The following is a 57,671-nucleotide window of genomic DNA, read 5'->3' on the forward strand; positions in this document are numbered from 1 at the left end:
ACCCCGCCTCCCCCGGACCCACCCGCCAAAGTGCGTCAACAGCTCCAAGCCCGCACCGCAAACCGGCAAGCGTCCAACCTAACGTCAGCTCTGGTTCCCAGATGAAAGCATCATTGAAGGTAGCAAACGGCTGGTTGTCGATAACGAGAATCGAGCCGAGCACTGCGGCCGCAGCACCTACCACTGGCCAGAATTCCGGCCGCTGCTCACACAGGACATGCAACGGACCAGAGCCAAGATGCGGAAGGCCAACACAAATCCATTGGCTGCCAAGCACAGCATAAAACGAACTTTCGAAAACAGCAGCGACCCGCCCCTCGCTCTCGCTCCGAAGAGCCTTCCTGGCGAGAAGCCCCATTTCGAGAATCGCCGGCAAGGGCCGGGGTCCGACTCGTCGCGGCACTGATACCGAACCCTGAATTCGATCCGCTATTTCCACATCTGCCTCTCGACGATCCGCGCCCGAAAGCAGATAAGTAATAATATTCTTACTTAATGATGTCAAACGGCAGGGCCGCACCGCGCATGGATCCGGCTAGCATCAAGGGCACGATCGCCCGGAATTATGGACCACGCGTCCGCCGAGGCGCACCAAGACGGGGCTAAACGAGGTTGGTTGCTTTTCCCTGCACAGGAGAAAGCTTCGGCGAGGAAACCTTCTTTCCGTCCTTGCGCAGCGCGTCAGGAGCCGTCAGCCACGTTACAATCACATCGTGAGCATGCTTGCGGCGATCTTCAAGCCAGCTTGAATCGGCCAAATCCTTGTCGAACATCAACGACAGCGTGTGCCGGTTCGACACATGGAAATAACTGAATGCCGTAATTGTCACGTAGAGCTGGATAGGGTCCACCCCACTGCGGAAAACGCCGGCCGCAGCGCCCCGGCGAAGAATATTCTCGATGTTCGATACAAGCGGCATCGTCAACGCGGCAATCTTGCGGGATTTGCGAAGATACTTTCCGCGCTGCAGATTCTCCGTGTTGATCATCGCGATGTAGTCTTGATGATTCTGGAAGAACGTAAATGTAAAATCGACCAGCTCACGCAAAGCCACTGCGGGATCGAGACTATCGAGATTGAGCTGCTGTTCGGCGGCGCGGATATCCGTATAGACGTGCTCCAGAGCAGCTAGGTACAGTCCGTCCTTGTCGCCGAAGTAGTGATACAACAGACGCATATTGGCCTTTGCGCGGTGGGCAATCGCGTCGACACGTGCTCCACCAAGTCCGTTGCGACAGAACTCATAAGTCGCGGCTTGCAGGATCGATTCCTTGGTAAGGGCGGAATCCCGTTTGCGCTTGCCCCCAGTGGCTTTCTTTCTCGCGGGCTGCTTCTTTGCTGACGTCTCGTTCATTCGTGCACCTGGTCAACACCATGAAAGCATTTGATGACTCTAACATAGTTGCCGTTACCGGCGGGGTCATTCGACCTCTGAAATTGCATTCTGTGGGCAATATGGGTCCTAGCTACCACATCGCCGCAACAGCAATCAAATAACCGTCGTACCGCCGCGGACGATCAGACGGCCGGCTTTGTAAACATCACGGGGCTTCGGCCGCGCGATAACCGCCTCCTGAACATGCTGCGCATCGATCACGAGAAAATCCGCCGGCCCGCCTTCCACGAGACCGTATCCCTTAATGCCAAGGGCACGGGCCGCCTGTGATGTCACCATGTCGAATGCAAGCGCGAGTTCCGCGTCGGTATTGAAGCCGGAGCGGTATCCCACGATCATCGCCCGTTCCAGCAGATCGCCGTCGCCGTAAGGCCACCAGGAATCGCGAATGTTGTCGTTGCCCGCGAAGACATTCACGCCGGCCTCGTGAAGCAGCAGGACAGGCGGAAAGGCGTGAGCGCCGGGCGCATTCGTCAGAATCGAAACCCCCGCTTCCGCGAGCCGATTTGCCGCCCGCAGCGCGATATCTCGCGGAACCTGACCCAGCGCATAGGCGTGACTGATTGTCACCCTCCCTCCAAGTCCAAGCACCTTCGTGCGCCGCGCGATCTCCTCGATTTCGAACACACCGAGCAGATCGCCGTCGTGCAGATGGATATCGATGCCGACACCATGACGCTCCGCGACATCAAAGATTGCATCGAGGTGTCCCGCGATGTCACCGTCATAGCCGGCGGGGTCGAGACCGCCGACAAGATCAGCCCCATTGCGGACGGCCTCCTCAAGCAGTTCGCGCGTGCCGGGCGCGGTCACGATGCCGCTTTGCGGAAAGGCAACGATTTGGATCGAGACTTTATCGCGATGCGCGTCGCGCACCGCCGCCACCTGTTCAAGATTACGCAACGCGATCTGCGGGTCGATATCGACATGGCTGCGCATGTGGGTGGTTCCCTGCGAGACGCACAATTCGATCAAGCCCGCGGCGCGCACGGAAATCGGCTTTGCCTCGGCAAGCGCCTGCTTCTCGAACTCAACCCGTTCGCGGACATTGAAACCCGCGGTACATGGGCGATGCGGCTTCCATCCGTCACCGATGAATCCCTTGTCGAGATGAATATGACCATCGACCAAACCCGGCAGTACCAGGCGATGATTGAAATCGGAACTGTCACGCGCCGCGACGCGCAGACCGGCTGCGATAGCAGCAATACGCCCGTTCTTCACGGCAATATCGGCCGTTCTTCCATCGGGAAGTCGGGCGTTTTGAAACAGCGTGTCGATGTCGGTCAATTGAAGTCCCCAAATCTGTAAGCAAGCGAATTCATCGTCAGCCGGCCGCGCGACAACGCTACAGTTATGACTGGATGATTCCTTCCGGGAGCGTCCGGCAATAATCGGCGATACCTCCAGCCGTGGTGATCCAGATGTCGCTGCGCTTCGCGACGATGGTTTGCAGCGCGCGCCGCAGCGGCCGCAGGCGGTGGGGTTGCCCCACCAGGTAGGGATGGAGCGCTATCCCCATCACGAGAGACTGTTTCGCCGACTGCTCCAACATTTCTTCGAAGTTATCGACTATCATTTGCGCGAACTGCTCACCCGAATCCTTTCGTCCAACGATGGAAGGGATGTCGTTCAACTCCTGCGGATAGGGCACCGAAAGAATTCTTCCGCCATTGCGGGTTGAAAACCAGATCGGCTGATCGTCCATGCACCAGTCGAGCAGATAGCCGTAGCCAGCCTCGGCCAACAAATCCGGCGTGAGATGGGATTGCGAAATCCAAGGACCGAGCCAACCTGCCGGCTGACACCCCTCGGCATCGACAATGACCCCGGTACACTCGGCGATCAGTTGCTGCTCCTCCGCTTCGAGCAATGTGCCTTGCCGTTCGGAGTTCGTACGCCCGTGACCGACCACCTCTGCTCCCCGCTTCCGGAAAGCATCCATCACTTCTGGGCAGTAGTGGTAGATGCTGCTGTTTGCGAGCACGGATACAGGCAGCGAAAGTTCGTCGAAGAGATCGATCAGCCGCCAGACACCAACGCGGTTACCGTAATCGCGCCACGCATAGTTGAGAACATCCGGGTGCGGCCCACCGGGACACAACTCCGCGCCAAGTCCATCGCCAAATGTGAAATGCTCAAGATTTAAACCGATATAGACGGCAAGGCGCTTGCCATCGGGCCAATTGAAATCCGGCCGATTGACGATCGCGCTGTAGCCATATCGCCCGTGCGAAGCAATCTCGAGAACTTTCCCGGCACGCGCGCGCATCTGACTTTTCGGACTGCCCGACGTATCGGCAACTGCCGCAGATATGGGCACATTCCTCGCCTCTGGTGGCCTGAACGTTTTCTCGACCATCCGAAAACTCCTTCAAAGTAATTATGGCCGCTTGACATTCCGACTATAGTTGAAGAAAGTTTTTACTTCCGTCAAGTTCGCGAAACGACGAACGGCGGAAACGCCGGCGAGTTTGTTCTCGATACGGAGAGCGATCGCCTTATCGGGAGGAATAACAGAATGCGCTACAATTCGACATCATCGAACCGTGCCTTTCCTCGTCCTTCGATCCTGCAAGGCATGATGGGCGCGGCTTTCGCCGTAACGCTGGCCGCTTCACCTGTTCATGCCGCCGATCCCATCAAAATTGGTCTCGTCACCGCCCTCTCCGGTCAATCGGCACGGGCTGGCGAAGCTCTAACGCGTGGAGCGACCATCGCCATCGAAGAGATCAACGCCAAGGGCGGCGTTCTCGGCCGGCCACTCGAACTTGTTCGCCGCGACGACGAAAGCAATCCAGCGAAAGGACTCATTGCTGCACGCGAACTAATCCAGCGAGAGAAGGTCTCAGCCCTACTCGGCGGTCTCGATACACCAGTTGCTCTCGCCATCGTGCCGTTCGTCAACAACGCCAAGATGCCTTTCGTCGTGCCATGGGCCGCAGGCACCAATATCACGCAGAACGGCGCTGCCGATAACTACGTGTTCCGTGTGTCGGCGATGGATGACGAAGTCGACAAAGCCATCGTTCAGTTCGCGCGCAAGACTTACGATACCAAAAAGCCAGGTCTGATCCTGGTCAATAATCCATGGGGCGAGTCGAACGAACACGGCCTCAAAGCCGCGATGAAAGCATCCGGCACCGAACCTGCGGGCATCGAGAAATTCGAGGGCAACGATGTCGACGTCGTGCCGCAACTGTCACGATTGAAGCAGGCGGGGGCCGATACGTTGTTCCTGGTCGGCAACGTCGGTCCTGCCTCGCAGGTGGTAAAGTCGCTGGACCGGATGGGCTGGACCCCGCCGATCGTCTCTCATTGGGGTCCGGCCGGAGGCCGCTTCACCGAGCTTGCAGGCCCCAACGCCAAGAACGTGATTTTCGTTCAGACCTACAGCTTCTTCGGCGACCTTTCGCCCGTCGGGAAGAAAGTCATCGCGGCGCTCCAGGCGAAATATCCTGACATCAAGGGTCCCGCCGACATCACGCCTGCCGTCGGCGTTGCCAACGCTTACGACTCCGTCCTCGTCATCGCGCGCGCGATCGAGAAGGCCGGCAAAGCAGAGCCAGTCGCAATTCGCGATGGCCTCTATGCAATCGACCGCGTCGACGGTTTGATCAAGACCTATGAGAAGCCGTTCACCAAGACGAAGCACGATGCGCTCACGGAGAACGACTACATCTGGACGCGCTTCGAGGACAATCACATCCTGCCGTTCGTGAAGAAGTAACCGGCCCGTTAACCGATAAACAAGGCGGTCACCACATGTCACTTCTTCCTGCGATCATCACAGGACTGGCGCTCGGCAGCATGTACGGGCTGCTCGCGCTCGGCTTTCACGTTACTTACGCCGTATCCGGAACGGTGAACTTCTCCCAGGGCAGCTCGATGACTCTGGGAGCCGTTGCCGGATACTTTTTCCTTGTCCTGTGGGGATGGCCCGGCGCACTTGGCATTCCGGCCGTTCTTGCGATCTGTGCCATCTATGGCCTGATCATCGAGCGCTACGCCGTGCGCCCATTCGTACAGCGCGGATCGGACAACTGGCTGATGGCCACTGTCGCCGTGGGCATTATCGTCGACAACCTGATGCTGTTTGTGTTCGGAAAGGAGCCACGCGGCTTCCCCTCGATGCTCGCGGTGAAGCCTATTCAGATCGTCGAGGGAGCTGGCGTTTATCCGCTTCAGCTTCTGATACCAGTGGTTGGCCTCCTGCTGGCAACGGCGCTTCATCTTTTTACCCGCCGTACGCGCCACGGCGTCGCCATGCTTGCGGTCGTGCAAAACCCAAATGCCGCGCGCCTGATGGGCATCGATGTTGGCCGCGCCATCGCGGCAAGCTATGCGATATCGGCGGTTCTCGCCGGGATCGCCGCGCTCCTGATCGCGCCGCTGTTCAACGTCTCTTCGGAAATGGGCACGCTGTTCGGCATCAAGGCATTTGCCGCTGCGATCATCGGAGGCCTCGGCAGCGCATGGGGCGTCATGCTGGCGGGACTTTGTCTCGGACTCATCGAGGTGTTCGCCACCAGCTATCTCGGCTCCGTTTACACCCAGATCATCACATTCGCTTCCGTTATCGTGATTCTTGTCGTTCTGCCTCATGGGCTGCTCGGCCGCGCTGGAGTGAAAAAGGTATGACTTCCCGCACGTCTATTCTCATCGGCAGCGCCGTACTTGCGATCGGTCTTGGCTATACCGCTGTTGCCGACAGTTACGCGGTGTTTCTCATCGCCACCATTTCGCTGACCGCCATTGCCTGCATCGGCCTCAACGTCCTGCTCGGACTGGCCGGACAGATCTCGCTCGGGCACATCGGCTTCATGGCAATCGGCGCCTACACCACGGTGCTTCTGATGGAAAAGGCCGGCTGGCCTTATCTGTTAGCCACCGGAGCGGGCATCGTGCTTGTCAGCATCATCGGCGGCCTTCTTGCCATGCCGGCACTACGCGTCCGAGGACCATATCTGGCCATGGTCACGATCGCATTCGGCTTCATCGTCGAACACGGCACTATCGAATGGCGAGACCTTACCGGTGGCGGCAATGGCCTGGTCCTCACCGTTCCGCCGAGCGTTTTCGGAATGCCATTGTCTGAGCGGGGCCTCGCAATTGCGAGCGTCGTCCTGATGTTTGCGGGCGTCATCCTGTTCGATCGGCTAAAACGCAGCGGCTGGGGCTATGCCATGCGCGCCGCGCGCGACTCCGAAGTTGCAACGCGCTCGGTCGGCATCGATCTGGTTCGCGTGCGTACCATGGCTTTTGTCATTTCAGCAGCAGCCATGGCGCTGGCGGGATCATTGTTCGCCCCGCTTCAAGGCTACATCAGCCCCAGTTCATTCCCCTTCCTGCAGTCGATTCTACTGCTGTTCGGTGTCATGATCGGCGGAGCAGGTTCGGCTCTCGGTCCGGTCATCGGTGCAGTGCTTGTCGTGCTGCTGCCGGAGCTTCTGTCCGATCTGGCGGAATATCGCCTGCTTGCATTTGGCCTTTTGCTGTTCGCTGTTCTGCGCCTCGCTCCAAACGGAGTTGCAGGTCTCGTTGGACAACTCTTCGCAAAATTCAATCCAGCCACACGATCACAATCCGGCGCCGAGGCTGTGTCTACGATTGGCGACGTCGGCACCGGACTTCGCGTGGAAAAAAATTCCATTCCGCCGCTCAACGTCACTGACCTCTCGATCGCGTTCGGCGGTGTCCGCGCGGTGCAGAACGTATCGTTTTACGCGCAGCCCGGTCAGGTCACGAGTGTGATCGGTCCCAACGGCGCTGGCAAAACGAGCGCGCTCAACCTTCTCTGCGGGTTTTATCGGCCAAGCTCTGGCACGGTGAAACTCGGCGACAGGGACCTGACCGGCCTTCCGTCGCACGTCCTCGCCCGCGCCGGCGTGGCGCGGACATTCCAGACCACGCAACTGTTCGGTTCTCTCACCATTATCGAGAACACACTCCTGGCGGAAACCGCGGGCAAGCTCGGTGGCATCGTTTCGCCCCTTCGCAATCCGGACGCAGAGCGGTTCGCACAGTCGCTGTTGCGATTCGCAGGAGTTGACGGCGATCTCGACCGACTCGCGGAATCCCTGCCGCACGGCGAGAAGCGCCTGGTTGAAATCGCACGGGCACTTGCGCTGCGACCAAAGGTCCTCCTTCTGGACGAGCCGGCCGCCGGTTTATCAAAGGGCGACAAGCAGCGGCTGACAACACTGCTGCGACGCATCGCAGACCTCGGTGTCGCTGTGATTATTGTCGAGCACGACATGCCGATGATTATGTCACTCAGCGATCACATCGTGGTGCTCGACGGCGGCAAATGCATCGCCGTCGGCGAGCCTGCGGCCATTCGAAACGATCCTCTGGTCCGGAAAGCCTATCTCGGCGATGCGACGGCAAGCGAAAAGCAGCGCCGCCCCGCACGTCAGGCCGGACAAGAGGCTGTACTCGATATCAAGAAACTCGAGGCATTCTATGGTCTGTCGCAGGCGCTCGAAGACATTAACGTCGTTGTCGGAGACGGCGAAGCCATAGCCGTTCTTGGTGCAAACGGCGCTGGCAAAACCACACTGATGCGCTCGATTGCGGGATTGGAGCCGCCGCGTGCAACCGGGGAGATTTCGCTTTCCGGCAAACGTATCGACAGCCTGCCAGCGCATGCGCGTGCTCGTATTGGTATTGTGCTGGTGCCGGAAGGACGACAGGTATTCCCGGAACTCACTGTCCGGCAGAACCTGCAGCTCGGGGCTTATGCCCGTACGGGTATTGATCTCGATGCCGAAGTCGAAACCATGCTGGCCCGCTTTCCGCGCCTGAACCAGCGTATTGATCACCGCGCCGGTCTCCTCTCCGGCGGTGAACAACAAATGCTGGCCGTTGCTCGCGGCCTGCTGACGTCGCCGAAGGTGCTGATGCTGGACGAGCCCTCGCTCGGCCTCGCACCGCTTGTGGTCGACGAGCTTTTTGCGTCCTTCGAACGCCTTCGCGTTGAAGGCATGACGCTGATCGTTGTCGATCAAATGGCCGGACAGGCTCTTGCCCTGGCCGACAGGGCTTATCTCCTGGAGACGGGCGCGATTGTGAAAGCCGGACTGGCGGAAACCATCGCGGAAGACCCCTCGCTCGAAGCCGCCTATCTCGGCGGAGATGCTCAAGCCAGCGGCACGGCTCAAAGGATTGTTGTCGGCGCCTGATAAATCGACGAAGCTGACGCACTCGAAGTGCATCAGCTTCGATCTCTTCAAGTAAGGTCCGTCAGCGCGATTCGATCGTTTTCTTGTCCGAGGCCTTCTTGTTTCGGCGAAATTCGAGAACATTCACAATATGGACGCATTGCCGCGGATGCCGCGCGGAAGCAACGCAATAATTATGCTGCGCGCAGAGCGTCCGATGATGGTTTGATGCATGTCGACGTTGCGCAACGAAAGCGGCGCAATGATCACGCCGATGGCGTGTGATTGCACCACGCCGCAAGGTCAAGGAGGCTTCTCACTGCGGCGGGACACCGGCCTTTGTCAGAGCCCGCACCTCAACGCGCAAGGCAGGCGCTGAGATCACGATACTCAGCGCCTGTGCATCCCGGTCCCGCTATTCAGCAGCATGCTGCTTTTTGACATCGTCTCCAAATGGATCCAGCGACGAGCTTTCGCCGTATCCGTATTGCTTGTCTCGCTGAATCAGCAACGATGACCTGTCCGACGACGGTCCGTATCCGCCGCCGCCCGGCGTCTGCACGCGGATGACGTCGCCTGCATGCATCTCAATGTCCTGATCCTTGGACAGGTGAAGCGGCACAACCTTTCTTCCCGATTGAAAGATTTCAATGCGGTTCGGCTGCCCCGGATCACCTCCGAGAATTCCCGGCGGCCCCACCCTGCCGTGATCCATCACGAACGATGCGCGCGCATCGCCGCGGCGAAGCGCCACCGCGTAACGCACACCAAACCCACCGCGCTGGCGGCCTGAACCAGCGGATCCCTCGGCAATGGAAAATTCCTTGAAGAGAACGGGAAAGCGTTGCTCCAGAATTTCAATCGGAGGCGTCTTGGCAATGCCAATGGTCGAACAGCCATTGGATATGCCATCGAGTTCGGCAGAACCGCCGTATCCGCCGCCGGTCACAATGTACATGACGAAACCATTACCGGTTTCCGGATCGACGCCGCCGATCGCCAGATTCCCGCTCGTGCCTGCCGGCGCGGCGAACAGACGTTCTGGCAGCGCTTCGGCAAGTGCGAGGAAAACCGCTTCGGCAATACGCTGGCTCACTTCGGCTGCGCATCCCGACACCGGCCGCGGATATTTCGCATCCAGAAACGTATTTACAGGAACGGGGATATTGAGAGGTTCAAAAGTCCCGGCGTTGATCGGCACCTCCGGGAAGATGTGCTTGACCGCCAGATAGATCGCAGATTTCGTTGTTGCGATGACGCTGTTCATCGGGCCGCGGCACGGCGGGCTCGATTCTGAGAGATCAAATTCAAGGCTCTCGCCACGTTTCCGGATGATCAGATTGATCTCGAGCGGCGCATCAATGACCCCGTCTGAGTCTACAATCGTGGTGCTGCGATACTCACCGTCAGGAATCGTCGCGATTTTCGCGCGCATCTGCTGAGCAGCACCCTGCCTGAGAAGATCAATCGCCTGTTCGACGGTATCGGCGCCATAGCGATCGAGGAGCGCCGTCAAGCGCCGCTCGCCGATCTCAAGCGCCGCAGCCTGCGCCCGGATGTCACCGATGCGCTGATCGGCGATGCGAATGTTCGACAGGATAATCGAGAGGATCTCTTCATCGATGACGCCCTTCTTGAACAGCTTGACCGGCGGAAGCCGCAACCCCTCCTGCTCAACCTCGGTCGCTTTCGCCGAAAACCCACCGGGCACCATGCCGCCTGTATCCGGCCAATGCCCGGTGTTCGAAAGCCACGCGAACAACTGTCCTTTGTAGAAAAACGGCTTGACGAACTTGACGTCCATCAGGTGCGTGCCGCCGAGATATGGATCGTTGAGAATGAAGATGTCACCGTCGTCGACCGTCTTGGCGCGATCGATGACCGCACGGGTCGAGAACTGCATCGTTCCGACGAATATCGGCAAGCCTAATTCGCCCTGGGCGATCAGTTCCCCGGTAGAGCGATGATAAATTCCGTCCGAGCGATCGAGGCCTTCAGCAATCACCGGGCTGAAAGCCGCGCGAACGAAGGCCATGTCCATTTCGTTGCAGACCTGCTGCAAGCCGTTTTGAATAACCGCAAGAGTGACTGGGTCGATGATTTTCATCGTTACTTTCCTTCAGCAACTTGCAGAATGACGTTTCCGAGATGATCGACATTAACGCGATCGCCAGGATGGACGACCGTCGTCGCATCTAATTGTTCGAGAATTGCGGGGCCATCGAATTCACTGTTAAGCGGAAGCTGGTCGCGGTCGTAAACTGGGGTTTCGAACCAGCCGCCGTCGAACCAGACACGCCTCGTGTTTAATTGTGCATCAGCAACTGTTTTTCCCGTCTTCCTGGATGTCAGCGCATCCACCGGAAACGGTTTTCGCTTGCCGATGACCGCCGTGTGCAGATTCACCAGAACGGGCTTGATCTCCGGCAACGCGACCCTGAAGCGATTCCAGTAGGCCTTGGCAAACGCATCGTGGAGTTCGCTGATCTTTACATCCTTGCCCGAAACAGCGACATTCAGGATGTGCGTTTGACCCTGGAATTGCATGTCCGCGGTATGGAAGACGTGAACACTCTCGATTTCCACATTTTCCTGCCGGACGATGCGTTGCCCCTCTTCGATGTGAGCGTCGAGTATTCCAAGCACATCCGCCTCGCTTAGCAACGGAAGCGGCTTGTTGACGGTACGCACGAAATCGTGACGGAGGTCGGCAACCAGGCATCCAAGAGCGTTTGTCAGACCCGGACGCGCCGGGATCAGAACTTTTGGAATTCCGAGTTCGCGTGCGAGTGCCGCAGCGTGCAACGGCCCTGCTCCACCAAATGCAAGCAGAACGAAATCGCGCGGATCGTGACCACGCGAAAGCGAGACCAGACGAATTGCGCCTGCCATCTTGTCATTGGCAACCCGCACAACAGCAGCGGCAGCTTCCTCACCGCTCAGATTGAGGGGGCCGCCGACTTGCGTTGTCAGCGCATCTGTCACCGCTTCCAATGTGGTTGATCTCTCAACACCGAGGAGACGCTCTGGGTTTAGGCGGCCCAGCGCGAGATTGGCGTCAGTTATTGTTGGTTCGACCCCGCCGCGCCCAAAGCAGATCGGTCCGGGAATAGCGCCAGCACTTTTAGGTCCGATCTGGAGCAAGCCGGCCTCATTGACATGAGCGATCGACCCTCCTCCCGCCCCGACAGTGTGAACATCAACCATCGGAACGTGGATCGGCATCGCGTATTCAATTTCAAGCTCGGATGAGACGAGCGGCACACCATCCTGAATTAGGGCTACATCGGTGGATGTCCCGCCCATGTCGTAGGTAACGACATTAGGATAGCCGGCTGCCGTCGCCGTACTTGCGGCCGCAATCACACCGGACGCAGGGCCTGACATGACCGTATGAACCGCCGCATGCGTTACAATGGAGGAAGAGGCAGTCCCGCCATTGCCCTGCATTACCAGCAACTGACGTTTCAGCCCGCGAGATTTCAGTTCCGCCTGGAGCTTGTCGAGATAACGATCGAGAATCGGCTGAACGGAACCGTTCACCGCGGCCGTTACACCGCGTTCGTATTCGCGGCACTCAGCAATAATCTGATGTCCGGCCGTGACATATTCATTGGGCCAGATCGATCTGATGATCTCGACGGCCTTCAACTCATGCTCCGGGTTGGCATAGGAGTGCAAAAAATGCACGACGACAGACTCGGCGCCTTGCTCAAGAAGCTTCTTCGCAACGGCCCTTAGCTCGTCTTCGGCGAGCGCTGCGACGACATTGCCCGACGCATCCATGCGCTCGGTGACTTCATGGCGAAGATCGCGAGGAATGACAGGAACGAATGTTCCGATCAGGCCATAAGGATTTGGCCGGGTGCGACGACCAAGCTCAAGGACATCGCGAAATCCTCTTGTGGTGATCAGCCCGCATTTCGCCAGTTTGCGTTCAAGCAAGGCATTAGTCGTCGCGGTTGTACCGTGAATGAAGAGGTCTATGCCGTCCGCGCTTCGGCCCGTCTTCTCGAAAGCAGCAAGCACGCCGTGGGCCTGGTTGGCAGTTGTGGTCGGCACCTTCGCCAACTGCAATCCGCCATTGGCAGGATCATGCAGAATAAGGTCCGTGAATGTTCCACCAACGTCGCAACCGACAATGACCGATCCCATGAGAATACCATCATCCCTGTTTCGTTCGTACTCGAACGTTATGCATTTTCTGTGCCGAGCACCGGATTGCGAGAGCGATGGGCTCGCTCACGCCAACGCTTTACCCGCAGTTCCGGCGGTTTGATTGCGAGGCGTCCGACCACGAATGAATCGGAGCCGGACAGCCACATCAGTTTAATGTTCGAGATCGGCGGGCTCGTAGGCCTTCACCTCGTCAGCCTTCAGATTCATGCGGCCCGCATAGACTGGTCTGCCGCCGGTCGTCGGCCCCGGGTACTGCAAGAAGATGATCTTGCCTCCGGTTTCCGTTTTCATTTCATATTCGAAATGCGGATCCGGCATGAAAGCAAACGTGCCCGGCTTGTACAATTTGTCACCGAACTGGAATTCGCCCTCCAGAATGTACCAGACCTGAGCAAAGTCGTGCTTGTGCAACGGGAAACTCGCGCCCGGCTCATAGTTGAGAATACCGGCGTTCGGCTCGGTGGGGCGTTCCGGAGTCGGGTGAAACAGAAACTTGGTCTTGTTTTTGAACCGACCCATTTCCCATTCCATTTCGCTGACATGCTTGAATTCTGGCGCATAGTGCGTCGTGGTCTCGTTGGTCATCCTTATGCTCCCGGCAGGGTTTTACATCCAAGATAATTATTATTGTATCCAAAAATTGGAAAGTCAAGAAGCTTTGGTTTCCGCAATGCTTGTAAAGCTTGGGATAATCCCACTGGGTGTTGGAGGTTATTTCGAGCGAGGAGCCATGGATCGCTTGCCTATCCGCCATACAGCGACTACGCAAAACTGGCCGATTCACAGAACGCGGTTGAAGCCTTGAAAGTCGCAGCATCTCCGAAGTTGATCGAAGAACTCGCCAACAAGATTCAGGCGAAGATTGTTGCCGGCGATTACCCGCCCGGCACCCGCCTGAAGCAGGAATTGCTTGCGCAGGAATTCGATGTGAGCCGCACGCCGATCAGAGAGGCGCTTTCGCGGCTCGAGGCAAAGGGCATCGTCAGTCAGGCACAACGCCGCAGCGCTGTCGTACGCGCGCCTTCGAGCCGCGAAATCAGCGAGATGTACCAGGTGCGAGCTGAGCTCGAAGGTCTCGCCGCTCAACTATCTGCGCGATGGATCACTGACCAACAACTCGCAGAACTGCGAATTGCCCACGATGAATTTGTAAGCGCCGTGAAAGAGTTGCGCAGTGACCGTGGCGGCGATACACGCGCATCGCGGGTCAGTCCTGACTGGTTTCAGGAGGCATCGCAACGCTGGATCGACATGAACGCCAAGTTTCACAAGACCATCTGTGAATCTTCCAATAACCGGTATCTCGCTCGCACAATCCAGGAGGTCACCTCGGGCTATGCACGCAGCGTGATGCTATCGTCAGCGCTGAGCATGAACAGCTTCCGAATCGAATCGAACATCACGCAGCACGAAAAAATCCTTAAGGCACTCGAAGATCGCGAACCCGCGCGTGCCCGACGTGCAATGGTCGATCACATTCTGGAAGCTGGCGAATTCGTTATTGCGTCATTTGCAAATCAACCGGCTGAGGATTGAGATCGGCACTCTCGCCTGCTTCGATCACAGCCTCAATCCTTTCGAGGCGCACGCGGGTCTCACCATATGCGGCCATTTCCCCAAAATTCGACATAATATCTTCCGTCAGCACGTTAGCGCCGCCGCCGCGCTTCATCCATGTGCCCACCGGCATGATGACCATTCCTGCACCCACGCGCGGATCCACCAGGACTTCGACTTGCAACTCGCCGACGCTCGATCGCAGTAGCGCGATCTGCCCATTTTCGATCCCCGCCTCCTTCGCAACTTCCAGTCCGATACGAACCGAGGCTGTTTTCGGATGCTCGGTTTCCAGCATTTGGGACAGCAGCCACTTCTTGCTGAAATTGGTAACAAACGTCAGCGGATAGTTAGGATCAACGCGCGGCGTCGTTTCAACGGCATCGATAAATTCGAACCGCCCCGAGCGTGTCGGAAATTTTTTGTCCGCGAACGGCACCATCGGTGCCACCGGGCAGCGTATCGGCCCTTCGAGCAACGCATCGACCGACACACCCCGCTCCTGCATCGGCGAGAGAATCCGCTTCAGCCATTCACGCGGCGATCCGGCCATCTCAGCGCCAACACCAAGGCGGTTTGCAAGTTGCTGAAATATCCACAGATCGGATCTGGATTCACCGACCGGCTCAATCGCGGGATTGACACCGCCAAGAATGTTGTGGCCCCAGGAGACGAGCGCATCCTCTTCCTCCAGAAATGTCGTTGTCGGAAGAAACACGTGCGCATAGTCCGCCGTGTCGGTGAGGAAGCTGTCGACCACAACAACAAACTCCAGCCGCTTGAGGGCTTCGGCGACGAGGTTTGAATTCGGCGATTGGTTGACCGGATTTCCTCCATTCACAAACATCATTCGGACGGGCGGGTCGCTCGCGTCCATGAGTCCGCGGCCAAGCAAAGGCTCTGGGATTGCGCGACGAAATTCGGCACGGTCGGCTGCTTCGATGCGTTTGTCGAACAGCCGTTGGGTATCGAAACCGTGCGTAACGCCGCCACCCGCAATACCGATCTGGCCACAGATCGCCGCCAAGGCATCAACGCATCGGAATATTTCCGCGCTGCTCTTATATTTGTTGAGCCCCCATCCGAGCAGAATGGACGACGGTCTTGTTGTCGCATACTCGCGAGCGATCACCTGCATGTCGGATACGGCTACACCGCACCGAGCACTCAACTCCTCCAGAGAATGCCGCTCTAGAAGAGAGCGAAATTCAGAGATCCCGTGCGTATGCTTTTCAATGAAGTCCCGGTCTTCGAGGCCTTCCGACAAAATGATCTTGGCAAGCCCCAGCGCAAAGGCGGCGTCTGTGGCAACCCGAGGCTGGATGTGCTGATCGCAGATTGTCGCGGACTCGCTTTTCACGGGATCGACGAGAACCACCCTACCACCTCTCTCTCGCACGCTCTTTAGCAACGGCACTTGATGGAGGTTCGTCGCCAGCGGATTCCGCCCCCAGAGCAAAACAAGCTTGCTATTGACCGTGTCAGACGGATCATGACCTAGCCTCACGCCGAAATCGAGTTTCTGTCCAGCGCGCGCTGCTCCACTGCAAAGCGAACCGCTCGCGGTCGTAACGCCGCCCAGAAGATTCCAGAAACGATGTCCGAGTTTTTTGGTGACGCCCCAAGATCCGGTCCGCTGATAATGCATCATGGAAAGTGGACCCGAGGTCTCTTTCAATGTTCTTATTTTTTGCGCGACCAGATCCAGCGCCTCGTCCCAGCCGATGCGCACCCAAGGCGAGTTTATCGAGTTGTCAGCCCTTCGAAGCGGATGAAGCTGGCGCTCCGCGCTATAGACACGACGCGGAAACCTGTAAGTCTTGGCGCAGAGATAGCCGTTCGTAAATTCATGATCGGGGTGACCTTCGAGCTTGATCACTCGCCCGTTCTCGACGTGCGCGATGACACCGCAGCCATCCGGGCAGTCGAGAGTGCATGATGTGTAAATCTTCTCAACCATTGAGCCTGTTATCCAATCCCGATTCATCCTTGCAGGCACCGCAAGGCAAGCAGATGCCCGTCGGCGCGGCCGCTTCGTCTCCGGCTTTTGAAGCCTGGAAACGCACCCGACCGCAGGCGCTGGCGAACTTGGTTTAAAATATTGTATCCAAGATTATTTGTCTTGCATTCAAAATTATCATTCTGGTAATCTTTTATGCAGGCAAGTAATACAAACAGGCAACCCATAAGAAGCCATCAACGGTCGCCATCTGTAAACTTGCACTTGAAATAATTGAATAAAATTCCCGTCAGACCTGCTGGGGAGGGTCGCGCGGGGACTGGCACAGGTCTTGCGAACCTGAAAGTTGTCATTCCCTCAAGGAGAACGAAATGAGTGCAACATCATCAGCGAGCGTCAAACGCCAGCCCGTGCGGGCGGCAACCGCCGCGTTCGCCGGCACCACCATCGAGTGGTACGACTTCTTTGTCTACAGCACGGCCTCCGCCCTGATCTTTCCGCAGCTCTTTTTCCCGAACAGTGATCCGAGTGTCGGACTGTTGGCATCGTTCGCAACATTCGCTGTCGGCTTCTTCGCAAGACCATTCGGCGGATTTCTGTTCGGCCATCTCGGCGACCGCTTCGGGCGAAAGCGCTCTCTGATCGCGACACTTCTTCTGATGGGAACGGCCACCACAGCCATCGGCCTTCTCCCGACCTACTCGCAGATCGGAATCTGGGCGCCGATCCTGCTGATCGTCTGCCGCCTTCTGCAAGGCGTCTCCGTCGGCGGAGAATGGGGCGGCGCAGTTCTCATGGCCGGTGAACATGCGCCAAAGGAGCAGCGCACATGGTATGCCTCCTTCGCCCAGCTCGGCAGCCCTGCCGCCGTGCTCCTGTCGATGGGGATATTTGCGATCGTCACCCGCATGTCCGGGGAAAACTTCGCCGTATGGGGATGGCGAATCCCGTTCCTGCTCAGCTTTGTTCTGCTGATCATCGGCATGATGATCCGGCTGGGTGTCAATGAGTCCCCCGAATTCGCCGAAGCCACCGAACGCAAGACGCTGTCGCGCTTTCCAATCATCGAGGCTTTTCGCAGCGCAACCAAACCTATCATCTTCACGCTGCTGGCATTCACAATTGGCACGGCCGGATTCTATTTCACCAACACCTTCCTTATCGCTTATACCACAAGGACTCTGGGCCTCGACCGCTCGCTGATCCTGGAGTGTCTTGCGATGGTCGCGGTTGTTCAGTTTATCGGGCAGTTGGTCGCAGCAAAGATCGCGGAGAAAATCGGTGACAGCAAATTCCTGCTGATCGCCTCAGCGCTCGCAATGCTCGCGCCCTACCCGATGTTCCTGCTGGTCGAACTGAAAACCCAGATCGGCATTGTCGCCGGCGTTTCGCTCGCCACGCTTTGCGCATCAGGCTTCTACGCGGTGATTGCAGGATACGCGAGCAAGGTTTTTCCGGTGGAGGTGCGATACACCTCAATCTCGGCAGCCTACCAGCTGGGCGGAGCGATCTTTGGTGGCTTCACGCCGATGATCGGCGTCGTCCTGACCAGCAATTATCCCGGACAATGGTGGCCGCTTGCCATCTTTTACAGCGTCCTTGCCGGCGTCTCATTTCTCGGCGTCTTGCTGCTCTCATATGCCGGGTTTGCTGCCAAGCACGGCCAGGCCAACGTGGCTCCGGTCATTTCGGCGAAGGCTGTCGCGACCAACTAGTTCAAACGGAGGCAGCGCAGGACACGCGCGGCCTCCGTCATACCTGCCACTCAAGGCCCGCCAACGGCGGGCTTTTTTGCGTCCGGATCAAAGCGTTGGCTCGCGGCCGCCACATCAGATTCGCATGATCCGTTGGCGCTTTAGAAGATCTCGAAACTCGCCTCGCCTTATTTATAGGACTACTCTATAATAGAGAGATGAATAAGCTCTCCGTCATTTTCGACCGCAGCCGGATGCCTCTGTACTTGCAGCTGGCATCGGTAATGCGGCAGCGCATTGAAGCGGGCCGCTGGCAGAACGGGGACAAGATCTCGACGATCGAAGAACTCGAAGCCGAATTCGGCGTTGCTAAGATCACCATCAGCAAGGCCATCGAGATTCTTCGCGAAGAAAAAATGCTCGATTCCCGGCAAGGTCTCGGCACCTTTGTATCTTACGTGCCGAAGGAACGGCACTGGCTGAACATCGCCAATGACCTCGACGGCCTTATCAGCTCGATCAAGGACAATCGCGTCGAGATCGTCCATATCGAGGAAAAAGTTGCCAGCCCTCCCCTCGGCGAGAGCGAAGGTGTCCCCGCGCATAGATATGCGCTGCTGAGAAGCGTGCAGTACAACGGGGATGAGCCGTTCTCGGTCGTCAACCTGCACCTGTCGCAGGAGATATTCGCACGCGAACGGAAACAGTTCACGCGGTTACCGGCCCTGCCGCGCATCATGGAGATGAAGGATATCTCGATCAGTCACGCCTATCAGACGGTGACGATCGGCATAGCGAATCCCGAGGTCGCCGACCTACTCAAGATCGGACTTGGCGAGCCCACCGCCGACTGCAGGATCGTTCTTCTGGACGACCGGAATGTTGCGATCTATGTCGCGGATTTTCATTACCACCGGAATTGTTTCGCGCTTCGGCGCGATCTGATGAATCGCAGCTAACCAAACGCTCCGGCGAAGCCCCCGCCCCGAAAAAAATCCTGGGGCCGAAACCCCAGGCAGTACAGAGGAAGTGTCCGCGCGCCAGAGATCATCTTTGGCGCGCGCGATTGTGTATGGATCGTCAGCTCACCCGGCAGACTCCAGTTCCGCGATAATAAGTTTATCGACCATCCGGCGCATCTTCATCGGCGCCGCGTCGATTCCCAGAATGATGCGCTTGTAGTTCGGGTCGCGCTCTTCCTCGAGCTGGATTCGCTCCAGGATGACCTTGTCTTCCTTGAACGCCATATCGAGATCGGCGGTCAGCGAGGCGTCCATGTTGTGCTCGTTGGTGCGGAAATTACGGACATGGAACCAGTGCTGAAGCACCGTTCGTTCATCGACCGGCGTCAGAACGTGGCAGGCGAACATCCGAACGCCCTTATCTCTGTCCTCCGTATCGGGAATCGAACCGGCAGGGCACGATCCCATGTCGATCGCGAAGTAGCACGGCGTCGAGTAATTGTAGTAGTGCCAGCGATCGACTGACCCGGTGAGCTTGCCGTACTTCGAGAAAAGCGGTATCGCCGGCCCGTTGCGGATCCATCGCCACACGGTGATTTCGTTGTTGCGGTATTCGTTGTTCACCGGAACGGTGGCACCGGCCGGAGTGCCAAGAGTTGTTGTGTGAACGAACGTGACGTGCGCCGGATCAAGCAGGTTGTCGCAAAGGCTGAGATAGTTGCACTCGATCCGCAGCGTGTCGCCCTGCACGGCGTGCCAGCCTTCGGCCTCATACTGCGGCAGATGAAACATCTTGCTGAGATCGGCTTTCTTCGGATCGCCCATCCAAAGCCACACCAGCCCGTACTTGATCTGAAGCGGATATGAGCGGACCAGCGCGTTGCCCGGAATCACATCCTGCCCCGGAATGAGGACGCATTTTCCGCTGCAGTCGAATGTCATGCCGTGATAGCCGCATTCGATGTTGTCACCCTTCAATTTGCCCAGCGACAAAGGGGCAAGACGATGCGGACACGCATCCTGAAGAGCTGCGATGCTTCCGTCCTCCAGACGATAGATGACGATGGGTTCTTCGAGCACCACGTGCCGAGTCAACTCCCGGCCAACACGATCAGCCCACACCACCGGGTACCATGCATTGGTAACGTATTTCATTTTGTTGCTTCCCTTCGACAGTCAAGAATTACGCAGCCGTCAGTGGTAGTAAGCGCCGCCATCGACGACCAACGTCTGGCCGGTGATGAAGGCCGCGTGCGGGCCCGCAAAGAAAGCGACAGCGCCGACGACGTCGCCAGCCAGCATGTCCCGCTTTAGCGCTCTGTTACGCACGGAAAATCCCGATACCGTGTTCGCCAACTCGTGGTTGTTTTGAACCCCATCGCTCAACGTGAATCCTGGAGCGACGCTGTTGACGAGAACGCCATGTTCGCCAAGTTCTGTCGCGAGCGTCCGCGTCATGGACACGATCGCGCCTTTTGAAGCGACGTAGTGCAGCATGCCCGGATTTCCCTTGAAGGCGACACCGGACGAGATGTTGATAATGCGCCCGGAGCCCTGCTTCTTGAATGCCGGCAGTACGGCCCTGCAGCACAGAAACTGCCCGATAACATTGACGTTCAGCATCTTTTGCCAGTCATCGACAGTGAGTTGTTCGAATGGCTTAAGAGATAATGTCGAATAGATCGCCGCGTTGTTCACAAGGACATCGATGTGGCCGAACCTGTCGATGGCCGCCGAGGCCATGAGTCCGGTGTCCTTCTCGCTGGAAACGTCCGCATCGACATGATGGGCTTCATATCCACTCTGGCGCAGCTTCTCGGCGGCAGCCGCTGCTCCCTTAAGATCCGCAATCATGATCGATGCACCTTGCTTCGCGAGCGCCTCACATATCGCATAACCGATACCCATCGCACCGCCAGTGACGACAGCCACCTTTCCCGTCAGGTCCATTCCTAGCCTCCAATTCCAAAGAGTGAGCGCTGCACGATGTAGAACCCCCTTCCGATCGGGGCGGCAGCGCCCCTTTCGTCAAGAATCGCAAGGTTGATGATTGGCGTAACACCTGTCGCGCGAACGGCATCTGTATCGATGACGCCCCGGTCGCGATGAATGATTGCGCACCCGCGCGACTGCGCATCCAGCGGAAGCAGATGCGCCCACTCCGACGTAAGCGCCGACGCATGGCTCAGTGCCTGCCCGCCGAATCCGCAAACATCGACAAGCGCGCTGTCGCCGATGGCACCGAGCGGGGGCGCGGCGTGCTGCGGATCGAAACGAATTCCCGTTGGTGGCGTAGATGGTACAGTGGCCCAATGTGTTTCGCCGCGCCGGCGTAAACCGAATTCAATACCGTTGCCGCCGATGGCCACGACTTCGCTTGCCGAGGTATGCAATTTCCAGGCGGCCCATGCCATCCAGATACCCAAGACGAATCCCGGATTTGCCCTGATGTCGGCCACCAACCCCGCCGGCATCTTACTCAAGAGTTCGAGGAAACGTTCATTTCCTGCACGGGTGATGGCGTGGCAGTCATCGCCCTCGCGCAGCGCCTGCCGCATCATCGATTCAACGTCCGGGAGAATGGAAAGCTGCGGATTGATCGTGCGAGCCGCTTCCGCGATCCAATCACGCGCACGCACACCGCAGAGCGGGTCTGCGGAACCAAAACGCAGCGCTGGCGGTGGCCCCTCAGAGACAGGTGAATGGAAGACGCTATCGCTGTCCCCGACCTCGAAGCACCACATCGACGGAGCAACAACCATCGCAAGCGGAACAGCAACGCCGTGGTCCTGCGCTGGCTTGAGCGGAAGCGAACCCACCTCAAGCATCGCGCGCGCAGTCGGGGCATCTTTGGCAAAGCCGCCGATCACGGCGGCTTGCTCCGCCGCAGCCATGACGGCTCCGGGGGGAGTACCTTTGTAAGGCGGTCCGGCATGGAGCAAGATGCGCTCAGGCAGATTCACCCTGGCTTCACTCAACCGAACGAGACGACGAAGATGCGCAACCTTCAAATCCATTCCGCAATCACCTGACGCGCAGGGAGCCGTTCCCTGTGACGTGGATTTTCAGCGCCTCTGAGGCGCTCACGAATTAATCATCCTATTTATAGCATGATAGAGATACACAGCAAGCGTACAAAGCAAGATTTTCGTGCAGATTGCTCCGATAAATAGCACGTATCGATCACATTTGTGGCTTTGTCATCCTATTAATAGGGTGATAGTGTGACTCGGCACGCGAGCAGGCGGGCGGGTGAAAACCGGAGGGAGGAACATTCGATGAAGACGTCTTGGTCCAGAATATTGCTAGCGATCCTGTCAACCAGCGTCGGGACAGGCGCGATAGCTCAGGAAACCATCAAGCTCGGCGTCAATCAGCCCCTGACAGGCGTGGTCGCCGCGTCAGGGAATTTCGTCACCAATGGCGCGAAGATCGCAGCGGACGACATAAATGCAAAAGGGGGCGTGCTTGGAAAAAAAATCCAGCTGATCATCGAAGACAATAAGAGCAATCCCACCGAAGCCGCGAACGTCGCGGAGAAGCTGATCACGCGAGACAAGGTGCCTGCGATGATGGGCGCGTGGAGCTCGACCTATACACTCGCAGTCATGCCGAAGCTGATGGAATACAAGGTTCCTATGCTGGTCGAGACCTCCAGCGCCGACAAGATCACGACCATGGGCAACCCCTATGTGTTCCGGATCAGCCCGACCAACAGCATGGAAGCAAAGAGCTTCACCCGCTTCGTCGAACCGCTGAAGATCAAGAAGGTCGATTTCCTTGTCGTCAACAATGACTGGGGACTCGGTGCAGCCGCGGAATTCGGAAAGATGCTCAAGGAAAAGGGCATCACGGTCAACAAGACACTTCATATGGACGCCGCGGCGCAAGACATGTCTTCGCAGCTTTCGACCATCAAGAGCACGGACAGCGATACGCTCTTCACGACGTCCGGCCCGGAACAGATGACGCTGGTGATGAAGCAGGCGCAAGCCCTCGGTATCAAGCGACAGATCATCACGACCGGTGGAACCGTACCGGACCAGTTGATTGCTCAAGCCGGCTCGGCGGCGAACAATTCGCTGCATGACGCGATGTTTGCACCGTGGTTTCCGGAAACATCGGCCGACCCGGCAGCCGCTAGGTCCTTCATCGCGGCGTGGGAAAAGACCGGCCTTCCGTTTGCCGGACTGCCGGAGGGCGCGCGCGGCTATGACGGCATCCAGGTGCTTGCCGCAGCCATTAAGAAAGCCGGTGTCGCCGAACCAGAGAAGATCCGTGCGGCCCTTTGGCAGGTCGATTATCCCGGCCTGACCGGCCGCATCGTCTTTGAGAAGGTTGGCCCGGCAGGTTCAGAAAGTGGGCAGAGCCCGGCGACGACCCACCTCGTGAAGATCGACGATGGAAAGGTCGTTCTTGTCAGCAAATAACTGGCAAGGATCGGCGGCGGGTTGGAAACCGTCGCCGCTTTCCATTTTGCTTGCAGCAGAAACTAGGCTTGAGCGGTCCGAAGTTTCGCGAGATTGAATGCTGTGTCACCAGCCTGCTGCGCGGTGGGGGAAATCTGCCGCCCGATCAGGTCCCGCGCGATCATGTGATCCCTTGCAGCGTTGATCGAATCGACTGCCACAAGACGTGTTTCACGAAAATGATAGATCGAAAACGAATGGCTCTCCATGTCTCCGCGCAGAACATGAGTGTCTGCTCCGCGCGACAAGCCGGCAATTTGTAGCTTCATATCATACTGGTCCGACCAGAACCACGGCGCTCCCAGACTGGGCTTGTCGACGCCGAGAAGTGCATGTGCTGCCGACCGGCCCTGCTCGACCGCGTTCTGAACCGACTCCAGCCGAAGCATGGTACCGTCAGACAGTCGGCGAACCGTGCAATCTCCTGCGGCGACGATATTCGGAACTGAGGTGCGACCGCATGCGTCCACAATGATTCCTGCTTCGCATGCGATCCCGGCATCCCGCGCCAGTTGATCATTGGCCGTCACGCCAATTCCTACAACCACCAGCCCAGCGACAATGCTATGTCCGTCAACGAACTCCACCTCGGCAACATGGTTCGACGTTTTTCGAATTTCAGCGATCCGTGCACCAAAGATCAATGTTGTGCCGCGGTCAGCATGCAGCCTCGCGTACCAGTCGGACAAATCTTGGGACAAGACCCTTTCCAGCAGCCGCGGCGCCGCTTCGAGAATCGTGACCGCGATACCGAGTTTGCGCGCGCTTGCTGCGACCTCCAATCCGATGAACCCTCCCCCGACCACAACCAGAGGTAATTCCCTCCGCACACAACTCCGAAGTCCCTGTGCAATCGCGTCTGAATCGGCGCGAGACCGCAGAGTGCAGACCAGATCGCCGGCGTCTCGCGCTTGGGGAAGCTGGCGCGGCGTTGCCCCTGTGGCGAGAACGAGGCCGGTATAGGTCAACGCACGCCCATCATGCAGCAGGACGGATTGCGACCTCACATCGATCGCTGACACTGATGCGCTGGTCCAAAGATCAATCTGTTTCCGCTCCAGCACAGAATGGTCGCGCAACGCGAGCTGATCAGCATCCAGATTGTCCGTCAGCCACGCCTTCGAAAGCGGAGGCCGTTGATAAGGAGCGTACGGTTCAGCGCCAAGCAACGTTATCCGGCCTTCAAACGCTTCGCTGCGCAGCGTCTCGGCGGCCTGCAGGCCGGCCTGCCCCGCACCAATGATAACGATGTGGGAATCCGCACCGGTCATGTCTGACGCTCGGGAATGGTGACGATGAGTCCATCAAGCTCGGCAGCAGACTTGATCTGGCACGACAGCCTGCTGCTGGGACGCCGCTCAGCTTTCACTTCATCCAGGAGCTCGAGTTCATCGTCGCCGGGCGGCGGCAGTTCCGCGAAGCGCTCCGGCTGGACGTAGACATGGCAGGTGGCGCAAACACAGGAACCGCCACACTCTGCTACGATCCCGTCGATGCCGTTCTTCACTGCGGCCTGCATCAGGCTCCAACCCTCCGGCACATCAAGTTCAAACGAGGCTCCGGAGGGCTGAACGATGACAATCTGGACCATATCTCTCTATCTCATTGTTGTCCTATAGATAGAATGATATAAAGCAACCGAGCCTGTTGCAAGCGGCGAGATCGGAGGGGCGATGGATTCTCAGGGCGTCGGCGCGTCGCTGTTGCGAAGAGAGGACGACCGTTTTTTGCGCGGTCGCGGCCAGTATGTTGGCGACCTCAAGTTGCCCGGGCTTAGGGATGTCGCCTTCGTCCGCTCGCCGCTTGCCCATGCAAAAATCCTCGGCGTGCGAATCCCGCCGGAACTCCAAGATCGCGTTTTCACCGCCGCCAATCTCGCCGGCGTCAAGCCGATCATTGCGGCGTCGGGCCTCCCCGGCTTCAAGCGTTCGGAACAACCCCTGCTGGCGCACGAAAAAGTCCGGCAGGTCGGCGAGCTTGTGGCGATGTGCGTGGGCGGAACGCGCGCCGAGGCGGAGGACATTGCCGCGGCTGTGGAACTCGATCTCGATGAACTGCCAGTCGTCAGCGAAATGTTATCCGCGCGGCGACCGGATGCGCCGCTCATTCACGAGCATTGGGGCGACAACGTCTTTCTGGAAACATACATTGACGTGAATATGGAGGCCGCCTACGACGCTCCAATCAAGGTAACACGCGAAATCAGAACAGCGCGGCAATGCATGGCGCCGCTGGAGGGGCGCGCCACCGTTGCTTACTGGGACAAGCGGCTCGATCAGCTGGTGCTATACACCGGCACGCAGCAACCGCACATCATTAGAACCGGTATTTCCGAATGTCTGGGGCTGGATCAGAGCCAGGTGCGGGTCATCTCGCCGGACGTTGGAGGCGGCTTCGGCTATAAAGCTCTCATGCCGCCGGAGGATGTTTGCCTCGCCTGGCTTGCGATGCATTGCGGACACCCGGTTCGCTGGATCGAAGATCGCCGCGAACATCTCATCGCAAGCGCAAACTGCCGGGAGCATCATTATCTGATCACCGCATACGCGGACCGCGACGGTACCCTGCGCGGCATCGAGTGCGAAGCAACCGTCGATTCCGGTGCTTACTCGTCCTATCCCTTCTCGGCGTGTCTCGAAGCTGCGCAGATCGCGAGCATTTTGCCTGGACCTTACGACTTTCCGTCGTACCGCTGCCGGACATGGTCGGTCGCGACCAACAAGTGTCCTATCCTCCCATATCGCGGTGTCGCCCGCACAGGCGTTTGTTACGCCATGGAATTGATGCTGGATGCCGTTGCACGCGAAGCAGGACTTGATCCTCTGGAGGTGCGGCTGAAGAACCTGGTAAAGCCAGAGCAGATGCCCTTCGACAACATTACCAGGAAGCATTTCGACAGCGGCGACTATCCTGAAGCCCTGAAACGCGCCGTGGCAAAGATCGACCTCGACGACATCCGCAAGCAGCAGGAAAACACGGGCAGGCTGATCGGTGTCGGTCTTTCGATTTACTGCGAGCAAGGCGCACACGGCACATCTGTCTATTCCGGATGGGGAATCCCAATGATCCCCGGCCATGAACAGGCGACCGCCCGCGTCACGCCGGATGGAGGACTTGAGCTGCGTATCGGTGTCCATTCGCACGGACAGAGCATGGAAACTACGCTGCCGCAGATTGCCCACGAAATTCTGGGCATCGAAGCTTCAAAGATCAAGCTAGTCCACGGCGACACGGAGTATACGCCCTATTCAACCGGGACATGGGGGTCACGGTCGGCCGTGATGGCAGGTGGGGCGGTCTCCCGCGCGTCGCACGAGATCGCGGGTCTCATCAAAGGCATCGGGGCACACCTGCTACAGACCGATGCGGCGAACGTGCGCCTTGAGGGCGGCTCTGTGGTCGGACCGTCGGGAAGCGTGACGATAAAGGAAGTCGCTCACACCTGGTATCGGCGACCACAGGACCTGCCAGCTTCGGTCGACCCGCGCGGCCTCGAAACCACCATCGGTTACAAGCCGGTACGCGATTCCGGAACCTTCAGCTACGCCGCGCATATAGCCGTCGTCGCGGTTGATCCTGAAATGGGTGATATCGAGATTCTCGATTACGTCATCGTCGAGGACGGCGGCAAGTTGATCAACCCGATGGTCGTCGATGGCCAGATCTATGGCGGACTCGCACAGGGCATAGGCACAGCGCTCTATGAAGAGATGCCGTTCGATCCATCCGGTCAACCGCTGGCGTCGACTTTCGCGGACTATCTGCTACCAGGACCAACCGAGGTTCCATCTCCGCAGCTGGAGCATATGGAAACGCTATCACCTTATACGGAATTCGGTGTCAAGGGTCTTGGCGAAGGCGGTGCGATTGCTCCTCCCGCCGCGATTGGCAATGCCGTCAATGACGCACTCAAATCGCTGGGAGTCGAATTACTGCATTCGCCGATGACGCCACGCCGCGTGATGGAGGCAATTCATCGCGCAAAGGGCATCTTGTAAGTCCTCAACGGCAGCGGAGTGGTGAGACCTGCCGCGCCAACGGAGCGATCCTCGCGACCTGCTAACGGAGGAAGAAATCGAAGGGCCGGCGGAATACTGGCCGTCCTATTGCATGTTTTCCAGGACGGAATTCACCAGGCCGACAGCACCGCTCCCTTGAACTTTGTAAGGATGAAGTCGCGGACCTCGGGCGTCTGATAACTTTCGACCAGTACCTTGGCCCACGGCCTATCCACGTCCGCTGCGCGCACCGCGATCAGGTTAGCATAGGGGCCAGCGGCGGTTGCGCCGAAGTGAGACCTGGCATGCTGGCCGCGAGTGTGCCGATTGCCAGGAGGCGGCGTCAAGTTCGACGAAACAGCACGGAATTAACAAGCGACTTCAATCATCGAGACCGATATACACCTTCACGCAGCTGCACTCTGCCGTCGGCAACGAGTTCGGCCAGATGCTGCGAAATCGTGCGGGTCTCGGCGTCGATCACCCATGGTCCGTCAAATCCCGGCGGATATAGCAGCCGCTGCTCGACCAACTGCACCAGCGTCTTCGGAGATTCGTTGAGCATCTCCAGAAGGCGCTGCTCACGCTCGTCGAGTTTTGCAGCATAGGCAGCGAGATCCTGCATGAAGCGCGCACGGTCGGTATAGACACCGCGGTGGTGCGCAGTGATCCACACCTTCGCCGGAATGTCCGGCAGCCGCGCCAAGCTGCGGCGAAAATCGGACAGGCTTGAGGATGCGTCACCGTAATAAGGTCCGAACCCGGTCAGATCGATATCGCCAATGAAGGCTACACCCTCAGGCTCCACGAGCAGAACGCAATGGCCCGCCGTGTGGCCGGGCATGTGAAAAGCACGAATCTGCACCTGGCCGAGATCCCAAGATGCTCCGTCCACATATCCCCGTGCGCCGGGCTGTGGAGTGTAAAAGAAATCACGCGTGAATCGGGCCAGCATTTCTGAGACGCGGGTCTGATCTGTCGTGCCAAAGGCAGCCAGCAATCCCTCCCAGCTGCGCGCGGCCTCCAAATCCGCTTCGTGCACATGAACAGGAACATCGGGCAAACGATGCAATCCCGCCATGTGATCTTCGTGGATATGGCCCATGATCACCAGCTCAGTCGCATCAAACTCAGCTCCGATGTAGTTCGACACGATCGGCGCATCCAAAGCCGCGCGCGTGTCCGAGCCCCGAACCAATACCTGGTTGGCATCAGGATACTTTCCGTTCTTCTCTCCGAAGAAAACCGATACCCGGCCGAAGTCGGCGCGCTGGACTTGTTCACGAGATCCAGATCTGCTCGCAACGGAACTCATGTCGATTATCCTTGTTCTGTTATCGTTTGCCGCCGCTTAATTCGCTATGCGGTCTTTAACGCTGGCGGCTGCGACGGTTTGATCAGGGCAAACGCAACCTGGATGATCCCGCCGGCCAGTCCGAGCGTGACGCCAATACGCCAAGCCATGGTGTACGAGCCCAGTGCGTCGTAGAGCAGACCTCCACCATATGCACCAAGAAAGCTGCCGATCTGGTGGCTCATGAACGCGAGCCCCTGAATCATCGGCTGCCAGCGTAGCCCGAACATCTCGGCAATCGCGCCTGCCGTGAGCGGGCTCACGCCCATCCAGAGAAATCCCATGATCGCGCCGAACAGCAGGGTGGATGCAGGCGTTGCAGGCAGCATGAAAAACCAGGCAAGTGCCAGAGATCGCAGAATGTAGATTGCGCCGAGCAGCGCGAGCTTATTCCAGCGCTGGCCGGCCCACCCGAAGAAAAGCGAACCCAGCACGTTGAAACCACCGATCATGCCGAGTGTCTGCGCGCTCAGCATCGGATCGAGCCCACAGATCGCCAGATAAGACGGCAAGTGCGTGGTGAGAAAAACGAGCTGCATGCCGCAAACCATGTAGGCGCCGGTCATCACCACAAAGGATATGTTACTGAACGCCATCCTGGCGGCGGTCCCAGCAGTGGCATTGCCGATGTCATCAGGGGCAGGCTTTGGCAGCGAAATCTGATCGACACGGCCGGCATACCAAGCCGCGGGAATCATCAACAGGGCCATCACCGCAAAGCCGACAAGACCCATGCGCCAGCCGAAGCCTTCATTGAGCATCTGTCCGATGGGCGCTGCCAGCATCGCACCGAGCGATCCTACTGCGGAAACCATCCCGAGCACGGTCGAGCGCACCGTCTCCGAGACCGCTCGCGCGGTTACCGACATCGACATCGCGGTGGCCGTAAAGGCGAGCGATGCTCCAATCAACAGTCCGCCCCCAACCGCTATGCTCACCACCCCGTAAGCGCACGCCATCAGGGCAAGCCCAGCGACATAGAGCAGCGAACCAACCACCATGATCAGGCGAAAGCCGTAGCGCACCGCCAACGCGCCTGCGAGCGGCTGCAGCAATCCCCATGTGAGATTCTGGATCGCAAGCGCCAGCGTGAAGTCGGAAACCGAGATTCGGATATCCTGCGTCAAGGGCTGCAAGAAGATCCCGAGGCTCTGCCGCAGTCCCATGCTGAGCGTGAGCATGATCGAGACACCGATCAGAATGGGAAGCGCGGGGCGCAGGATTTGCAGCAGAGGCATTTCTCTATTCTGTCAGTGCGTGCGGCCGAGCGATGCCACACCGGATGCAGGTCTTGGAGTGGGCTCGTAAACGCACAATCCCGTCGGCCCTTAGTAATGTATGCTACGAGAATGACATGGATCTGCGCAAGGCAGGGGGTATGCATCCCCAGAATGGGCAATCAGCCTTTGAACTTGCCGGTGGCCAGTAGTCTCGCGGTAAGCATCAGCAACTGGTCCAACGTCTCGGCATGTGTATGCTTGCCACCGGGATTGTACCAGTAAGCGGCTCGGTCCCATTGATTCATGATGGACAGCGTAACGAACATGGAGTCTACAGGAGATTTATCGCCGACGAAGTCTTTTACGAGATCGTGAATCTTGTAACGATAGTTGTCCAGCCGCTTGGCGAAGTGTTTGCGGTCTTTCTCCGATAGAAACAATTTTGCAAACTGTGGGTCAATCAGACGATCATTGGCGCGGGCAATTACCTGATGGCGAAGCTTGTAATCGATATGGCGCCGCGCGATCTCGAACAAACGCCCGTTTCGATCCTTTTGATCAATATCTTTCAAGACGTACGAAAAGAAATTATCGATTCCAAAATCGATTGCTTCAACCAGCAACGCTTCCTTTGATGGATAGTAATTGTAAAGCGTAGGCGCTCGCAGCCCGACAGCACTTGCAATGGTGCGCATGCTGCAGGTTTCATAACCTCGTTCCGCGACCAACCCGATAGCTGTGAGAAGGATGCGAATTCGCATCCGCCCGGCCGCAGTATCCGGCCGCTCGACAATCGCGCCCTCATCAACCGCTTGATCGACGTAACTGAGAGCAGCCTCGTCCGCTGGCACCCGCGCTCCGGTCCGGGTACGTTTCATCGGTGTCCGGCTCATAGCCCCGCTCCAACGGGCCGACTGGCCCAAGCGAGAGGTAACCGAGCCTTGGCAAACTGGCAACTTGGTCCCCCTAAGATGGCCGGTCTCCTGCGGAATTCGCCCATCGGTCATTCAGAAATATCAGGCTTTCCGCGATTCAGATTCCTGCAGGACGCGCCACATCACCTTTCCGGAAGCGCTTTTGGGAAGGGCGTCTACGAACTTCACGATCCGCGGCACCTTGTATGAACTCACCTGGGTTCGGCACCAATCGATGATCTCCTCTTCCTTGACGCCAAGGTGAGCCGGTTTGACCACCACAACAGCCTTTACGGTCTCACCCCGATAGCTATCTTTCGAGCTGATAACGCAAGCTTCCTGCACCGCCGGATGCCGGAACAGAAGGGTCTCGACCTCTGCGGGCCACACCTTGTATCCCGAAGCATTGATCATCCGCTTCAGGCGATCCGTAATGAAGAAGTAGCCATCCGGGTCCCTGTAACCGAGGTCACCAGTCCGCAGGAACGTTTTTCCGTCGATCGTGATGAGAGCATCCTTGGACGCATCCGCCTGCTTCCAGTATCCACTGAAAACCTGCGGCCCGTGGACAACGATTTCCCCCTGCTCGCCATCGGAAAGCTCAGCTCCGCTCTCGAAATCCATGATTCGGGCATCCACACTGAGGAACGGTATTCCGAGGCACTGAAGCTTGGGATCGTCGCACGGATTAAACAACGTAACCGCGGCCGATTCGGTCATTCCATACCCTTCGACAAATTTGAGCCCAAACTTGTCCAGGAGAGTCTCCGCGACGGCCTGGGGCATCGCTGCCCCGCCCCCTCCGACATAAACTAGGCTCGACAGATCATGGGCACCCAGATTCGGGCTTGCCAGAAGATCAATGATCATTGTCGGGATGGAGGTCCAATGGCTCACTCGACGCTGCGTGATGAGCTGACCGGCAATCTCACGATCCCACCGCGGCATGATGACCATGGTTCCGCTCGAATAAATGGAGGCATGCATCACACAGACGAGGCCCGTGATGTGAAATAGCGGAAGCACCGTGAGGTTCACCATTTCCGGTGTGCCATCAAGCCAGAACGAAGCTCCGACCGCATTGTGCATGATGTTGCCATGGGTCAGCATACAGCCCTTCGGAAGACCCGTCGTTCCGCTGGTATAAGGCAGAAGTGCAAGATCACCTCGGGCGACAGCTAGCTCGGGAAGCGGGTCGTGCGCCTTCATCGCTTGGCGCCAATGACAGACGTGCCCCCTGCCTAGTTTTGGCAAATCGTGCTGCGCGAGCATCCAGTCCCGCCACTGTTCTGGCACGCCGAATTGATCGCCTGCCGCAATCGCATCCGTGAAGTGGCTAACGATCAGATGGGAAAGTCCATTCCCTTCGTCGAGATCGTTACTCGCAGCCGCCAGTTCCGCCGCAAGGTCAGCTGTCGTGATTGCGACCCTGGCTTCCGCGTCCGTAATATAATGACGTAGTTCTTCAGCCCGGTTCATCGGATTCACCGGCACGACGACCGCATTGGCTCGGGCAACGGCCAGATGCGCAATAACAAGCTGAGGGCAATTCTGCATGACCACCAGAACCCTGTCGCCCCGCTTCACGCCCAACGCGTACAACTTTCCGGCCAGTCTCTCGGATGCTTCCCTTAACTGCCTGTAGGTTGTGGATGTTCCGAGAAAGATCAGAGCAGCACGATCAGGATAACGCTGCTCGCTCACCACAAGACTGTCCCATAACGATGTAGCTGGCGGCTCGATCGATGCCGGCAACCGGCGAGGCCACGTCTTCAATGATCGCTTGTCGCTTCGCATATTCAAGCTCGCAGTTTTTATCGAAACCGAAACTCTTGCCGTTCCATTGAACCCGGCACCCGGAAAGCAGCGTGCCGCGAAGATCGTCCGCGGCACGAGGTGTTGTGGGAGGTCGTTGATCAGTTCTTGACCAGTGGACACCTTGAATCGGAGAGCGGCTGATAGGCGTCCTTACCCGAGATGGTGTCTCGAATTTCGAGATAGTCCCACGCCTTCTTGGATTCCGCCGGCTTCTTCACTGCCAGAACGTACATGTCGTAGACCATGCGTCCGTCGGCGCGAATCCGGCCTCCCTTCGCGAATAGGTCGTTGATCTCTATTTTCTTCATGTGATCGAGAACCGTCTTCGCATCGTCGGTCCCAGTTTCCTTTACGGCCTTGAGATAGGTCGTGATTGCGGAATAGAGCCCGGCCTGAAGCATGATAGGCATTCTGTTCCGCTCCTTGAAAAATCGCTCGCTCCATGCCCGCGATTCATCGTTGCGGTTCCAGTAAAATCCTTCGACCAGCATAAGCCCCTGCGACGACGCAAGCCCGATCGCGTGAATGTCCATCAATGTCGCAGCCATTGGCGCTATGGTCTGCTTTTGTGTGATACCGAAATCCTGAGCGGCTTTGACCGAGTTGATGAGATCGCCGCCAGCGTTCGCCAGCCCAATGACGTCGGCGCCGGAATTTTGAGCCGTCAGGACAAACGACGAGAAATCCGCAGTTCCTGTCGGATGCTTGCGCGAGCCGACAACTTTGCCTCCCGCGGCATCGATAGCCCTTGTCGCATCCTTTTCGATCGCTTGGCCGAGGGCATAGTCAACCGAAAGGAAATACCAGTTCTTCTTGCCCGAGCGCGTGATCGATCCGGCTAGCGCATTCGAGATACCGTAGGTATCCCAGGCGTAAAGGATCGTATTCGGCGAGCACTGCTCGTTGATGAGCGCGGTTGTCCCGGCGCCCGTCACCATCAGCACGCGGTTTTTCTCGCGCGTGACGCCCGATACCGCCAACGCAACTGCCGAGTTGATTGCATCCGTGACCATGTCGACGCCATCGACGTCATACCATTCACGCACGCGGCTTACGGCGATATCCGGCTTGTTCTGATGATCCGACGTGACGAGTTCGACCTTGAAGGAAGGCTTCTCGTTCTTGACGAAATCATCCACGGCCATTTTCGCAGCCGCAACCGAACTTGCACCACTGAGATCCTGGAACACGCCGGACATGTCGCCCAGCACGCCAATCTTAACTGCGCCGTTTGAAATTCCCTGCCCATGCGCGCCTCCGGCCATCAGCAAACCCAGCGCCGATGCAGCCATCAATCGTCCAAGCACCCTCATGAATGCCTCCTTATGTTTGCGTTTGTTGATTTTGAATGCTGCGATGCTCGAGAAACATCAAGCACCGCTTGGGTGTTTTGTCCGGTTCGTGCCTATCGCCCGGTTTTCGTGCCGGCCCACTCGCCAATCGCCTTCATGGTCGAGACGGTTTCCGGCAGGAACGGGAAGATCGTGTAGACGTGAACGGAGTCGTCAACGATCCGTGACGTCACATCGACGCCCGCTCTTTTCGCCCGCTCGATCAGACGCGTTGTGTCGCTCAGCAACACTTCCCCCTCGCTGGCTGTCAGGAACATGGGCGGCAAGCCGGCGAGATCGCCATACAGCGGAGATACCAGCGGATCGGTCGGCTCATGTCCCTGGAAATAGGAAGCACCGAGATAGGCCAGCATGTCCTTGTTCGCCGCAGGATCATCGCCTGCAAACATTGAGACGCTCGGTCCACGTAAGGTAAGATCCGAAAACGGGCAAACACCGATAATTCCTGCCGGGAGCGTGTCGCCCGCAGTCTTGAGCGCGAGAGCCACCGCAATCGCCAATCCGCCGCCGGAGGATTCTCCGCTCAGAAGGACGGATGACGCTGGAACGCCGCTCTCGATCAAGCCACGATACGCATCAAGCGCATCGTCGATCGCTGCTGGATACGGATGGTCCGGCGCCAGACGATAGTCGACGGTGACGCACGTCCCTCCGACCGTTTCAGCCAGTCGATGCGCATACTCCAGGGAGCCGCGGGCCGAACCAAGTACATATCCGCCGCCATGAAAGTGCAAAACCGTCGGCGCATTGGCTTTCTTCTTGGCCGCATGCACCCGTAGCGCCGGAACACCACGCAACTCAACCGCCTCGACGGCAACATCCTGCGCGAGGGGAAAATTCTTCGTGAGAAACTCCTCGTATCCCTCACGAAGACCGTCGTGACCTCTGGCGACCTGTTCCGGCGAGAAGGCATTTTTCCAGAGGGAAAAGGCGCGCTGGCTCTCAGGACGCTTCAGACTTTTTCCTTCACGCGTCGCCGACAAACCGAGAACTTCACCAGCAGGCTGTTTCACCGCAGCGAGCACATCATATCCCCAGACGAATCCCCATGTCGTCTCGGTCATGGGATCGATATGCTGCATGCCCTTCCAGCGGCCGTTTCTCGCCCGGATGCGATCGGCTTCGGACTCGTGCGTCAGCTTGACCATCGCACGCGCGCCGGATTGCACGCGCGTTGTACGGGGACGCCGTCGCTGCTCATATTCCTGAAGCGCCGCCCCGACATTCTTGCTTGAAACATCCGACAGCACGGTCGCCATCGTCCAGGCATCTTCGATACCCTGGCAGGCGCCCTGCGCAAGGAAGGGTACCATCGGATGCGCCGCATCGCCCATGAGCGTGACGCGCCCGTATGTCCAGCGATCGATCGGATCGCGGTAATACATGCCGGTGAGGAAGGAGGTCTCGATCTGCTCCATCATCTGGCGCGCCCGCGGCTCGATATCCGAAAACGATCGCTGCAGTTCTTCAATATCGCCGCTTTCGGTCCAGGACTCGCGCTGGACCTCGGTAACAGGAACCGAAGCGAGGATGCTGTAGAGATTATTGGAGCGCACCCAGTACGTGATCAGGGTCCGGCCCGGCCCGAACCAATAATTTCCCTTTTCTTCAAGAGTGATATGGCGCAACTTCTCCGCTGGAATGAGCGCCCGCCACATCAGAATATTGGAAAAGTGCGTTGGCTCCTCGCCACGCAGCTGCTTGCGGACGACGGAGTGAATGCCATCCGCGCCAATAAGGACATCTCCGCGCACCTCTTCGCCCGACGTCAGGCGAACAGTAACGCCATCATTGTCCTGAACGAAATCCTCAACCTGCGCGCCGAGTCTGAGCACGCCTGCTGGAACAGCGCGGGCGAGAATATCGATCAAATCAGCGCGGTGGATGTTGTAGAGTGGCGCGCCCCAGCGCTTTGTCCCCATATCGCCCAGAGGTGACAGGTTCAGCAGTTTGCCGGTGCTGATGTCCCGCATCTCATAGGACTGCGGGATGACGCCGGCCTTTGCGACGGCCTCCTCAAGGCCCAATTCTCGAAGCACCAGCGATCCATTCGCCGCAAGCTGAATACCCGCACCGATTTCCTTCAGGGCGGATGCCTGCTCCAGCACCGTCACATCGTGACCTTTTTGACGCAGGGTAATGGCAGCCGTCATGCCCGCAATTCCTGCACCAACGATAATAACGTGCATAAGCAGCCTCCTGTAAAACGCCTATTAAAATGGCGATATTTGTTGCTAACGAATGTTCGTAAGCAATGAGAGCTCCGCCGTCAAGTCGTGTGGAATTCCTCCCACAACCGCTAGACGAACAGAGGAAGGTTGAAAAAGCAGGCGCCTACACAGCCGCAGAATGCGAAGAAGCTATCCAGCAATCAGAAGGTTGGCGTAGCGATTTGATCTCGCCATCGCGCCGATGCCGCGTCCACCGATGTGTACTGACGACGCCCGCAAACGCAGCCTTCCGCCGTACGGCAAGCACGGCGATGCTTGTCGCATCGACCGGCTGCTCTTCAGAAATATTGTCAGCTTGGAGCTGCGGCTGCGACGCCATTCGCCAGCGCCTCGGACGCAATCAGAACATTGCTAGCGGTCTCACCAGCGCCGCCGGGGACCTGGCTGCCAAATCGATGTCAGACGTAACTTCTCGAGCGGTCGGATCGAGCATCATGACACTGCCGTGAGGACACGCCTCTCACGGCGTGTCACTGCAATCTCGCATCCCAATCCTCAATGGCCCCATCAAATTCTATTGGGATGCCATCTGATCCAGCGCTGTGTTGAACGTAGCGCTCGGGCGCATCACATCCGCACATTTTCCCCGATCGGGAAGATAATAGCCCCCTATGTCTACAGGTTTGCCCTGTACTGCCTGTAGCTCCGTTACAATTTTTTCTTCATTTCGGGTAAGCGCCTCAGCGAGTGGCTTGAACCGCTCCTGAAGGGACTTATCCTCGGTCTGAGCTGCCAGTTCCTGCGCCCAATACATCGCGAGATAGAACTGACTTCCGCGATTGTCCAATTCACCGGTGCGCGGCGAAGGAGACTTGTTGTTGTCGAGCAACTTGCCGGTGGCGGCATCCAGCGTTTTCGCGAGGAGCTTAGCTTTCGAGTTGTTCGCCTTGATGCCAAGATCTTCCAGCGAGACTGCAAGCGCGAGGAACTCCCCGAGAGAATCCCAGCGCAGATGGTTTTCTTCTACTAGTTGCTGCACATGCTTGGGCGCTGAACCGCCCGCACCGGTTTCGTAGAGGCCGCCCCCTGCCATGAGTGGAACGATCGAGAGCATCTTGGCTGAAGTGCCTAGCTCCATGATCGGAAACAGGTCGGTGAGATAATCGCGCAGAATGTTGCCGGTTGCGCTGATGGTGTCGAGACCGCGGATGACACGCTCAAGCGTATAACGCATGGCGCGAACCTGACTCATGATCTGGATATCAAGGCCGGAGACATCGTGCTCCTTCAGGTACGTTTTGACCTTTGCGATGAGCTGCGCTTCATGCGGACGATAGGGGTCGAGCCAGAACAGCACAGGCATGCCAGAGTTCCGGGCACGGCTCACGGCAAGTTTCACCCAGTCGCGGATAGCAGCGTCCTTGACCTGGCACATGCGCCAAATATCGCCCTGCTCGACATTCTGGCTGAGCAACACCTCGCCTGTCGCAAGATCGGTGATGTTGGCGACACCATCCTCTGGGATTTCAAACGTCTTGTCGTGTGAGCCGTATTCCTCGGCCTGCTGCGCCATAAGACCGACATTCGGCACTGTACCCATTGTCCTCGGATCGAATGCGCCGTGCCATTTACAGAAGTTGATCATCTCCTGGTAAATGCGGGCGAATGTGCTTTCCGGCATGACGGCCTTGACGTCCTTCAGACGACCGTCGGCACCCCACATCTTGCCGCCATTACGGATCATCGCAGGCATCGAAGCGTCGACGATGATATCGTTCGGCGAATGAAAATTCGTGATGCCCTTGGCGGAATCGACCATCGCCAGTTCGGGCCGGTGCGCGTGGCAGGCGTGCAGGTCGTTCTTGATCTCGTCCTGCTTGCTCTGCGGAAGGGAAGCGATCTTGTTGTAAAGATCGACCATGCCATTATTGACATTGACGCCGAGCTCTTCGAACAAGGCCCCGTGTTTCTCGAAAGCGTCACGATAGAAAATCTTGACGCAGTGACCGAACACGATCGGGTGTGAAACCTTCATCATGGTGGCCTTGACGTGCAGCGAGAACATCACGCCGGTCTTGTAGGAATCCTCGATCTGCTCCTCATAGAACGCCAACAGAGCCTTCTTGCTCATGAACATGGAGTCGATGACTTCACCATCCTGAAGCGACACCCTGGTCTTGAGTACGATTGTCTTGCCGCTCTTGGTGACAAGCTCCATCTTCACGTCACGCGCGCGGTCGAGCGTCATCGACTTCTCGCCGTGATAGAAATCGCCGTGATGCATGTGTGAGACATGTGAGCGCGAGGCCTGGCTCCATTCGCCCATGCTGTGCGGATGCTTACGCGCATAGTTCTTCACGGCAAGCGGCGCGCGGCGATCGGAATTTCCCTCGCGCAGGACAGGGTTCACGGCGCTGCCAATACACTTGGTGTAGCGCGCGCGAAGCGCCTTTTCCTCGTCGGTCTTTGAACTGTCGGGATAATCGGGAACGTTGTATCCCTTGTCCTGCAGTTCCTTTATGGCGGCCTTCAACTGCGCCACCGAGGCGCTGACGTTTGGCAACTTGATGATATTGGTGCCCGGCAGAAGCGTCAGACGACCGAGTTCGGCCAGATTATCCGGCAGGCGCTGTTCTTCAGTCAGGAATTCCGGGAATTCGCCAAGGATACGGGCGGCCACCGAGATATCGCTCGTAGCAACATCAATGCCGGCCGGCGCAGCGAACGCGCGAACAATGGGCAGAAAAGATGCCGTCGCCAGTGCTGGAGCTTCGTCGGTCAGGGTGTAGATAATGGTCGGAGATGCCGTAGCCATATACTGGTTTCCTCACTTGGCAGGAGGTCGACTGCCGCTAATCCGAATGCACAAACAGGACATGCTTGTCCCTCGTCCCTAGCTTTCTCACGAGCTAGGGAGGACTGCAATCGGCAAATTCGCAGCCTTTCTCCGCAAAAGCGCGCGATCCGCACTCAGGGGACGATCAGTCGATCTGGACGCCGATTGCCTTGATCGGCCCAGTCCATACCTCGATTTCACTTTTCACAAAACCGTCTCCCTGACCTTCTTAATTTCATGCAGCCAGTACGCCCTGGATCTGACCGCGAATAACATCCTGCTTGTCCGCCTTGGCTTCTGACGTCAGCAAAACATCGATCGCGATATTGGCCGGCCGCTTTAAGACCACGATCCGGTCGCCAATCTCGAGCGCTTCGTTGATAGAGTGCGTAATGAAGACGGCGGTCTTGCCGTTTTCCTTCACGAGCTTGACGAACTCGGCGCGCAGCTTGCGAGCCGTCATCTCATCCAGCGCCGAGAAAGGCTCGTCGCAGAGCAGAATGTTGGCGTTTGTGGCGAACGCACGTGCGATCGAAACGCGCTGGCGCATACCACCCGACAACGCGTGCGGATAATCGTTCTCATGTCCACGAAGCCCCAGCGTCTCCAGCCAACGCTCGGCAGTGGACCTGCGCTCTTCACTCGACTTCCCAAGAATCTCCAGTCCAAGCTGGACATTCTCGATCGCCGTCCGCCATGGCAACAACCGATCGCCTTGGAAAACAATCGCCATCTTGCCGCGGAACGCATCGAAATCGCGGAAAGGGTCGTGACCATCCACCGTCACGCGTCCCTTGGTGGGTTCAGTCAATCCCGCGATCATGTTGAAGATTGTGGACTTGCCGCAGCCGGTCTTACCGAGCAGCGCGAGCATCTGTCCCTGCACGACCTGCAGATCTAGGGTGTCAACCGCGGTGAAAGCTCCGGCACCACCAGCCTTGCCAAAGACCTTCGATACCTGATCCAGAGAGATTGCCGATTTTTCGGGACCATTCGTCATAGCGTGCGCTCCGAGATTGCGCGGTAGCGGAACGCGACGCTCTCAATGAGAGTCAGGATCGCCTGCACAACAAGAACGAAGAAAACGAGTTGCAGTGTCCAAGCCAGCGCTCCTGCCATATCGAAGACCTGTTGCTGCTGAAGTAATTGATAACCGACCCCACCTGTCGCGCCCACAAGTTCAGCCACCACGACCACGCGCGACGCGTTTCCGAGGTTGACCTTCCAGGCGGTGAGAATGTCCGGCAGAATCGCCGGGATAATCATCGCTGTGAACAGTTTTGTGCGCGATGGACGGAAGCTCATGACCATCTCGGTAAGATCTCGCGACATCGCCTGAAGCGCGCCCAGCACCTGGAATGAAAACGCCGGTAGCGTCGTCATCACCATGATGAAGAAAATACGAGACTCGATGCCATGAAACCAGATGATCGCGAACACGACCCACGACAGCGCCGGAATACCCTGAAACAGAGTCAAGGCTGGCGAGAGAAAGTCATGAGCCATGCGCGAACGCGCCATCAGCACAGCCAGCAACGCGCCGATCAAAAATGCACCGGCGAGCCCGGCGAGAATGCGCAGCACAGTCGCGAGAACATCTACAAACTGGGACCAATCCGTGACGATGCCAATGAAACGCCAGAAGACGTCCACCAGCGACGGAAACAGAAATGGCGGGAAGAACAGCGAGGCAACCTGCCAGATCGCCGCGATCACGGTGAATGGCACGATATAGGATGCCACACCGCGAAGTGCCGCCGTGCCCAGTCTGGACGCGCCCGACTCCTGATACTGCGCAGCCGTCATTTCATCGGTCCCTGGTAAATCGTTGCGGGAGACGGGTCGGAGGGAAGGAAGGCGATTGATCTGCCCGCCGCATAAACCGCCTTGATTTCCTTGCTCACCTCAGCCGCCGTACGCAGGTTCATGCCGAGACGATCGTTTGCACGGATCAATTCGGCGATCGCCTTGCGATCGTCATCTGTTCCCTTGCTTGCGATCAGTTTCGCTGCGTCGTCGGGATTTGCAGTGACCCATGCCGCCGCCTGCTTGTACGCGGTGTAGAGCTTTGGAATCAGATCCTTGTTCTTCTCGGCCCAGTCAACATGGGCCGCGACTCCCAGATATGGAATGTTGGTGCTGCCCGACATCTTCTTCCAGCTATCCTGGATCTTGAGATCGAGCATTCGGATGCTGGGCTTCTTGGAATGCAGTGTGGTGTAGGCAGGCTCCCAGAGCTGAACCGCCGTTGCGCGATCCGCAAGAGCGTAGCCAACCAGTCCCGGCGTCGCGGTGTTGATGACCGAGAGCTTGCTGGTATCCACGCCGACCTGGCGAGCGAACCAATCGAACATCACATAGTTAGTCGTTCCCTTCGCAGCAGCGAGGTCCTTGCCTTCGAGATCCTTCAGCGACTTGATTTCCGGACGTGACGTGACAACCGCGCCCCAATAGTCGAAGAGGTTGAACAGGTATGTGACCTTGACGCCACGCACGTCGGCAAGGCCGACCGTCAACAGTGCGGCACTGCCGCCAACCTTGAACTCTCCGGAGTTGAACTGCGCCGTGTATGCGTCGGGAGTCCGTTCCTCGAAATTGATGGACAAGCCATTCTTCTCATCGAGCTTCTGAGCCTTGATCACCGGCGGCAGGAAAGCTCCCAGGGAAGGCGCGCCGAACACGACAATCGAAACCTTCGGAAGATCCTGCGCGGCCAGTGGCGACACCGAAGTAACCGCGGACAGCAGCCCCAAAGCAAATATGGTTTTCCTCATCATACCTTCCTCCCAACTATGTTGCCGCGCTTACGGCGCGGGACATGATTTTTCTTAGTTCCCCTGCAAAAGCGTCTGGCGCTTCGACAGCGGCAATGTGCGCCGCGTCCAGAGTCGCCATCTGCGCGCTCTTGATCCCGGCGACGATCTCCTCTCCTCGCGTCGGCGGTGTCGATGGATCGTGCGCACCGCAGATCACCCGAACCGGGCAGGAAATATCAGACAGAGATGGCTTGAGATCAGCAACCGCCAGAACGTCGCAGCATCCGGCATAGCCTTCCGACGAGGTCGCGCCGACCATCTCGGCCATTTGCTTTATTCGCTCAGGTTTCCGCTCTCGAAACGCCTTGGTGAACCAGCGGTCCAGCGTCGGCGAAACCAGCGCACTCATTCCATTGATGCGAACCGCGGCCGCGCGATCCTGCCACATCGAAGCCGGCGGAAAGTTCGCCGCGGTATTTGCCAGCACCAATCCCGCCAGTCGCTCGCTACGGTTCGCGCCAAGCCACATGCCAGTCAATCCGCCGAGCGACAACCCGCAGAAGACCACTTGCCCGATGTCGAGCGCGTCCAGAATGGCAACAGCATCAAGGCCCAACCGCTCAATCGTATAAGGACCAGCCGGTGCATCCGACTTGCCATGACCACGCGTATCGTAGCGAACGATCCTCGCCTGATCGGACAGACGGTCAGAAATCTCGTCCCACATGCCCATGCTGGCGCCGATCGAACTGCTCAGCATGACAACAGGTTTGCTCGAGGCCGCAGGCACTTCCACTGCGAGGCGGACACCAGGCTCGACTTCAATGCGCTCGATGCGGCTTGCCGCTGCAGCCATGGTGTTATCCTGCAGCCCTGTTTGCCGAGGTCTCAAACTCCTTGCGGAGCGCGACGAAGAAGCGGCCGATCAGATGTTTCGAGACACTCGTGAGAATCCGCTGCCCGACACCCGCCACGAGACCGCCGATCTCGCCATTGCCATTGTAGAGCAGCTTCGCGCCTTCGCCGTCCGGCTCGATATCGAACCGGGCTGTTCCCGTGCCGTGCCCAATCGAACCGCTGCCCGAGACCTGGATGTTGCAGGACTTCGGCGCATCCTTGTCCGACAGGCTGATCGCACCCTCGAACGTGCCGCCCACGGCGGCCACGCGAAGCTGCATTTCCACTTTATAGGAATCCGGCGACGTCTCCGTCATGCTTTTGCAGCCCGGAATGCAGCGAGTCAGAACAGCTGGGTCATTGAGAGCGACCCAGAGCGCATCCACGGACGCCGGGATTGTTTCGCTGCCGCCGATATCGAGTTTCATGCCGCCCTCCTCAGATGCCGAACAGCCGCTGGGCCAGACCGCCATGGATCGAGACGCGCTCCGCAGCCGAGAACGACGTCTCATGGACAATGTTCAGAGGCGCAAGATCGCCGATCGGGAATGGCATGTCCGATCCCATCATGATGCGATCAGCGCCGACGACGTCCGCGAGATAGCGCAGCGCACGGGTATCCTGAACGATGGTGTCGTAATACATCGCGGCGAGCGCGGCATCGGGATTGCCCAACTTCTCCTTGTCGAGCGAGTAATTCCGGCGCAAACGGCCAATGACATAAGGCAGCGCAGCGCCACCGATACCCGCCACCACTTTCATGTTCGAATAGCGCGTGACATGGCCAGCATAGATCAGGCGCGACATCGCGATCAGCGTATCGGTGATACGGCCGACGGCATTCGCCATGCCGTAGTCATGTACGCGGTCGTCACCGCTCTCGAACACCGGATGAATAAAAATAATCGAGCCGAGTTCGTTCGCAGCTTCCCAGAACGGCGCCAGCGTCGGATCGTCGAGAACGCCGCCCTTGCCTTTCGGCTGCGTGCCGATCATCGCGCCCTTGAAGCCGGCCTTGTGGTGAGCGTCGCGCAGGACCTGCGCCGCGCGTGCGCCGTCCTGAAGCGGCACAGTCGCGAGCGAAATGAATCGCGGCTGTTCCTTCGAAGCCTGCGCAAGATGGGTGTTGATCAGGCGCGACCACTGTTCGCCCTCCGCTGGCGGAATTTCGTAGGCAAACATATCGAGCCAGCCCCCGACGACCTGACGCTCGATCTTCTGGGTGTCCATCCACTGCAATCGCGCAGCGATATCGCTGAGCGGCTTCGACACCGGTCGCGTCGGCTTGTTGCCCGCGAAGGAGAAGCCAAGGCTGCCGCCCTCCTCGATCAGGCGGACGGATGGAAATTTCGCCTTGTCGGCCCGGATAGCGTCAAGCAGGCTCGGCGGCACAAGATGAGCGTGGCAGTCGATGATCACGTTTTTTATCCTTTCTTGGTCGCTTCAGCCGCAGCGATCGCGTCACTGATGGCAGCAATACGAATGGGGAGCCTGGAGAAAGAGATGCCAAGTGACGATACCGCGTCGTTGATCGCGCCCGAAATCGCCGCAGGAGAACCGAGATAACCGCTCTCGCCGGAGCCTTTCTGGCCGAACACCGTGAACGGCGACGGGGTACAGTGATGCACGATCTCGACATTCGGCATCTCGTGCGAGGACGGGAGCAGGTAGTCCATGAAGGATTGGGTCAGCATCTGACCCTCGTCGTCGTAGACGAATTCCTCGAACAGCGTGGCTCCAAGGCCGTGTGCGATGCCGCCCAGCGTCATACCCTTGACAATGTGCGGATTGATCACCGTGCCGCAGTCATGACCGATCACGTAGCGCCGGATCTTCGGCTTTGCGATCTGCGGATCGAACGCCACCAGAACGAGGTGGAATTCAAACGAATGACAGGGATACATCTGCACACGGCCGTTCTCCGGCAGCTTCGTGCCGGTCGGCACCTGCATCACGTGCGTGGTTTCGAGGCCCGGCTCCATGCCTTCGGGCAATGCATGAAACTGCCGGTGCCCGATGTTGACGAGTTCGGCCCATGACAACGTCTTGCCCGACTTCGGGTCAGTCACGCTGCCCTGGGCATAGACCGCATCGCTCTCGGCGATCCCGAATTGATGCGCCGCGATCCTGACCAGTTTCGACTTGAGCTTCTGCGCGGCGTGATAACAGGCACCCCCCATCATGATAGCCATGCGGCTGCCCACCGGCGTATTGGATGGCAAGCTCGCCAGGGAATCGGGCCTTACAATGCGGATGTTGTCCGGATCGATTTCCAGCACTTCGCCAACGACCGTAGCCGCAAGGGTCTCATGTCCCTGCCCGGAGGATGTGGTGTGAATGGCTACCGTCACAAAGCCGACGCCATCCACATTGATGCGACACGAATCCATCCATGTCGTGGTGGTATTCTTCTCGTTGAGCAGCGGCTCAAACGATGAGTTGCCGCCACTCGGCTCAAGACACGCAGCAACGCCAATACCGGCCATCATGCCCTGGGCGCGAAGCTCGTCGCGCTCCTTCACAAGCGCGTCGTAGTTGGCGCTGGTCAGCACCTTCTCGACCACCGTGTGATAGTCGCCGCTGTCGTAGTGGGTTCCGCTGGGGATCAGATAAGGAAACTCATCGCTGCGAATGAAATTCCGCCGTCGCACCTCGATGCGATCCAGCCCAACAGCTTCCGCGACCTTGTCGATCGCTGTCTCGATTGCATAATTGGTCGGCGCCTGACCAAAGCCGCGTACCGCTTCCTGCGCAGCCTTGTTCGACATGGTCGCCATGGCACGATACTGAACGCTTTCGATCTTGTAAGGACCAACGATCGCGCCGATGGGCTTGCCCAGCTGGAACGGCGAACGCCCCGCATACGCCCCCACATTGTCGAGCGCGCGCATCTTCATCGACTTGACGATGCCATCATCGTTGAACGCAATGTCCACGTCGAAAAGTCGTTCCGGTCCGTGTGCGTCGCCGGCCCGCATGTTCTCCAGCCGATCCTCGATCAGACGAACCGGCCGGTTCAGGACGCGCGAGAGATGAGATACCAGCACAGAGTGTTTGATGCCTCGCTTGACGCCGTAGCTGCCGCCGACATCAACGTCGTGATGCACACGCACGTTATTGGTGGGAATACGCAAGGCCCGGGAAATCTGATCGGGATATTTCGGCATCTGGATCGAAGCCCAGACATCGAGCATCTCGCGCCACGCGTCCCATCTCGCTACAACGCCGAAGGTTTCGATCGGCACCGTCGAATTGCGGCCCCACTTCACGCGAAACGACAGATGCCGGGGGCTTTCCGCGAAATGCTTCTCGACCTCACCCCAGACGAATGTCTTGTCCAGCAACACATTGGTGCCGTGCTCCGGATGTACATTCGCGCTGGCATCGGTGATCGCCTCTTCCGCATCGATCACGTATGGCAGCGGCTCGTATTCGACGCGCACTTTTTCCGCGGCGTCCTCGGCCTGGGCGCGGGTCTCGGCGACAACTGCCACCACCCACTCACCGGCATAACGCACCTGACCGACCGCGAGCGGATAGCGCCGCACCTTCGGCGTATCTAGACCATTCATCAGCGGCTCGACGGCCTTGACAAGCTCCTCGCCCGTCAACGCGTAGACGACACCTGGCATCTTCAGCGCTTCGGTCGCGTCGATCGACACGATCCGCGCTGCCGGATACTGCGACGGCACAATGGCGACGTGCAGCATCTCATCGAGAACGATATCGGCGACGTAATGGCCGCCGCCAACAACAAAGCGCCGATCCTCGCGAACACGCCGGTTCGCCGAGACAAATTTCAGGGTTGTCGGATGCTCGCTCATCGGCGGCCTCCCTGGACTGCAACAGCCTTCTTTTTGTCTTCGACCTGGCTTGTTTCGGTCGAGCGCGGGGTATTGGCCTTGTGCAGACGCTCGGCGGCCAGTTCGATGGCTTCAATGATCTGGCCGTAGCCGGTGCAGCGGCAGATATTTCCGGAGATCGCGTCAACGATGTCTTCGCGCGTAGGCTCCGTTGTACGGTCGAGAAGCGAATGAGCCGCGAGAATCATGCCCGGCGTGCAATAGCCGCACTGCATACCGTGCGTTTCGCAGAATGCATCCTGAAGGACACTCAATTCACCGGGAGCCGGAGCAAGCCCCTCGATCGTCGTGATCGCGTAGCCATCAGCCTGTGCCGCGAACATCAGACACGAGCGCACCGGCTCGCCGTCGAGAAGGATCGTGCAGGCGCCACAGACACCATGCTCGCAGCCCGTGTGGCTGCCGACAAGCGCAAGATCCTCACGAAGCGTATCCAGCAGCGTTTTCCGCGGCTCGACATCCACCTCCCGGACGCGTCCGTTGACCGTGAGAGAAACCTTCATTGCGCTCCTCCGTGAGCGGCGCGATCGCTGCCGACCCGCGCATCCTTTATCGCATCTTCAAGCGCCCGCGCTCCGAGCGTCACGGCGACGCGGGTGCGGTACTCCGCAGAAGCATGCAGATCGCTTGTCGGCTCGAGCACCTGAGCAGCCTGGTGCATCAGTTCCACGATTGAATTCTTGTCGAGCGAGCCCCCGACCAGGCCGGATACATCGAGACGCACAGCCCGGTCGCCAACACCGCCGATACCGAGCGCTGCATCAACGCACAGGCCGCTGTCGTCCAATGCCACCTGCGCTGCAGCGGCCACGAACGCAAAATCCGACTGACGTGCACTGACTTCGTGAAATCCGATACCAAGTCGCGCATGACGCCAGATCGGAAAACGCACCGCTGTCACGCAATCACCCGGCATTACGGCCGTCAGCATCGGACCAATAAAGAAGTCATCGGCCGGCATCGTGGAAACGCCGTCAGGATTCGTGATCTCGATCTCCGCCTGCAGCGTTACTGCAACGAGCGGAATCTCCGCCGATGGGTCCGCATGCGCCACCGAACCGCCGACGGTCCCCCGGTTGCGCGTCGGCGGATGCCCGACCCACGGCAAGGCCTTCGCCAGCAATGGCAGCGCGTCGCGTGCAACCGCACTGCCCTCGACCTGCACCTGACGCGTCGTTGCACCGATCGCAAGGACGTCGCCGTCCACACGAATACCGTTCAGTTCCGGCAGTCGATAGATGTCGACGAGCCTGGCAGGCCGCGCGAGGCGCATCGCCAGCATGGGGATCAGGGTCTGACCACCCGAGATAACCCGCGCGTCTTCATCCGACGCAAGCAATTCGCATGCTTCGGCAATTGATCCTGGCCTGATATATTCAAAGGGGGCTGGCTTCATCGGCTTTCTTTCACGCTTGATGCCTTTGCTGCGGCATCACGAATGCGAGAGTGGCTATCCCAGCAGCAGGCCGGCAACTGCCGGTGACAACACCGAGACCGTCTGGTTCTTCAGCAGCGGGCCATTCACTTCGGAAGCGGCCTTGATCTCACGCCACTCAGTGTCAGTGCCGAACGCCGCCCATGCCCTGGTGCGATCATCCTCGGACTTGAAGCGCGTCAGATAAGTCAGACGGCCATCTTCCGCCGGAGCCTGGAACACACCAACCAACTCAATGCCGTGCCGGGGAAGACGCGGCACCACATGCTCCTTGAAGCGCGCCCTCATCGCCGACGCCTTACCTTCAACGGCCTCATACACGCGAATTTCGTAAATCAACGCACTCTCCATCTGCTTGCGTGCTCGGAGCGGATAAAATCAAAAGAGAGATCAATGTCAAATTTATTCTAGTTCAATTCCTGCTTTTCCATTCATTTGCACCGCAACAATGGGAAAATCGATTGAATTTAGTCCCAACCACATCCATCTTCTTCTTGCCAGGAATTGAAACAATCTGGCAATTGTACTATTCAATAGTCTTGCTTTTCAGGATACGCTGCCGTGTCACAAGACGTTTCAACCGAATGGATTCCAGTTCTCTCCGAAGAGCCCGGACCGCGTTACCTCGCGTTCGTGCAATCGCTGGAGAAAGACATCGAGTCAGGCGCTTTAAAGCCTGGCACGCGTCTGCTTCCCCAACGCGACATGGCGTCACAGCTCGGACTGAGCGTCGGCACCATCTCCAAGGCCTATTCCGAAGCGGAATCCCGCGGCCTCATTTCGGGAGAGGTTGGACGCGGCACGTTTGTGCTGCGGCGGCGTCCCGCGGCGGCCAGCGAGAGCCCTTCCTCGACTCTCAACCTTGCCCTCAACGTGCCGCCGCATACGGGCGAAGATGTACTGATCGCCTCGATTCTCGAAGACATCGTGGCCGACGGCGCTTTGACGCGGCTGCTCGGGTATCTGCCGCATCAAGGCCTGCTCCATCACCGCGAGAGCATGGTTGGGTGGCTTACACAACTCGGCGTGCCGACCGACGCGGACCACCTCTTCATCACCCATGGCGGACAGCACGGCCTCTCGATCGCTCTGGGCATGGTCACAAATCCCAACGGGGTCGTGCTGACTGAGCGATTCACTTATTCGGGCATGATCGCGCTCTCGGCGCAAAACGGTTACCGCCTGCATGGCGTGGATTGCGACAGGCACGGCCTGTTGCCGGACGCACTGGATCGCGCGTTTGCCGAAACAAAGGCGCGCGTGTTGTTCTCGACGCCGACCTTGCAAACACCCACCGGCACCACGATGCCGAACGAACGTCGGCAAGAGATCGCAGATGTCATTCGCCGTCACGACGCTTACCTTCTTGAAGACGACGCTTACGCGTTCCTCTTTCCGGAACCGCCGAAGCCGATTTCACTTCTGCTGCCGGAGCGCAGTTTCTATATTTTGAGCTTCGCGAAATGTCTGGCTCCCGGTCTTCGCATCGCGGCCATGATCGTGCCTGACCAGTTCCGCGACCGCTCCAACAACGCCGTTCGCGCGACCGGCTGGATGGCATCGCCGCTCATGGCGGAAGTCGTCACACGCCTCATCCATAGCGGCGACCTGACGCATCAGGTTCAGCTCAAGCGCGCGGAAGCCGCACGGCGCAATGCCATTGCTGACGAAGTGCTCGGCAACTGGCTGCCCGTTGTTTCCGAAACACCCGGATTTCACCGTTGGCTGCCGATTCCCGCCGGGCGCACGCTGATTGCGCTTGTCGCGCAAGCCGCACAAGCCGGAATTACCCTCGCTCCTCCGGGCGCCTTGCAGCAGGTCGACCGCGGCACACTCGGCGTCCGCATCTGCCTCGGACATCCGAAAACCCATGACGAACTGAGGCGTGCGCTCATTGAGCTACGGCGAATTCTCGAATCCGCTGAGGAGATGTCGTTTGTCTAGGGTTTCAACCCAGGCGCGATCCCAGAACCGCTGTGAAGCCAATGGTCGCATGAGAGAATGATTGAACTGCGCCAATTCAGACAGTTCATTGTCGTCGCGGAGGAACTGAGCTTCCGCCGTGCGGCGGATCGTCTCAACATGGCTCAGCCTCCGCTGACAGCCACGATCAAGCGACTCGAGGACACTATCGGCGCGACGCTGATCGAACGAACGAACCGGATTAACCGGCTGACAGAGGTCGGACTCGTTTTCCTCGAAGAAGCGCGAAAGACCGTCAATCAGGCTGATCAGGCTGTCCTTGCCGCACAGCGTGCAGGAGCGGGCCTGACGGGCGCGCTGCGGGTCACATTCGTCGCAAGCGCTGCACGTGAAATCCTGCCGTCGATCCTGTTGCGGTTTCGCGAGCGCTATCCCGCGGTCAAACTCGACTTGCGGGAAGCGATGACAGCGCAGCAAATCGATCTATTGAATGCACAGGAGACCGATCTCGGCTTTGTCATTCCGCCTCTTCACGGCGCCGAGAATCTGAGCAGTGAGGTCGTTGCCCGCTACCGGCTGGTCGCAGCCATTCCGGAAAAGCACTCGCTGGCGCGATACGAACAGATAAGACTGTCCGATCTCGCGCACGATCCGTGGATACTGTTTGCCGCTCGTCAGGGCCCTGGCTTGCACAGGATCATTCTCGATGCATGTGCGCGCGCCGGGTTCGTGCCGCATATAGGGCAGGAAGCTCCACAGATGGAGACGATTGCAAATCTCGTTGCCGGCGGAATGGGTGTCGCCCTGGTCTCCAGAGCGCTTGCAACCGGCGGCCGCAAGGGCGTCGCATTCCGGGAATTGACCGGACCGGGTGCGCCCGTCGAATTCGAACTGGCAATCGCCTACGCGCAATCATCCCCTATCGTAGATGCCTTCGTTGCCGCCACCAGACAGCACGCCGAGATGATGGCGTCCTGAGCGGCTAATGGCCGCGAAGCTCCCACATCGAGCCGGATGCGCAAAACGTCGGCCAAAAACAGCGGCAGCTTCAAGGCCTCCAGCAGATAGTCGGTGTTCATCGAAACACCGATCGAGCCAATCACCGCGACAATCGAGCCTAAGATCACTGCCGCATTCATCACCTCATAGTCGCGGTTGAGGAGCTGCGACAGGAATATCCTGAATATCAATGAGAGTTGCAGAATCGGCACTACCACCATCAAGGGTGCAACGGCCAGCGCCGCATAGACAAAACCATGAGAGGCCGCCACAAGAGCAGCAGCCGCGGCGTACCACGTTGCGCTGTTGCGATTCACAACGCGTATGCTTTGCCGGAACGGCTTTAGCAGGAGCACGAGAACGACGAGCACGGCGGTTGCCGCGGCATAGGCGATTACTCCCCCGGCAATCACATTCTTGACGGGCGTGCTTTCAAAGGCGGCCCGCACCAGCAATGGCGCCACACCATACGCTACCGCTGCGCCCAGACCGCAAATCACTCCCGGGAGATATCGCGGCTTGAAGACAGCCTTTAGCGCATGATCCGGGGGCATTGAGGCCGCTGGTTTGGACGATTCAGGCTTTGAGGTTTTATGCAACTGCGTGCCAAACGAGCCACCGAGCATCAGGATAGTCCCAATCGCCTGCAATACCGTAAATTCCTCCTTGAGCAGAACCACTGCCAGCAGCATGGTCACGACCACCTGAAGCTGTACGATCGGAGCGGAGATATTCACGCCTACCAGCCTGTTGGCTTCGTAGTTGAAGTAACGGCCGATCAGGAATTGCAGCACGCCCTGGGCTGCCAGCCAGCAGGCCGCGACAAAGGGAAATGAACTGATCGACCAGATCTGTCCTGTAAAGACCGCCATCGCCAGAAAGCAGAGACCTCCGAGCGGTACGGTCAGGGCAATCGCCTGCGCCGCTGTTCCAGTCAGAACCCCGCGCCGCATCGCGGCATTGTTCATGGCGAATGTCAGCGCCGCGAACGTCGCGTAGATAGCCCCAAGCATCGGTCGGCCTTCCGGAGTGAGATGAAGACGTTTTTCGTCTCTCGTTTGCGCACCAGCGCGTTAGTGAAGGCCGCTTTTGACCGATCGTACGATGTTCCGCATCTTCTTTTCAGTCATAAGGCCGGAGACATTTTGCATACAAGCTGGAACAAAGCGCGCCAGAAAAAAGCAGGCCGGCATGTCCACCTGCCGGCCTGCTATCGCTCAACATTGCTAGTCTTGCCGCAACTACTCCGGCGGAATGTTGGCCTTCTTCACAACCACCGCCCAGCGCTCGATTTCGCTATCCACGAAAGCACGGAACTCATCGCCGTAAAGGTTGCCAGGTTCGACACCCATTTCGGCCAGTTTCTGCTTGGTCTCCGCGGATTCATTCACTTCCTTCATTGCCGCCACCAGCTTCTTGTAGATCGGCGAGTTGTTCGCCTGCGGCATGTAAAGGCCGAACCAAGCCTGTACATTGAAACCTTTCACGCCGGACTCATCGAGCGTCGGGACATCAGGAAGCAAAGGCGAGCGCTTCGGGCCGGTCAGGGCCAGAACACGCACGAGACCTCCCTTTGAGGCATTCACAACCGTCGGCAATGAATCAAAGATCATTGGTATATGCCCGCCGATAAGATCGTTCATGGCAGGGCCATTCCCCTTGTAGGGAATATGAACGATATCGACGCCTGTCATCTGTTTGAACAGCTCACCCGACAGATGATTGGCGCTGCCTGTTCCGGCCGATCCAAACGAATACTTGCCCGGATTCTTTTTGAGAATCTCGATCAGCTCGGCAACATTCTTCGCAGGGAAGCTATTTGTCACCAAAATGGCGTTAGGAGCCGCCGCGACGAGCGCGATCGGCGACAGGTCCTTTTTCGTGTCGTAAGGAATGCTCCTGTAGAGGCTCGGCGTAATCACATGGTGCGTGGCAGTCAGCAGCAGCACCGCGCCATCCGGAGGCGAACGCACTATCGGCTCGGTGCCAATGATACCGGATGCGCCCGGCTTGTTCTCGATATACGTCGTAACGCCGAGCTTATCTCCGAGAATCTTGCCGACCACGCGTGCAAGCACGTCCGTCGGGCCGCCTGCGGAAAATGGCACGATGATGCGGATTGAGTTACCTGGAATTTCCGATCCCGAACTCCGCGCTTCCCCCGAAGCAAGGAGCATAATCGCCATGATCGCCATCAAAACGATTCGCATTGTTTCCCCCTTGGACTGTTCTTTTGATTTTTAGTGATTTGTCTTGTGAGACTATCCCGCCGGTTTTAGCTTCTTCACGGGCGTCTGATCGAGGTTGAAAAGCCGCGCAGCATTCAGCCCCAGAATGTTGCGCTTGGCCTGCTCTGTCAGGAAGGGAAGATCACAAATCTCCTGAGGCAGATCGAAGTCGAAATGCGGCCAGTCCGACGCGAACAGAAGCTGCGTCTCCGCCTTGATCATTTCGAAGGTGTTTTGGAGAGCCTTCGGATGAGTCGTCTCCATCGGCTGGGTCGTGTACCAGCAATTCGTATTCATATACTCGCTCGGCATCCGCTTCAGCTGCGGCGCTTCGGATGGACGCATCAGATACTGATCATCGAGACGCTGCATCAGGAACGGAACCCAGGCGAGACCACTCTCCACCCACATTGATTTGAGCTTGGGGAACCGCTCCGGAATTCCGTTCAGGATCCAGTTGGTCATATGCACCATGTTGCACCAGGCAAAGCCAAGTGCGTGCATGCCCAGGAATCGGTTTACGGTCGCCAGCGATGGATCCTGCCAGTGATAGCCGGCATGGAAGGCGATCGGCTTTCCAGTCTCTTCGATCATCGAATAGAGACGCATGTAATCGTTGTGATGCACCGGCTTGTAGCGCGTGCTGGTCACACAGAACCCGATCACACCCTTTTTGTCGCCGAATTCCTGGACAGCGCGCTCCGCTTCCTTCGGCGTATTGAAAGGCAGATAGATCAGGGTTTTGATTCGGTCATCGGCTGACAGAATCTTGTCGGCCATCCAGCGGTTGTAAGCTCGGCCCAGCCAGACCTCCATCTCCGTCTGGGGATGCATACCGAGAAACAGCATCGGCGTCGGAAACACGACCATATTATCGACACCGAGCGAATCCATCGCGCGGCGTGTCAAGGTCACATCGCGGTGGACATCGGTTTCCGTCACCGTCTCGCGCTGGTCATCCTGATGCGGGATGCGTCCGCCGACGGACTGATACCGAAGGCCGAGGTCGCCGTTCAAACCATACGGCGGTGCACCGATGCGTTCCATCTGGTATCGCATCGCATTGTCGCGGATAACGGGATCCTCGATATACGTCACCACTTCCTTCCAAGAGACACTTTCGACATGGTGCGCGTCGATATCGACAACGAACCAGTCGTCGAGTCCCCGTCTGATGGCGTTCTTTTTCGCCAGCGCCAGCACGTCGCGCGTATCGGTGTATACGTCGATCTGCTGAGTTTTTGCGTATTCGGGGCCGAACGTTTCCCGCTTATTCATTGCGATTATCCTTGAACGTAAGTGTCTTCGTCGGGGCGGCGGCGATACCACAGCGCTAATTCCATCGGACTGAGGTGAAGCGCCCGCAACATCTCGGCGACCGCGGAAAGCAGTTCCGTGGGTGTCATCTCGCTGTCGCGCTCGCCAGCGATCGGCTTGAAGGTCCGTTCCTCGCCATCGGATTTCGCCACATACAGGCGGATTGCGGCGGTCAGGATGTTGGCGACGGATTCATCAGAAACCCGGCTCGCCTGTCCGGTTTCGACAAGTTCACGCGATGCCCGTAACAGATCCGGCGCAACGGAATCGATCCAGCCGTACTGATCATTACGGCGGTCTTCACTGGAGGACGACATAGATTTCTCCATCGCGAATGGCGAGATCGGCCTTGCGCAAGCGAACGCTCGCATTGCCTTGATGTGCGCCGGTCTTGATGCTGAATTCGTAGCCGTGCCAGGGGCACACGATATTGATTTCACTCTCGTCATATTCCATCGAGCGAACGGTATGATCGTCCGCCACCGGCTCCAGCACCCGCTTCATGATGCGTCCCTGACACACGGGTCCCGCGCGATGAGCGCACCGGTTGTGCCAGGCAAAGAATTCATCACCGAGCCTGAAAACGCCGACCTCCTTGTCGCCGCAGACGATTACCTTGCGATCGCCATCGGCGTAGTCCGCAACTTTCCCAGCGTTGTATTCCGGCATCCATGCTCTCCATCCGCGTCTCGCGCCAAGGCACCAAGACCAACCGTTGTGCCGACGCCGAACGGCATCGCTACTCAGTTTTTATTCATTCCAAACTGAGCCGGATCGGCAATAACTCGTTTCATAAGGCGCGATACGCTGGCCGTATCACGCGTGCAGCAAATTGCTGCACCGCGATTGCGCCGCTGCAGAATCCCTGAAGATCAAAGGGAGATCGAGTGCAGCCAATCCTGCACGGCAGCGTTGTCGCTCATTTTGCTGACGATGAGAGAGCGCTGTTGCGTTTGGCGCAACGCTAGCGGCCAATGAAGCTGGCTACTGCCGCGCTTGCAGCGGCACACGACGCGACAATCAAGAACACGATTGATGTTTCGTCCCGCGCATCCATGAGGTGTCCGAGAGGGGCTCGCTCAGTCTCGCGAACAGATAGATGCAGGAGGCGCTGACTTCTAGGACCTGCGCCGAACTGGAGCTTGGGCAAGTCTTTGATTGCCAGAGAACCAGCTCCTGGACTTTACAAACTCACTTTCCAGAAGGCGTCTGACCTCCCGGGTCAGTTTCCTGAGGTCGCTTTCAGGGCGACGAAGCAGCCACACATTCAAAAAAGCTGTCTCATTCGGCAGCACCCGGACAAGCCGTTCCGCTTGCGCAAAGGGCACCGCCAGAAGCGCCAGGCCAAGGCCCTCGGCCGCTGCAGCGAAGTGACTCGCAACCGGAAGGATGCGCAATGCATTGCGCACCTCCGTTGCCGCAAAGAACTGCGTCGCCAATTGCATCTGGCCGGCGCGTTCGCTTCGAAAACCGGCAAAGTCCTCTGTGAGGCCAATAATGTCGTGATCCTTGAGCTGAGCGAGAGTTCTCGGCGCAGGATGGGCCGCGAGATATTCTTCCGACGCGAATATGCCGAACGCTACGGTGGCTACCCGTTTGCCTATCAGTTCACTTTCGCCCGGGTCTCCCATTCTGATGACGAAGTCGAGATCGCTTGTCGCCAGGGGCTGCTGATGCATTGTCGATGTGAGTTCGAGACGCAGGCGACTGTTGAGCCCGCGCAGCAGTTTGACGCGCGGCAGGAGCCAATGCTTCGTCATTCCTTCGGTCGCGGATATCTTGACGACAGACGACCTTTGCCCGACCCGCGAGCGCAGTTCGCGATTGAAGAGGTCAAACGCCGACAGAATATCGCCGGCGGAGCGCCGAAGATCTTCGCCCTCCGGCGTGAGCTTGACCCCCGACGACGCGCGGAAAAACAACGGGGCTCCAACGTACCGCTCAAGCTCCTTCAGCCGCCGGCTCAGCGTCGGCTGACTCATCCCCAGTTCATTGGCTGCGCGATTAACGCTGCCAGTTCGCGCCACAACCAGGAATAGGCGATACAGATCCCAGTTTGCTTCGGTCACGTCTGCATTCCGCACTGCCTAAGAAGGGATGGTGATGGGACGGGCATGCGAGACTAGTTTACACGTCTGTCGCGTCCCTGCCAGTACCGCTCACGAAGCTTGCGCTTCAGCACTTTTCCGGATGGGTTTCTCGGCATCTCCGACAGGAACTCGATCGACTTGGGAATCTTGTAGCCTGCCAGGCGCTCCCGCGCGTATCGCAAAATACTATCCGCATCCGCAACGGCATTCTGCATCGGCACCACAAGCGCCTTGACCGCTTCGCCCCACCGTTCATCTGGCACCCCGATGACCGCGATATCGGCCACATCCGGGTGGCCGAACAACACGCTCTCGATTTCCGCGGGATAAATGTTCTCGCCGCCGGAGACAATCATGTCCTTGATGCGATCGTGGATGTAGAGGTATCCATTCTCGTCGAGATATCCTGCATCACCGGTATGGAGCCATTCTCCTCTGAGCGTCTTGGCTGTGTCCTCCTGACGATTCCAGTACCCCTTCATATTCCTTGTCGTCCGGCAGACGACCTCCCCTACTTCGCGCGGAGGTAACGATGCTCCCAGAGCATCCACTATTCGCAATTCGACACCATCGATCGACCGACCGCATGACTTCATTACCTCGCTATCAACGCGAGAATGATCCTCCGGTAAAAGCGCCGTGATGACCCCACTCGTTTCCGTAAGGCCGTAGACCTGAACAAACCCTGTTCGCTTGAACACGCGAAGTGCGTTTTTAAGCAGATCGATTGGGATCGGCGAGGCGCCATAGATCACACGCCTCAGTGACGACAGGTCGACCTGATCGATATTCTTTTCTGACAGAAGGACCAGAATCATCGCAGGCACAAGAAACGTCGCCGTAACACGATGGCGCTGAATCGCGTCAAGGACCAAAGATGGAACAAATTCGCGGAGAATAATGACCTTCACTCCGGCCAGCAGCCCCAGAACCCCGGTCCCGCTACCGGCAATATGAAACAGCGGCATTGTAATCAGTAACGTGTCGCCGGGCGACCAGTCGCCCCATAAGTCAAACACCCTGGGCGACGTCAGCGAAAAATTCCGATGGGTCAGCTGAACTCCCTTGGGGTGACCTGTCGTCCCGCTTGTGTACATCTGAATGCAAACGTCATCAGGC

47 protein-coding genes and 2 pseudogenes (1 of these 49 running past the window's edge) are annotated in these 57,671 nt (G+C 58.2%); 11 read left to right on the forward strand and 38 right to left on the reverse strand.

Going from position 1 to position 57,671, the window contains the following annotated elements:
- From I554_RS27510 to I554_RS0123965, 4 genes and pseudogenes are all read right to left on the reverse strand, one after another.
- A pseudogene (locus I554_RS27510) lies at nucleotides 1–376 on the reverse strand (DUF2877 domain-containing protein); the annotation flags it as partial.
- Nucleotides 377–602: 226 nt separating this feature from the next.
- On the reverse strand, nucleotides 603–1,355 hold the full coding sequence (locus tag I554_RS0123955; protein WP_024575828.1) for a TetR family transcriptional regulator: 753 nt from the start codon (nucleotides 1,353–1,355) through the stop codon (nucleotides 603–605).
- A 135-nt stretch (nucleotides 1,356–1,490) separates the two neighbouring features.
- The gene (locus tag I554_RS0123960; protein ID WP_024575827.1) at nucleotides 1,491–2,687 is read right to left on the reverse strand and encodes an amidohydrolase family protein; all 1,197 of its coding nucleotides are present in this window, start codon (nucleotides 2,685–2,687) and stop codon (nucleotides 1,491–1,493) included.
- Nucleotides 2,688–2,751: 64 nt separating this feature from the next.
- Entirely contained in the window at nucleotides 2,752–3,669 is a 918-nt protein-coding gene (locus I554_RS0123965; protein ID WP_024575826.1) for a polysaccharide deacetylase family protein, read from the reverse strand.
- A 309-nt stretch (nucleotides 3,670–3,978) separates the two neighbouring features.
- On the opposite strand from I554_RS0123965, the gene I554_RS0123970 reads away from it, so the two are divergent.
- The 3 genes from I554_RS0123970 to I554_RS0123980 are packed head-to-tail and all read left to right on the forward strand — an operon-like array spanning nucleotide 3,979 to nucleotide 8,581.
- Nucleotides 3,979–5,127, forward strand: coding sequence for an ABC transporter substrate-binding protein (locus I554_RS0123970; RefSeq protein WP_192817757.1), 1,149 nt, complete (start codon nucleotides 3,979–3,981; stop codon nucleotides 5,125–5,127).
- Nucleotides 5,128–5,162: 35 nt separating this feature from the next.
- Nucleotides 5,163–6,038, forward strand: a complete 876-nt coding sequence (locus I554_RS0123975; RefSeq protein WP_024575824.1) for a branched-chain amino acid ABC transporter permease — start codon at nucleotides 5,163–5,165, stop codon at nucleotides 6,036–6,038.
- Nucleotides 6,035–8,581, forward strand: coding sequence for a branched-chain amino acid ABC transporter ATP-binding protein/permease (locus I554_RS0123980; protein WP_024575823.1), 2,547 nt, complete (start codon nucleotides 6,035–6,037; stop codon nucleotides 8,579–8,581). Before I554_RS0123975 ends, I554_RS0123980 begins: the two co-directional genes overlap by 4 nt.
- Before the next feature lie 394 nt (nucleotides 8,582–8,975).
- Here I554_RS0123980 and I554_RS0123990 read toward each other — a convergent pair whose 3' ends face one another.
- The 3 genes from I554_RS0123990 to I554_RS0124005 form a co-directional block, all read right to left on the reverse strand.
- A complete protein-coding gene (locus tag I554_RS0123990; RefSeq protein WP_024575822.1) occupies nucleotides 8,976–10,667 on the reverse strand; it encodes a hydantoinase B/oxoprolinase family protein in 1,692 nt (563 codons plus the stop codon).
- A gap of 2 nt (nucleotides 10,668–10,669) precedes the next feature.
- Complete coding sequence (locus I554_RS0123995; RefSeq protein WP_024575821.1) at nucleotides 10,670–12,715, reverse strand: hydantoinase/oxoprolinase family protein; 2,046 nt, start codon at nucleotides 12,713–12,715, stop codon at nucleotides 10,670–10,672.
- A gap of 174 nt (nucleotides 12,716–12,889) precedes the next feature.
- Nucleotides 12,890–13,324, reverse strand: a complete 435-nt coding sequence (locus I554_RS0124005) for a cupin domain-containing protein (protein WP_024575820.1) — start codon at nucleotides 13,322–13,324, stop codon at nucleotides 12,890–12,892.
- 240 nt (nucleotides 13,325–13,564) lie between these two features.
- Between I554_RS0124005 and I554_RS0124010 the strand changes: the two genes are divergently transcribed.
- Nucleotides 13,565–14,275 (forward strand): GntR family transcriptional regulator, encoded by a 711-nt coding sequence (locus tag I554_RS0124010; protein ID WP_051373157.1) that lies wholly within the window; start codon nucleotides 13,565–13,567, stop codon nucleotides 14,273–14,275.
- Here I554_RS0124010 and I554_RS0124015 read toward each other — a convergent pair.
- Entirely contained in the window at nucleotides 14,238–16,256 is a 2,019-nt protein-coding gene (locus I554_RS0124015; RefSeq protein WP_024575818.1) for a molybdopterin-dependent oxidoreductase, read from the reverse strand. The two genes, I554_RS0124010 and I554_RS0124015, sit on opposite strands and share 38 nt — an antisense overlap.
- Before the next feature lie 371 nt (nucleotides 16,257–16,627).
- Between I554_RS0124015 and I554_RS0124020 the strand changes: the two genes are divergently transcribed.
- Together I554_RS0124020 and I554_RS0124025 are read left to right on the forward strand one after the other, a co-directional pair.
- Nucleotides 16,628–17,971 (forward strand): MFS transporter, encoded by a 1,344-nt coding sequence (locus I554_RS0124020; protein ID WP_024575817.1) that lies wholly within the window; start codon nucleotides 16,628–16,630, stop codon nucleotides 17,969–17,971.
- A gap of 197 nt (nucleotides 17,972–18,168) precedes the next feature.
- Nucleotides 18,169–18,909, forward strand: coding sequence for a GntR family transcriptional regulator (locus I554_RS0124025; protein ID WP_024575816.1), 741 nt, complete (start codon nucleotides 18,169–18,171; stop codon nucleotides 18,907–18,909).
- Nucleotides 18,910–19,035: 126 nt separating this feature from the next.
- Here I554_RS0124025 and I554_RS0124030 read toward each other — a convergent pair whose 3' ends face one another.
- Genes I554_RS0124030 through I554_RS0124040 form a run of 3 tightly spaced genes read right to left on the reverse strand, consistent with a single transcriptional unit; the run spans nucleotide 19,036 to nucleotide 21,806 of the window.
- Nucleotides 19,036–20,067, reverse strand: a complete 1,032-nt coding sequence (locus tag I554_RS0124030; protein ID WP_006019401.1) for an aromatic ring-hydroxylating dioxygenase subunit alpha — start codon at nucleotides 20,065–20,067, stop codon at nucleotides 19,036–19,038.
- A gap of 39 nt (nucleotides 20,068–20,106) precedes the next feature.
- Nucleotides 20,107–20,862 (reverse strand): 3-oxoacyl-ACP reductase family protein, encoded by a 756-nt coding sequence (locus I554_RS0124035; protein ID WP_024575815.1) that lies wholly within the window; start codon nucleotides 20,860–20,862, stop codon nucleotides 20,107–20,109.
- A gap of 2 nt (nucleotides 20,863–20,864) precedes the next feature.
- Entirely contained in the window at nucleotides 20,865–21,806 is a 942-nt protein-coding gene (locus I554_RS0124040; RefSeq protein WP_029659708.1) for a DUF1116 domain-containing protein, read from the reverse strand.
- A gap of 384 nt (nucleotides 21,807–22,190) precedes the next feature.
- Here I554_RS0124040 and I554_RS0124045 point away from each other — a divergent pair, with 384 nt between their 5' ends.
- Nucleotides 22,191–23,342, forward strand: a complete 1,152-nt coding sequence (locus tag I554_RS0124045; protein ID WP_024575813.1) for an ABC transporter substrate-binding protein — start codon at nucleotides 22,191–22,193, stop codon at nucleotides 23,340–23,342.
- 62 nt (nucleotides 23,343–23,404) lie between these two features.
- Here I554_RS0124045 and I554_RS0124050 read toward each other — a convergent pair whose 3' ends face one another.
- The gene (locus I554_RS0124050; protein ID WP_024575812.1) at nucleotides 23,405–24,652 is read right to left on the reverse strand and encodes an FAD-dependent oxidoreductase; all 1,248 of its coding nucleotides are present in this window, start codon (nucleotides 24,650–24,652) and stop codon (nucleotides 23,405–23,407) included.
- On the reverse strand, nucleotides 24,649–24,972 hold the full coding sequence (locus tag I554_RS0124055) for a 2Fe-2S iron-sulfur cluster-binding protein (protein WP_024575811.1): 324 nt from the start codon (nucleotides 24,970–24,972) through the stop codon (nucleotides 24,649–24,651). The genes I554_RS0124050 and I554_RS0124055 overlap by 4 nt, the downstream gene beginning before the upstream one ends.
- An 82-nt stretch (nucleotides 24,973–25,054) precedes the next feature.
- Here I554_RS0124055 and I554_RS0124060 point away from each other — a divergent pair, with 82 nt between their 5' ends.
- Nucleotides 25,055–27,379, forward strand: coding sequence for a xanthine dehydrogenase family protein molybdopterin-binding subunit (locus tag I554_RS0124060; RefSeq protein WP_024575810.1), 2,325 nt, complete (start codon nucleotides 25,055–25,057; stop codon nucleotides 27,377–27,379).
- 131 nt (nucleotides 27,380–27,510) lie between these two features.
- Here I554_RS0124060 and I554_RS26645 read toward each other — a convergent pair.
- The 18 genes and pseudogenes from I554_RS26645 to I554_RS0124145 all read right to left on the reverse strand — a co-directional run.
- Nucleotides 27,511–27,654: pseudogene (locus I554_RS26645) on the reverse strand (MetQ/NlpA family ABC transporter substrate-binding protein); the annotation flags it as partial.
- 110 nt (nucleotides 27,655–27,764) lie between these two features.
- Complete coding sequence (locus I554_RS0124065) at nucleotides 27,765–28,694, reverse strand: MBL fold metallo-hydrolase (protein ID WP_024575809.1); 930 nt, start codon at nucleotides 28,692–28,694, stop codon at nucleotides 27,765–27,767.
- Nucleotides 28,695–28,738: 44 nt separating this feature from the next.
- Nucleotides 28,739–29,971 (reverse strand): MFS transporter, encoded by a 1,233-nt coding sequence (locus I554_RS0124070; protein ID WP_024575808.1) that lies wholly within the window; start codon nucleotides 29,969–29,971, stop codon nucleotides 28,739–28,741.
- Nucleotides 29,972–30,132: 161 nt separating this feature from the next.
- The gene (locus I554_RS0124075) at nucleotides 30,133–30,846 is read right to left on the reverse strand and encodes a TetR family transcriptional regulator (RefSeq protein ID WP_034473585.1); all 714 of its coding nucleotides are present in this window, start codon (nucleotides 30,844–30,846) and stop codon (nucleotides 30,133–30,135) included.
- Between the two features lie 123 nt (nucleotides 30,847–30,969).
- Nucleotides 30,970–32,664: a long-chain-fatty-acid--CoA ligase gene (locus I554_RS0124080; protein WP_024578197.1), complete on the reverse strand. Its 1,695-nt coding sequence runs from the start codon at nucleotides 32,662–32,664 to the stop codon at nucleotides 30,970–30,972.
- A gap of 119 nt (nucleotides 32,665–32,783) precedes the next feature.
- A complete protein-coding gene (locus I554_RS0124085; protein WP_024575805.1) occupies nucleotides 32,784–33,998 on the reverse strand; it encodes an ABC transporter substrate-binding protein in 1,215 nt (404 codons plus the stop codon).
- A gap of 92 nt (nucleotides 33,999–34,090) precedes the next feature.
- On the reverse strand, nucleotides 34,091–36,226 hold the full coding sequence (locus tag I554_RS0124090) for an FAD-dependent oxidoreductase (protein WP_024575804.1): 2,136 nt from the start codon (nucleotides 36,224–36,226) through the stop codon (nucleotides 34,091–34,093).
- A 556-nt stretch (nucleotides 36,227–36,782) separates the two neighbouring features.
- Complete coding sequence (locus tag I554_RS0124095) at nucleotides 36,783–39,023, reverse strand: NADP-dependent isocitrate dehydrogenase (RefSeq protein ID WP_024575803.1); 2,241 nt, start codon at nucleotides 39,021–39,023, stop codon at nucleotides 36,783–36,785.
- Between the two features lie 256 nt (nucleotides 39,024–39,279).
- The gene (locus I554_RS0124100; protein ID WP_024575802.1) at nucleotides 39,280–40,044 is read right to left on the reverse strand and encodes an ABC transporter ATP-binding protein; all 765 of its coding nucleotides are present in this window, start codon (nucleotides 40,042–40,044) and stop codon (nucleotides 39,280–39,282) included.
- Nucleotides 40,041–40,850, reverse strand: a complete 810-nt coding sequence (locus I554_RS0124105; protein ID WP_024575801.1) for an ABC transporter permease subunit — start codon at nucleotides 40,848–40,850, stop codon at nucleotides 40,041–40,043. The genes I554_RS0124100 and I554_RS0124105 overlap by 4 nt, the downstream gene beginning before the upstream one ends.
- Entirely contained in the window at nucleotides 40,847–41,818 is a 972-nt protein-coding gene (locus I554_RS0124110; protein WP_024578198.1) for an ABC transporter substrate-binding protein, read from the reverse strand. The genes I554_RS0124105 and I554_RS0124110 overlap by 4 nt, the downstream gene beginning before the upstream one ends.
- A gap of 16 nt (nucleotides 41,819–41,834) precedes the next feature.
- Nucleotides 41,835–42,656 (reverse strand): 3-oxoadipate enol-lactonase, encoded by an 822-nt coding sequence (pcaD, locus tag I554_RS0124115; protein ID WP_024575799.1) that lies wholly within the window; start codon nucleotides 42,654–42,656, stop codon nucleotides 41,835–41,837.
- A 4-nt stretch (nucleotides 42,657–42,660) separates the two neighbouring features.
- Nucleotides 42,661–43,125 (reverse strand): carbon monoxide dehydrogenase subunit G, encoded by a 465-nt coding sequence (locus I554_RS0124120; RefSeq protein WP_024575798.1) that lies wholly within the window; start codon nucleotides 43,123–43,125, stop codon nucleotides 42,661–42,663.
- A 10-nt stretch (nucleotides 43,126–43,135) separates the two neighbouring features.
- Nucleotides 43,136–44,116 (reverse strand): amidohydrolase family protein, encoded by a 981-nt coding sequence (locus I554_RS0124125; protein ID WP_034473582.1) that lies wholly within the window; start codon nucleotides 44,114–44,116, stop codon nucleotides 43,136–43,138.
- A 5-nt stretch (nucleotides 44,117–44,121) separates the two neighbouring features.
- Nucleotides 44,122–46,521, reverse strand: coding sequence for a xanthine dehydrogenase family protein molybdopterin-binding subunit (locus I554_RS0124130; RefSeq protein ID WP_024575796.1), 2,400 nt, complete (start codon nucleotides 46,519–46,521; stop codon nucleotides 44,122–44,124).
- Nucleotides 46,518–47,063: a (2Fe-2S)-binding protein gene (locus I554_RS0124135; protein ID WP_024575795.1), complete on the reverse strand. Its 546-nt coding sequence runs from the start codon at nucleotides 47,061–47,063 to the stop codon at nucleotides 46,518–46,520. The genes I554_RS0124130 and I554_RS0124135 overlap by 4 nt, the downstream gene beginning before the upstream one ends.
- Nucleotides 47,060–47,956, reverse strand: coding sequence for an FAD binding domain-containing protein (locus I554_RS0124140; protein WP_024575794.1), 897 nt, complete (start codon nucleotides 47,954–47,956; stop codon nucleotides 47,060–47,062). The genes I554_RS0124135 and I554_RS0124140 overlap by 4 nt, the downstream gene beginning before the upstream one ends.
- A gap of 54 nt (nucleotides 47,957–48,010) precedes the next feature.
- Complete coding sequence (locus tag I554_RS0124145; protein WP_051373156.1) at nucleotides 48,011–48,334, reverse strand: NIPSNAP family protein; 324 nt, start codon at nucleotides 48,332–48,334, stop codon at nucleotides 48,011–48,013.
- A gap of 222 nt (nucleotides 48,335–48,556) precedes the next feature.
- On the opposite strand from I554_RS0124145, the gene I554_RS0124150 reads away from it, so the two are divergent.
- Together I554_RS0124150 and I554_RS0124155 are read left to right on the forward strand one after the other, a co-directional pair.
- Nucleotides 48,557–49,939 (forward strand): PLP-dependent aminotransferase family protein, encoded by a 1,383-nt coding sequence (locus I554_RS0124150; protein ID WP_024575792.1) that lies wholly within the window; start codon nucleotides 48,557–48,559, stop codon nucleotides 49,937–49,939.
- A 57-nt stretch (nucleotides 49,940–49,996) separates the two neighbouring features.
- The gene (locus tag I554_RS0124155; RefSeq protein ID WP_024575791.1) at nucleotides 49,997–50,896 is read left to right on the forward strand and encodes a LysR family transcriptional regulator; all 900 of its coding nucleotides are present in this window, start codon (nucleotides 49,997–49,999) and stop codon (nucleotides 50,894–50,896) included.
- On the opposite strand, the gene I554_RS0124160 is transcribed toward I554_RS0124155, so the two are convergent.
- The 5 genes from I554_RS0124160 to I554_RS0124180 form a co-directional block, all read right to left on the reverse strand.
- Entirely contained in the window at nucleotides 50,821–51,930 is a 1,110-nt protein-coding gene (locus I554_RS0124160; RefSeq protein WP_024575790.1) for a DMT family transporter, read from the reverse strand. The two genes, I554_RS0124155 and I554_RS0124160, sit on opposite strands and share 76 nt — an antisense overlap.
- A 228-nt stretch (nucleotides 51,931–52,158) precedes the next feature.
- The gene (locus I554_RS0124165) at nucleotides 52,159–53,127 is read right to left on the reverse strand and encodes a tripartite tricarboxylate transporter substrate binding protein (protein WP_024575789.1); all 969 of its coding nucleotides are present in this window, start codon (nucleotides 53,125–53,127) and stop codon (nucleotides 52,159–52,161) included.
- A 51-nt stretch (nucleotides 53,128–53,178) separates the two neighbouring features.
- Nucleotides 53,179–54,423 (reverse strand): amidohydrolase family protein, encoded by a 1,245-nt coding sequence (locus I554_RS0124170; RefSeq protein WP_024575788.1) that lies wholly within the window; start codon nucleotides 54,421–54,423, stop codon nucleotides 53,179–53,181.
- Between the two features lie 5 nt (nucleotides 54,424–54,428).
- Entirely contained in the window at nucleotides 54,429–54,779 is a 351-nt protein-coding gene (locus I554_RS0124175; protein ID WP_024575787.1) for a hypothetical protein, read from the reverse strand.
- Complete coding sequence (locus I554_RS0124180; protein WP_024575786.1) at nucleotides 54,763–55,131, reverse strand: Rieske 2Fe-2S domain-containing protein; 369 nt, start codon at nucleotides 55,129–55,131, stop codon at nucleotides 54,763–54,765. The genes I554_RS0124175 and I554_RS0124180 overlap by 17 nt, the downstream gene beginning before the upstream one ends.
- 2 nt (nucleotides 55,132–55,133) lie before the next feature.
- Between I554_RS0124180 and I554_RS27430 the strand changes: the two genes are divergently transcribed.
- Nucleotides 55,134–55,331, forward strand: a complete 198-nt coding sequence (locus tag I554_RS27430) for a hypothetical protein (protein ID WP_024575785.1) — start codon at nucleotides 55,134–55,136, stop codon at nucleotides 55,329–55,331.
- Nucleotides 55,332–55,580: 249 nt separating this feature from the next.
- Here I554_RS27430 and I554_RS0124190 read toward each other — a convergent pair whose 3' ends face one another.
- Both I554_RS0124190 and I554_RS0124195 read right to left on the reverse strand, forming a co-directional pair.
- Nucleotides 55,581–56,531, reverse strand: coding sequence for a LysR family transcriptional regulator (locus I554_RS0124190; protein ID WP_024575784.1), 951 nt, complete (start codon nucleotides 56,529–56,531; stop codon nucleotides 55,581–55,583).
- A gap of 53 nt (nucleotides 56,532–56,584) precedes the next feature.
- Nucleotides 56,585–57,671, reverse strand: the 3' portion of a protein-coding gene (locus tag I554_RS0124195; RefSeq protein ID WP_029659698.1) for a fatty acid--CoA ligase. Its footprint extends 488 nt past the window's final position; 1,087 of the gene's 1,575 nt are visible here — the last part of the coding sequence; the start codon falls outside the window, past its right edge — the gene reads right to left on this strand; the stop codon is at nucleotides 56,585–56,587.

Origin of the sequence: Afipia sp. OHSU_II-C1, assembly GCF_000497575.1 — a bacterium.
Taxonomy (GTDB): Bacteria; Pseudomonadota; Alphaproteobacteria; order Rhizobiales; family Xanthobacteraceae; genus Afipia.

Coding starts and splice junctions, on each gene's coding strand:
- pcaD (WP_024575799.1), bottom strand. CDS start 42,656: ATGGCTGCAGCGGCAAGCCGCATCGAGCGCATTGAAGTCGAGCCTGGT.
- I554_RS0124070 (WP_024575808.1), bottom strand. CDS start 29,971: ATGCCTCTGCTGCAAATCCTGCGCCCCGCGCTTCCCATTCTGATCGGT.
- I554_RS0124170 (WP_024575788.1), bottom strand. CDS start 54,423: ATGAATAAGCGGGAAACGTTCGGCCCCGAATACGCAAAAACTCAGCAG.
- I554_RS0124005 (WP_024575820.1), bottom strand. CDS start 13,324: ATGACCAACGAGACCACGACGCACTATGCGCCAGAATTCAAGCATGTC.
- I554_RS0124030 (WP_006019401.1), bottom strand. CDS start 20,067: ATGAAATACGTTACCAATGCATGGTACCCGGTGGTGTGGGCTGATCGT.
- I554_RS0124015 (WP_024575818.1), bottom strand. CDS start 16,256: ATGGTTGAGAAGATTTACACATCATGCACTCTCGACTGCCCGGATGGC.
- I554_RS0123980 (WP_024575823.1), top strand. CDS start 6,035: ATGACTTCCCGCACGTCTATTCTCATCGGCAGCGCCGTACTTGCGATC.
- I554_RS0124050 (WP_024575812.1), bottom strand. CDS start 24,652: ATGACCGGTGCGGATTCCCACATCGTTATCATTGGTGCGGGGCAGGCC.
- I554_RS0124135 (WP_024575795.1), bottom strand. CDS start 47,063: ATGAAGGTTTCTCTCACGGTCAACGGACGCGTCCGGGAGGTGGATGTC.
- I554_RS0124090 (WP_024575804.1), bottom strand. CDS start 36,226: ATGCACGTTATTATCGTTGGTGCAGGAATTGCGGGCATGACGGCTGCC.
- I554_RS0124100 (WP_024575802.1), bottom strand. CDS start 40,044: ATGACGAATGGTCCCGAAAAATCGGCAATCTCTCTGGATCAGGTATCG.
- I554_RS0124140 (WP_024575794.1), bottom strand. CDS start 47,956: ATGAAGCCAGCCCCCTTTGAATATATCAGGCCAGGATCAATTGCCGAA.
- I554_RS0124160 (WP_024575790.1), bottom strand. CDS start 51,930: ATGCTTGGGGCTATCTACGCGACGTTCGCGGCGCTGACATTCGCCATG.
- I554_RS0124020 (WP_024575817.1), top strand. CDS start 16,628: ATGAGTGCAACATCATCAGCGAGCGTCAAACGCCAGCCCGTGCGGGCG.
- I554_RS0124180 (WP_024575786.1), bottom strand. CDS start 55,131: ATGCCGGAATACAACGCTGGGAAAGTTGCGGACTACGCCGATGGCGAT.
- I554_RS0123995 (WP_024575821.1), bottom strand. CDS start 12,715: ATGGGATCGGTCATTGTCGGTTGCGACGTTGGTGGAACATTCACGGAC.
- I554_RS0124175 (WP_024575787.1), bottom strand. CDS start 54,779: ATGTCGTCCTCCAGTGAAGACCGCCGTAATGATCAGTACGGCTGGATC.
- I554_RS0124095 (WP_024575803.1), bottom strand. CDS start 39,023: ATGGCTACGGCATCTCCGACCATTATCTACACCCTGACCGACGAAGCT.
- I554_RS0124130 (WP_024575796.1), bottom strand. CDS start 46,521: ATGAGCGAGCATCCGACAACCCTGAAATTTGTCTCGGCGAACCGGCGT.
- I554_RS0124045 (WP_024575813.1), top strand. CDS start 22,191: ATGAAGACGTCTTGGTCCAGAATATTGCTAGCGATCCTGTCAACCAGC.
- I554_RS0124085 (WP_024575805.1), bottom strand. CDS start 33,998: ATGAGGGTGCTTGGACGATTGATGGCTGCATCGGCGCTGGGTTTGCTG.
- I554_RS0123975 (WP_024575824.1), top strand. CDS start 5,163: ATGTCACTTCTTCCTGCGATCATCACAGGACTGGCGCTCGGCAGCATG.
- I554_RS0124075 (WP_034473585.1), bottom strand. CDS start 30,846: ATGAGCCGGACACCGATGAAACGTACCCGGACCGGAGCGCGGGTGCCA.
- I554_RS0124060 (WP_024575810.1), top strand. CDS start 25,055: ATGGATTCTCAGGGCGTCGGCGCGTCGCTGTTGCGAAGAGAGGACGAC.
- I554_RS0123970 (WP_192817757.1), top strand. CDS start 3,979: ATGATGGGCGCGGCTTTCGCCGTAACGCTGGCCGCTTCACCTGTTCAT.
- I554_RS0124040 (WP_029659708.1), bottom strand. CDS start 21,806: ATGGCTGCGGCGGAGCAAGCCGCCGTGATCGGCGGCTTTGCCAAAGAT.
- I554_RS27430 (WP_024575785.1), top strand. CDS start 55,134: ATGCTCTCCATCCGCGTCTCGCGCCAAGGCACCAAGACCAACCGTTGT.
- I554_RS0124065 (WP_024575809.1), bottom strand. CDS start 28,694: ATGAGTTCCGTTGCGAGCAGATCTGGATCTCGTGAACAAGTCCAGCGC.
- I554_RS0124035 (WP_024575815.1), bottom strand. CDS start 20,862: ATGGACCTGACGGGAAAGGTGGCTGTCGTCACTGGCGGTGCGATGGGT.
- I554_RS0124055 (WP_024575811.1), bottom strand. CDS start 24,972: ATGGTCCAGATTGTCATCGTTCAGCCCTCCGGAGCCTCGTTTGAACTT.
- I554_RS0124080 (WP_024578197.1), bottom strand. CDS start 32,664: ATGCGAAGCGACAAGCGATCATTGAAGACGTGGCCTCGCCGGTTGCCG.
- I554_RS0123955 (WP_024575828.1), bottom strand. CDS start 1,355: ATGAACGAGACGTCAGCAAAGAAGCAGCCCGCGAGAAAGAAAGCCACT.
- I554_RS0124025 (WP_024575816.1), top strand. CDS start 18,169: ATGAATAAGCTCTCCGTCATTTTCGACCGCAGCCGGATGCCTCTGTAC.
- I554_RS0123965 (WP_024575826.1), bottom strand. CDS start 3,669: ATGCGCGCGCGTGCCGGGAAAGTTCTCGAGATTGCTTCGCACGGGCGA.
- I554_RS0124155 (WP_024575791.1), top strand. CDS start 49,997: ATGATTGAACTGCGCCAATTCAGACAGTTCATTGTCGTCGCGGAGGAA.
- I554_RS0123990 (WP_024575822.1), bottom strand. CDS start 10,667: ATGAAAATCATCGACCCAGTCACTCTTGCGGTTATTCAAAACGGCTTG.
- I554_RS0124165 (WP_024575789.1), bottom strand. CDS start 53,127: ATGCGAATCGTTTTGATGGCGATCATGGCGATTATGCTCCTTGCTTCG.
- I554_RS0124110 (WP_024578198.1), bottom strand. CDS start 41,818: ATGAGGAAAACCATATTTGCTTTGGGGCTGCTGTCCGCGGTTACTTCG.
- I554_RS0124120 (WP_024575798.1), bottom strand. CDS start 43,125: ATGAAACTCGATATCGGCGGCAGCGAAACAATCCCGGCGTCCGTGGAT.
- I554_RS0124105 (WP_024575801.1), bottom strand. CDS start 40,850: ATGACGGCTGCGCAGTATCAGGAGTCGGGCGCGTCCAGACTGGGCACG.